Source organism: Streptomyces sp. NBC_01515, from assembly GCF_045040345.1.
GTDB lineage: Bacteria > Actinomycetota > Actinomycetes > Streptomycetales > Streptomycetaceae > Streptomyces.
In genome coordinates, this window is the sequence record NZ_CP109416.1 from 3,709,416 (window position 1) to 3,766,522 (window position 57,107).

General features: G+C 70.4%; 51 protein-coding genes and 1 pseudogene (2 of these 52 cut by a window edge). 30 read left to right on the forward strand and 22 right to left on the reverse strand.

Going from position 1 to position 57,107, the window contains the following annotated elements:
- Positions 1–838: the 5' portion of an HtaA domain-containing protein gene (locus OG407_RS16435; protein WP_405858764.1), read on the reverse strand. It extends 644 nt beyond the left edge of the window; the window shows 838 of its 1,482 coding nt (coding positions 1–838); it begins with the start codon at positions 836–838; its stop codon lies beyond the left edge, outside the window.
- Positions 839–898: 60 nt separating this feature from the next.
- Positions 899–2,347 (reverse strand): HtaA domain-containing protein, encoded by a 1,449-nt coding sequence (locus OG407_RS16440; RefSeq protein ID WP_405858765.1) that lies wholly within the window; start codon positions 2,345–2,347, stop codon positions 899–901.
- Between the two features lie 132 nt (positions 2,348–2,479).
- Between OG407_RS16440 and OG407_RS16445 the strand changes: the two genes are divergently transcribed.
- From OG407_RS16445 to OG407_RS16480, 8 genes are all read left to right on the forward strand, one after another.
- A complete protein-coding gene (locus tag OG407_RS16445; RefSeq protein ID WP_405858767.1) occupies positions 2,480–3,475 on the forward strand; it encodes a hemin ABC transporter substrate-binding protein in 996 nt (331 codons plus the stop codon).
- Positions 3,472–4,557 carry a FecCD family ABC transporter permease gene (locus OG407_RS16450; RefSeq protein ID WP_405858769.1) on the forward strand — a complete coding sequence of 362 codons (1,086 nt, stop codon included), beginning with the start codon at positions 3,472–3,474 and terminating at the stop codon, positions 4,555–4,557. The genes OG407_RS16445 and OG407_RS16450 overlap by 4 nt, the downstream gene beginning before the upstream one ends.
- Positions 4,558–4,648: 91 nt before the next feature.
- Complete coding sequence (locus tag OG407_RS16455; RefSeq protein ID WP_405858771.1) at positions 4,649–5,026, forward strand: hypothetical protein; 378 nt, start codon at positions 4,649–4,651, stop codon at positions 5,024–5,026.
- On the forward strand, positions 5,023–5,841 hold the full coding sequence (locus OG407_RS16460; RefSeq protein WP_405858773.1) for a heme ABC transporter ATP-binding protein: 819 nt from the start codon (positions 5,023–5,025) through the stop codon (positions 5,839–5,841). Before OG407_RS16455 ends, OG407_RS16460 begins: the two co-directional genes overlap by 4 nt.
- A gap of 187 nt (positions 5,842–6,028) precedes the next feature.
- Complete coding sequence (efeO, locus tag OG407_RS16465) at positions 6,029–7,165, forward strand: iron uptake system protein EfeO (protein ID WP_405858774.1); 1,137 nt, start codon at positions 6,029–6,031, stop codon at positions 7,163–7,165.
- Positions 7,166–7,172: 7 nt separating this feature from the next.
- Positions 7,173–8,459 carry an iron uptake transporter deferrochelatase/peroxidase subunit gene (gene efeB / locus OG407_RS16470; RefSeq protein ID WP_405858776.1) on the forward strand — a complete coding sequence of 429 codons (1,287 nt, stop codon included), beginning with the start codon at positions 7,173–7,175 and terminating at the stop codon, positions 8,457–8,459.
- A gap of 3 nt (positions 8,460–8,462) precedes the next feature.
- The gene (efeU, locus tag OG407_RS16475; protein ID WP_405858778.1) at positions 8,463–9,335 is read left to right on the forward strand and encodes an iron uptake transporter permease EfeU; all 873 of its coding nucleotides are present in this window, start codon (positions 8,463–8,465) and stop codon (positions 9,333–9,335) included.
- Positions 9,295–10,284, forward strand: coding sequence for a hypothetical protein (locus OG407_RS16480; RefSeq protein ID WP_405858780.1), 990 nt, complete (start codon positions 9,295–9,297; stop codon positions 10,282–10,284). The genes efeU and OG407_RS16480 overlap by 41 nt, the downstream gene beginning before the upstream one ends.
- Positions 10,285–10,294: 10 nt before the next feature.
- Here the strand turns inward: OG407_RS16480 and OG407_RS16485 are convergent, their stop codons facing one another.
- From OG407_RS16485 to OG407_RS16500, 4 genes are all read right to left on the reverse strand, one after another.
- Positions 10,295–11,032 carry a bifunctional DNA primase/polymerase gene (locus tag OG407_RS16485; RefSeq protein ID WP_366491215.1) on the reverse strand — a complete coding sequence of 246 codons (738 nt, stop codon included), beginning with the start codon at positions 11,030–11,032 and terminating at the stop codon, positions 10,295–10,297.
- A 177-nt stretch (positions 11,033–11,209) separates the two neighbouring features.
- On the reverse strand, positions 11,210–12,196 hold the full coding sequence (locus OG407_RS16490) for a small ribosomal subunit Rsm22 family protein (RefSeq protein WP_405858782.1): 987 nt from the start codon (positions 12,194–12,196) through the stop codon (positions 11,210–11,212).
- Between the two features lie 233 nt (positions 12,197–12,429).
- On the reverse strand, positions 12,430–13,602 hold the full coding sequence (locus OG407_RS16495; RefSeq protein WP_405858784.1) for a serine hydrolase domain-containing protein: 1,173 nt from the start codon (positions 13,600–13,602) through the stop codon (positions 12,430–12,432).
- Positions 13,554–14,849, reverse strand: a complete 1,296-nt coding sequence (locus tag OG407_RS16500) for a multidrug effflux MFS transporter (protein WP_405858786.1) — start codon at positions 14,847–14,849, stop codon at positions 13,554–13,556. The genes OG407_RS16495 and OG407_RS16500 overlap by 49 nt, the downstream gene beginning before the upstream one ends.
- An 87-nt stretch (positions 14,850–14,936) precedes the next feature.
- Here OG407_RS16500 and OG407_RS16505 point away from each other — a divergent pair, with 87 nt between their 5' ends.
- Together OG407_RS16505 and OG407_RS16510 are read left to right on the forward strand one after the other, a co-directional pair.
- A complete protein-coding gene (locus OG407_RS16505; RefSeq protein ID WP_405858788.1) occupies positions 14,937–15,935 on the forward strand; it encodes a Gfo/Idh/MocA family protein in 999 nt (332 codons plus the stop codon).
- Between the two features lie 16 nt (positions 15,936–15,951).
- Positions 15,952–16,713: an SDR family oxidoreductase gene (locus OG407_RS16510; protein WP_405858790.1), complete on the forward strand. Its 762-nt coding sequence runs from the start codon at positions 15,952–15,954 to the stop codon at positions 16,711–16,713.
- A gap of 242 nt (positions 16,714–16,955) precedes the next feature.
- On the opposite strand, the gene OG407_RS16515 is transcribed toward OG407_RS16510, so the two are convergent.
- Positions 16,956–18,134, reverse strand: coding sequence for a D-alanyl-D-alanine carboxypeptidase family protein (locus OG407_RS16515; RefSeq protein ID WP_405858792.1), 1,179 nt, complete (start codon positions 18,132–18,134; stop codon positions 16,956–16,958).
- Between the two features lie 274 nt (positions 18,135–18,408).
- Between OG407_RS16515 and OG407_RS16520 the strand changes: the two genes are divergently transcribed.
- Positions 18,409–19,896, forward strand: coding sequence for an ABC transporter permease (locus OG407_RS16520; RefSeq protein WP_403602088.1), 1,488 nt, complete (start codon positions 18,409–18,411; stop codon positions 19,894–19,896).
- 99 nt (positions 19,897–19,995) lie between these two features.
- Positions 19,996–20,721 (forward strand): ABC transporter ATP-binding protein, encoded by a 726-nt coding sequence (locus tag OG407_RS16525; protein ID WP_405858794.1) that lies wholly within the window; start codon positions 19,996–19,998, stop codon positions 20,719–20,721.
- A gap of 141 nt (positions 20,722–20,862) precedes the next feature.
- On the opposite strand, the gene OG407_RS16530 is transcribed toward OG407_RS16525, so the two are convergent.
- Positions 20,863–21,858 carry an aldo/keto reductase gene (locus OG407_RS16530; protein ID WP_405858796.1) on the reverse strand — a complete coding sequence of 332 codons (996 nt, stop codon included), beginning with the start codon at positions 21,856–21,858 and terminating at the stop codon, positions 20,863–20,865.
- Positions 21,859–21,934: 76 nt separating this feature from the next.
- Complete coding sequence (locus tag OG407_RS16535) at positions 21,935–22,261, reverse strand: nuclear transport factor 2 family protein (RefSeq protein ID WP_405858798.1); 327 nt, start codon at positions 22,259–22,261, stop codon at positions 21,935–21,937.
- A 122-nt stretch (positions 22,262–22,383) separates the two neighbouring features.
- Here OG407_RS16535 and OG407_RS16540 point away from each other — a divergent pair, with 122 nt between their 5' ends.
- The 5 genes from OG407_RS16540 to OG407_RS16560 all read left to right on the forward strand — a co-directional run bounded on the left by OG407_RS16540 (position 22,384) and on the right by OG407_RS16560 (position 26,507).
- On the forward strand, positions 22,384–22,929 hold the full coding sequence (locus OG407_RS16540) for a DoxX family membrane protein (RefSeq protein WP_405858800.1): 546 nt from the start codon (positions 22,384–22,386) through the stop codon (positions 22,927–22,929).
- Between the two features lie 36 nt (positions 22,930–22,965).
- Complete coding sequence (locus tag OG407_RS16545; protein ID WP_405858802.1) at positions 22,966–23,358, forward strand: MazG-like family protein; 393 nt, start codon at positions 22,966–22,968, stop codon at positions 23,356–23,358.
- A gap of 37 nt (positions 23,359–23,395) precedes the next feature.
- Positions 23,396–24,808 carry a DUF3616 domain-containing protein gene (locus OG407_RS16550; RefSeq protein ID WP_405858804.1) on the forward strand — a complete coding sequence of 471 codons (1,413 nt, stop codon included), beginning with the start codon at positions 23,396–23,398 and terminating at the stop codon, positions 24,806–24,808.
- A 111-nt stretch (positions 24,809–24,919) separates the two neighbouring features.
- On the forward strand, positions 24,920–25,798 hold the full coding sequence (locus OG407_RS16555; protein WP_405858806.1) for an NAD(P)-dependent oxidoreductase: 879 nt from the start codon (positions 24,920–24,922) through the stop codon (positions 25,796–25,798).
- Between the two features lie 115 nt (positions 25,799–25,913).
- Positions 25,914–26,507, forward strand: coding sequence for a DUF4232 domain-containing protein (locus tag OG407_RS16560; protein WP_405858808.1), 594 nt, complete (start codon positions 25,914–25,916; stop codon positions 26,505–26,507).
- Between the two features lie 28 nt (positions 26,508–26,535).
- Here the strand turns inward: OG407_RS16560 and OG407_RS16565 are convergent, their stop codons facing one another.
- The 5 genes from OG407_RS16565 to OG407_RS16585 all read right to left on the reverse strand — a co-directional run bounded on the left by OG407_RS16565 (position 26,536) and on the right by OG407_RS16585 (position 33,327).
- Positions 26,536–27,153: a GTP-binding protein gene (locus tag OG407_RS16565; RefSeq protein WP_405858810.1), complete on the reverse strand. Its 618-nt coding sequence runs from the start codon at positions 27,151–27,153 to the stop codon at positions 26,536–26,538.
- On the reverse strand, positions 27,134–27,508 hold the full coding sequence (locus tag OG407_RS16570) for a DUF742 domain-containing protein (RefSeq protein WP_405858812.1): 375 nt from the start codon (positions 27,506–27,508) through the stop codon (positions 27,134–27,136). The genes OG407_RS16565 and OG407_RS16570 overlap by 20 nt, the downstream gene beginning before the upstream one ends.
- A complete protein-coding gene (locus OG407_RS16575; RefSeq protein ID WP_365299825.1) occupies positions 27,505–27,942 on the reverse strand; it encodes a roadblock/LC7 domain-containing protein in 438 nt (145 codons plus the stop codon). The genes OG407_RS16570 and OG407_RS16575 overlap by 4 nt, the downstream gene beginning before the upstream one ends.
- Positions 27,939–30,749: a nitrate- and nitrite sensing domain-containing protein gene (locus OG407_RS16580; RefSeq protein WP_405858814.1), complete on the reverse strand. Its 2,811-nt coding sequence runs from the start codon at positions 30,747–30,749 to the stop codon at positions 27,939–27,941. Before OG407_RS16580 ends, OG407_RS16575 begins: the two co-directional genes overlap by 4 nt.
- Before the next feature lie 562 nt (positions 30,750–31,311).
- The gene (locus tag OG407_RS16585; protein WP_405858816.1) at positions 31,312–33,327 is read right to left on the reverse strand and encodes a helix-turn-helix domain-containing protein; all 2,016 of its coding nucleotides are present in this window, start codon (positions 33,325–33,327) and stop codon (positions 31,312–31,314) included.
- Between the two features lie 33 nt (positions 33,328–33,360).
- Between OG407_RS16585 and OG407_RS16590 the strand changes: the two genes are divergently transcribed.
- Complete coding sequence (locus tag OG407_RS16590) at positions 33,361–33,594, forward strand: hypothetical protein (protein WP_405858818.1); 234 nt, start codon at positions 33,361–33,363, stop codon at positions 33,592–33,594.
- Between the two features lie 139 nt (positions 33,595–33,733).
- Here OG407_RS16590 and OG407_RS16595 read toward each other — a convergent pair whose 3' ends face one another.
- Positions 33,734–34,999 carry a sensor histidine kinase gene (locus tag OG407_RS16595; RefSeq protein WP_405868438.1) on the reverse strand — a complete coding sequence of 422 codons (1,266 nt, stop codon included), beginning with the start codon at positions 34,997–34,999 and terminating at the stop codon, positions 33,734–33,736.
- 125 nt (positions 35,000–35,124) lie between these two features.
- A complete protein-coding gene (locus OG407_RS16600; RefSeq protein WP_405858820.1) occupies positions 35,125–35,811 on the reverse strand; it encodes a response regulator transcription factor in 687 nt (228 codons plus the stop codon).
- Between the two features lie 140 nt (positions 35,812–35,951).
- Between OG407_RS16600 and OG407_RS16605 the strand changes: the two genes are divergently transcribed.
- On the forward strand, positions 35,952–36,338 hold the full coding sequence (locus OG407_RS16605; protein WP_405858822.1) for a hypothetical protein: 387 nt from the start codon (positions 35,952–35,954) through the stop codon (positions 36,336–36,338).
- 79 nt (positions 36,339–36,417) lie between these two features.
- On the opposite strand, the gene OG407_RS16610 is transcribed toward OG407_RS16605, so the two are convergent.
- Both OG407_RS16610 and OG407_RS16615 read right to left on the reverse strand, forming a co-directional pair.
- Positions 36,418–36,876 carry a hypothetical protein gene (locus OG407_RS16610; RefSeq protein ID WP_328683682.1) on the reverse strand — a complete coding sequence of 153 codons (459 nt, stop codon included), beginning with the start codon at positions 36,874–36,876 and terminating at the stop codon, positions 36,418–36,420.
- 134 nt (positions 36,877–37,010) lie between these two features.
- Positions 37,011–37,898 carry a hypothetical protein gene (locus OG407_RS16615; protein ID WP_405858824.1) on the reverse strand — a complete coding sequence of 296 codons (888 nt, stop codon included), beginning with the start codon at positions 37,896–37,898 and terminating at the stop codon, positions 37,011–37,013.
- A gap of 427 nt (positions 37,899–38,325) precedes the next feature.
- Here OG407_RS16615 and OG407_RS16620 point away from each other — a divergent pair, with 427 nt between their 5' ends.
- From OG407_RS16620 to OG407_RS16665, 10 genes and pseudogenes are all read left to right on the forward strand, one after another.
- The gene (locus tag OG407_RS16620) at positions 38,326–41,427 is read left to right on the forward strand and encodes an AfsR/SARP family transcriptional regulator (protein WP_405858826.1); all 3,102 of its coding nucleotides are present in this window, start codon (positions 38,326–38,328) and stop codon (positions 41,425–41,427) included.
- A 118-nt stretch (positions 41,428–41,545) separates the two neighbouring features.
- Positions 41,546–42,238, forward strand: a complete 693-nt coding sequence (locus tag OG407_RS16625) for a M15 family metallopeptidase (RefSeq protein WP_405858828.1) — start codon at positions 41,546–41,548, stop codon at positions 42,236–42,238.
- 173 nt (positions 42,239–42,411) lie between these two features.
- Complete coding sequence (locus tag OG407_RS16630) at positions 42,412–42,948, forward strand: RNA polymerase sigma factor (RefSeq protein ID WP_405858830.1); 537 nt, start codon at positions 42,412–42,414, stop codon at positions 42,946–42,948.
- Positions 42,949–43,067: 119 nt separating this feature from the next.
- Positions 43,068–43,928: pseudogene (locus tag OG407_RS16635) on the forward strand (C40 family peptidase); the annotation flags it as partial.
- Positions 43,929–44,443: 515 nt separating this feature from the next.
- Positions 44,444–44,794 (forward strand): type II toxin-antitoxin system Phd/YefM family antitoxin, encoded by a 351-nt coding sequence (locus OG407_RS16640; RefSeq protein ID WP_405858832.1) that lies wholly within the window; start codon positions 44,444–44,446, stop codon positions 44,792–44,794.
- Positions 44,791–45,363: a Fic/DOC family protein gene (locus OG407_RS16645; RefSeq protein WP_405858834.1), complete on the forward strand. Its 573-nt coding sequence runs from the start codon at positions 44,791–44,793 to the stop codon at positions 45,361–45,363. Before OG407_RS16640 ends, OG407_RS16645 begins: the two co-directional genes overlap by 4 nt.
- An 806-nt stretch (positions 45,364–46,169) precedes the next feature.
- Entirely contained in the window at positions 46,170–47,690 is a 1,521-nt protein-coding gene (locus OG407_RS16650) for a transcriptional regulator (RefSeq protein WP_405858836.1), read from the forward strand.
- Complete coding sequence (locus tag OG407_RS16655; RefSeq protein ID WP_405858838.1) at positions 47,687–48,259, forward strand: helix-turn-helix domain-containing protein; 573 nt, start codon at positions 47,687–47,689, stop codon at positions 48,257–48,259. The genes OG407_RS16650 and OG407_RS16655 overlap by 4 nt, the downstream gene beginning before the upstream one ends.
- Before the next feature lie 185 nt (positions 48,260–48,444).
- Complete coding sequence (locus OG407_RS16660) at positions 48,445–49,158, forward strand: ParA family protein (protein WP_405858840.1); 714 nt, start codon at positions 48,445–48,447, stop codon at positions 49,156–49,158.
- A gap of 527 nt (positions 49,159–49,685) precedes the next feature.
- Entirely contained in the window at positions 49,686–49,982 is a 297-nt protein-coding gene (locus OG407_RS16665) for a hypothetical protein (protein WP_327404508.1), read from the forward strand.
- 97 nt (positions 49,983–50,079) lie between these two features.
- Here OG407_RS16665 and OG407_RS16670 read toward each other — a convergent pair whose 3' ends face one another.
- Together OG407_RS16670 and OG407_RS16675 are read right to left on the reverse strand one after the other, a co-directional pair.
- Complete coding sequence (locus OG407_RS16670) at positions 50,080–50,328, reverse strand: hypothetical protein (protein ID WP_327404507.1); 249 nt, start codon at positions 50,326–50,328, stop codon at positions 50,080–50,082.
- Between the two features lie 299 nt (positions 50,329–50,627).
- On the reverse strand, positions 50,628–55,172 hold the full coding sequence (locus OG407_RS16675; protein WP_405858842.1) for a sacsin N-terminal ATP-binding-like domain-containing protein: 4,545 nt from the start codon (positions 55,170–55,172) through the stop codon (positions 50,628–50,630).
- Between the two features lie 345 nt (positions 55,173–55,517).
- Between OG407_RS16675 and OG407_RS16680 the strand changes: the two genes are divergently transcribed.
- Positions 55,518–55,769 carry a hypothetical protein gene (locus tag OG407_RS16680; RefSeq protein WP_405858844.1) on the forward strand — a complete coding sequence of 84 codons (252 nt, stop codon included), beginning with the start codon at positions 55,518–55,520 and terminating at the stop codon, positions 55,767–55,769.
- A gap of 293 nt (positions 55,770–56,062) precedes the next feature.
- Here the strand turns inward: OG407_RS16680 and OG407_RS16685 are convergent, their stop codons facing one another.
- The gene (locus tag OG407_RS16685) at positions 56,063–56,584 is read right to left on the reverse strand and encodes a hypothetical protein (protein WP_387181743.1); all 522 of its coding nucleotides are present in this window, start codon (positions 56,582–56,584) and stop codon (positions 56,063–56,065) included.
- A gap of 26 nt (positions 56,585–56,610) precedes the next feature.
- Positions 56,611–57,107, reverse strand: partial view of a hypothetical protein gene (locus OG407_RS16690; RefSeq protein WP_266768076.1) — the 3' portion only. The gene runs 475 nt beyond the window's last position; 497 of the gene's 972 nt are visible here — the last part of the coding sequence; its start codon lies off the right edge, out of view; the stop codon is at positions 56,611–56,613.

Below are 57,107 nucleotides of genomic sequence, written 5' to 3' on the forward strand. Positions count from 1 at the left end.
CGTTGCCTGCCGCCTGGGACGCGCCGGCCGACGTCGTGATCTTGCCGTTGGCGACGCTGCCGACGACGTAGGAGCGGAAGGACTCCTTGAGGCCCCAGTTGAGCTTGCCGTCCGCTATCTCGCCCTTGGTGGCGGCCGGTTGGGAGGCGGTGTCCGAGGGGCTCGCGCTGTCGGGGGGCGTGACGGACGGGGTGGTCGTGGCGGGCGGGGACGTCGGCTGGGACGGCGTCGGCGATACGGGGGTGCTCGGGGTCGGGGACGTCGTCGACACCGGCTTGACCGCCGACAGCGGGTCGCCGGCCGCGTTCGCGTACGAGTCGCTGCCGAGGAACGTGCCCGCCGCCGCGGTGAGGGTGGTGGCCAGGTCCGTCAGGTTCTGGCTGGTCGGTGCGGCGACCGTCGCGAGCGTCACGTCCTGCTGCTTGGTGCCGCCGTCCGCGACGAGGTCGGCGGTGAGGGTGCCCGCCGCGCTGTCGTACTGGAAGTCGGACATCTCGCGCACGAAGCCGTGCGGCGTCGACTTGGCGGTGACGGTGCCCTTGAAGGTGAGGTGCACGGCGTGGCTGGTGGTGTCGTAGGTGCCCGTGCCGTCCGTGAAGGTGAAGGCGCCGTTGTTCGCGGCCTGCGAGGCGCCGTCGGCGGCGGTGAAGGAGCCCTGCGCGTAGGTGCTCACGTAGGTGCGGTACGACTGCTTGATGCCCCAGGTCAACTCGTAGCCGCTGAGCGGGACTTCGGCCGCCGACGCGGTGGTCGTGGCGAGCGCCGTGGCGCCGAACGCGGCGGCGGTCGCGACGGCCGCGGCGAGGGCGAAGGAAAGTCGAGGGCGTCTGACGGGCATGGCCGTGGTTCTCCTTGAGGTGAGTGGATGGTCCGCCAACGAGCGGACCGGGTAAGGGAGTTAGTCGACTTCCGGGCCGGCGGCGGTCCCGGTGGCCGGACTGGTACGGCGCCTGCGGACGAGGAACACGGACACCGCGGCCACCACCAAGAGGGCGCCGGCCGCCAGGCTGATCGGCACCGCTGCCGAAGTGCCGTCGCCACCGCCGGAGTTGTCGGCGACCGGCTCCGCGGACACCGAGGGACGGGCCGACTGTTCCTCCGGGGTCTCGCCCGCCGTGGGCGTGGTGCCGAGGTCGGGCAGTGCGGGCAGTTTCGTGTCGTCGGTGAGGGCGACGGCCAGGGACACCGGGTCCATGCCGGTGCCCGCCGGGTACATCCCGCCGAAGGCCTTCACGCCCTGCGCGGTGAGTTTCGCGGGCGCCTCGGTGACCTTCGCCAGGCCCTTGGTCGCCTTGAGACCCTTGGCCGCGAAGGTGACCAGCGGGACCTTCTTGCCGGTGAAGTCGGCGCCGGTGACGGCATTGCCGGTGACGTCGGCGTAGAGCGTGCCCTTGCCGTCCTCGACCGTCGCCCGGACGCCGCTGAGCTTCAGATCGAGGCCCTCGGCACCGGTGAAGCGCACCGCGCCCTTGAACGAGGCCGTCAACTCCCCGTTCCTGTACGTCCCTTCACCGCTCGGGAAGCGGAAGAGCGCGCCGCCGTCCTCGGCTCCCGCCGAAAGCGTCCACCTGCCCTTGGCGATGTCCCCGGTGACGTACTCCCGGAAGGTGCGGCGCACGCCCCAGTCGACGGCGCCGTCCGCGATCGCACCGTTCGAAGTCCCCTTCTTCGCGGCGGACTTGGTGGGTGTCGGGGAGGGGGTGGCCGTTTTGGTGGCCGCCGCCTTCACGTCCGCCGAGAGGCTCACCGGGTCCAGTGCCGTACCGGCCGTGTAGTACCCGGCGAAGGACTTCGCGCCCTGTGCGGTGAGCGTGGCGGGCAGGTTGTCGAGGACGACCGCGTTGCCGCCGCCCTTCATGTTGATGCCGCCCAACGAGAGGGAGGCGAAGGGTACTTGAGAGGACGTCGTGACCGTCCCGGTGCCCTTCGCCTTGCTGGTGATGTCCAGGTAGAGCGTGCCGGTCGAGCCGGAGACACGGACCGTGGGGCGGCTCAGGGTGAGGTCGAGTTCGTAGCTGCCGTCGGTCTTCCTGTGGCCGACGAAGTGCACCCCGCCCGCGAAGGACGAGCGGAACGCGCCCGTCGAGCCGTCGTACGAACCCGTCGCCGAGGGGAAGCGGAACTGGCTGCCGCCCACGGTCGCCGCGCCGCCCGTGAGGGAGTAACTCCCGTTCGCGATGGGGCCGGTGACATAGCTCTGGAACGAGGACTTGATGCCCCAGTCGAGCCGGCCGCCCTGGACTGTACGGCTCTCGGCGTGGGCGACAGCCGCGGGGAGCAGGGCGCCGAGGACGGTCAGGACGGCCGTGCACACCACGGTGACCAGGGCATTTGGGCGCGCGGGCATGGGTGGGTCCTCCGGATGACGACTGCCGGTAGCGAACAAAGGTAAGGCTAACCTAAGCTCTTCTCACCTGAAACGACAGTGCCCGAGAGATGTCGAGAGACGCCGAGAGAGACGGACGGGACCGTGCCACGCTTGCGCACACGACTGGCGGGAGCACTGTTGTCCGTGCTCGCGCTCACGCTCACCGGATGCGGGGGCGCGGCCACGTCGGCGACCAGCGCGTCCGCGAAGGCCACCGCCCCGGCCAACCGCGTGGAGCCGCTGACCGACATCCCGGACCCCCAACTCCCGGTCACCGTAGGCTCCGCCGACGGCAAGAAGGTCACCGTCAGGAACGCGCGGCGCATCGTCCCGCTCTCCGGCAGCCTCAGCGAGATCGTGTTCACACTCGGGCTCGGTGACCGCGTCGTGGCCCGGGACATCACCGCCACCTTCCAACAGGCCGCGAAGCTCCCCCTCGTGACCCGCAACCACGACGTCTCGGCGGAGAGCGTGCTGTCCCTCAGGCCCGACCTCGTCCTCGCCGAGACGACCACCGGGCCCTCCGAGGCCATGGGGCAGATCCGCGCCGCCGGCATCCCGGTCCTCGTCGTCGACCCGGCGAAGGGGCTCGCCGACGTCGGTCCGCGCATCCGGGCGGTGGCCGACGCGCTCGGCGTACCGGCCGCGGGCAAGGAGCTGACCAAGCGCTCCGAGAACCGAATTGCCGCTGTCCGCAAGGCGATTCCGCGGCACAAGGAGAAGCCGCGGGTCGCGTTCCTGTATCTGCGCGGGTCCGCGTCCGTGTATCTCATCGGGGGGAAGGGGTCGGGCGCGACCTCGCTGCTGGAGGCGGCCGGGGCGGTCGACGCGGGTGCAGAATCGGGCCTGAAGAAGGACTTCACCGCCATCACCACCGAGGCGCTCGCGCAGGCCGCGCCCGACGCGATTCTCGTCATGACCAAGGGACTTGAGTCGGTCGGCGGCATCGACGGGCTGGTCAAGATCCCCGGTGTCGCGCAGACCCCGGCCGGGATGAACCGGCGGGTCGTGTCGATCGAGGACGGCGTACTCCTCAACTACGGGCCGCGCACCGACCAGGTACTCAAGTCGCTGGTGGACCAGTTGTACGGAGGCGGGAGCGAATGACCGTACTGGACAAGGGGGTTGCGGCGACCGTCAGCTCAACTCCCGCGCGAAGACGGCGCGGTAAGGGCTGGATGCTCACCGTCGGGCTGGTGATCGCCCTTCTCGTTCTGGTGCCGGTGGCCGCGGGACTGGGCGCGTATCCGATCCCGACGGGCGATGTCGTGGCCTCGGTGCAGCACCGACTCGGGCTCGGTGGTGGGGCGTTGGGCCGCGTACCGGAGTCGGTGCTGTGGAACGTGCGGTTCCCGCGGATTGTGCTCGCGCTGCTTGTCGGGGCGTCGCTCGGGTGCGCGGGGGCGTTGATGCAGGGCGTGTTCGGGAATCCGCTCGCGGAGCCGGGGGTCATCGGGGTGTCCTCGGGGGCGGCGGTGGGCGCGGTCGCGGTGATCGCGTTCGGGCTCGACTTCCTCGGGACGTGGACGGTGTCGGCGGTGGCGTTCGTCTCCGGGCTCGCCACGGTTCTGCTGGTCTACGCGATGTCGCGCTCCGGCGGTCGTACGGAGGTCGTGACGCTGATCCTCACCGGGATCGCGCTGAACGCGTTCGCGGGGGCGCTGATCGGGCTGTTCCTGTTCTTCGCGGACACGGCCGCCGTCAACCAGATCACCTTCTGGCAGCTCGGTTCGCTCTCCCAGGCGACCTGGCCGAAGGTCCTCGCGATCCTGCCCTGCGCGGTGATCGGCCTGACCCTCGCGCCGGTGCACGCCGGCCGCCTGGATCTCCTCGCCCTCGGTGAACGCCCCGCCCGGCACTTGGGAGTTGACGTCGAACGGCTCCGGATCGTCCTGGTGCTGGTCATCGCCCTGCTCACGGCGGCGGCGGTCAGCGTCTCCGGGATCATCAGCTTCGTGGGGCTCGTCGTTCCTCATCTCCTCCGTATGGCGGCGGGGCCCGGTCACCGTTTCCTGATCCCGGCGAGCGCGCTGCTCGGTGCGCTGGTTCTTCTGGCCGCGGACCTCACCGCCCGCACGGTCGCGGCCCCGGCGGAACTTCCGCTCGGCGTCCTGACGGCGTTGCTCGGCAGCCCGTTCTTCTTCTGGCTGCTGCGTAGGACGCGGCGCAGGCAAGGGGGTTGGGCGTGAACCAGGTTCCCGGGAACACCTTGCCGGTCGCTGCTCCAGGTTGCCGGGGATCCTCCACCGTTTCCCGGCCGAGACTGCCACTGGATGTGCGTTGGGGGGGCGGGCCGTCGGTGGCTGGTCGCGCAGTTCCCCGCGCCCCTTCATCGCCGCCCTGTTCTTCTCCCCCGCCCTGTACCGCCTCCGCCCCTCCTCCACCGCCCGCCGACTCTCCTCCACCACCCCCTTCCACCTCCGCCCCTCCTCCACCGCCCGCCGACTCTCCTCCACCACCCCCTTCCACCTCCGCCCCTCCTCCACCGCCCGCCGACTCTCCTCCACCACCCCCTTCCACCTCCGACCCCTCGCCACCACCCGCCGCCTCTCTCCCGCCCGCCAACTCTTCTCCGCCGCAATGGCGTTCAGCCACCGCGAACCATCCCGGCGGTGCCGAACCGCCCTTGTTCCTCCCGTCCAAGGAGCCCGCGCGTGAGACTTCTCCGTCGCCGCCCCGTACCCCCCGCCCCCGCCGAGCCCGGCGATGTCCTCGCCGAGGCCGAAGATCTGCACGTCCAACTCGGCGGGCGCGCAGTCCTCCACGGCGTCACCGTGCCCGTCCGCGCCGGGGAGGTCCTTGCCCTTGTCGGCCCCAACGGGGCCGGAAAATCAACCCTGTTGGGCGCACTCGCCGCAGATCTGACACCCTCCGCCGGGGTTGTCCGGATCAACGGACGGCCCGCCACGGACTGGTCCGCTCCCGAACTCGCCCTGCGTCGCGCCGTGCTTCCCCAATCGGCCACGCTCTCCTTTCCGTTCACGGTCGAGGACGTCGTACGGATGGGGCGGGCGCCGCATGCCACCAGCCCCGCCGAGGACGAGACCGCCGTCGCGGAGGCGATGGCGCGGGCGGAGGTGACGGGCTTCGCGCTGCGGCCGTTCTCGGCGCTCAGCGGTGGGGAGCGGGCCCGGGTCGCGCTCGCGCGGGTGCTGGCCCAGCGGGCGCCGCTGCTGTTGCTTGACGAGCCGACCGCCGCGCTTGATCTGCGGCATCAGGAACTGGTCCTGCGGCTGTGCCGGGAAAGGGCGCACGCGGGGGACGCGGTGGTCGTGGTGCTGCACGATCTCGCGCTGGCCGCCGCCTACGCGCACCGGGTCGCGATTCTGCGCGCCGGTCGTGTCGCCGCCGACGGTCCGCCGGGGGTCGTATTCACCGAGGAGTTGTTGTCGGACGTCTACGACCAGGCAGTTGAGGTGTTTCCGCATCCGCGTACGGGGGCGGTCGTGGTGACGCCGAAACGCCCCGCTTGACCGTCTCTTGACCGTCCCTTGCCGTTTGTTTTCCGCCACCGAGATCAAGCCGTGTCTGTGATTTTTCTGTGGGCAGTGAATACCCGCCGGGGCGGGTATGACTGAGGTAAGCCTCAGGTAAGTTAGGGCAGCCTCACCACACTGCCTCACGACATCACCTCGTCACACACTTCCGCTTGGAGCCTGCATGCGTGCCGTCCGACTTCCCGTCGCCACCGCCGTCGCCGCCGCGGCCGCACTGACCGCCGTCACGGCGTGCACCGCGAAGAGTGACGCCAAGGACGGCGACGCGATCCAGGTGACCGCGGCCGACTCCAAGTGCACGACCTCCAGCAAGTCGATCCAGGCCGGTCAGGTCACGCTGAAGATCGAGAACACCGGCTCGAAGGCGACCGAGGTCGAGATCCTCTTCCCGGACGACCGGATCGTCTCCGAGAAGGAGAACATCGGGCCGGGGACGAAGTACACGCTCACCGCCGAGGTGAAGGCGGGGTCGTACGAGATCGCCTGCCGGCCGGGGATGAAGGGGCACGGTGTGCGGCAGAAGCTGACCGTCACCGGGGGCAGTGTCGCCAAGCGTGACCCGAAGCTGGACGCGGCCGTCGCCGCCTACCGCGAGTACGCGCAGGAGCAGGCCGACGCGACGATCCCGAAGGTGGAGACGTTCGCCAACGCCATCAAGGCGGGCGACCTCACCGCCGCCAAGAACGCCTTCGCCCCCTCCCGCGTCGGCTGGGAGGCCACCGAGCCGATCGCGGAGTCGTTCGGGGACATCGACCCCAAGACCGACACCCGCGCCGACGGCCTGGAGAAGGGCCAGAAGTGGACCGGCTGGCACGCGCTGGAGAAGTCGCTGTGGCAGGACAAGAAGATCGGTGCCGAACAGAAGGTCCTCGCCGCCGAGTTGGTCACCGATCTGAAGGACTGGCAGAAGCGCGTCGGCAAGGCCGAGATCACCCCGACCTCCATGGCCAACGGTGCCAAGGAACTCCTCGACGAGGTCGCCACCGGCAAGATCACCGGTGAGGAGGACCGCTACTCGCACACCGACCTGAGCGACTTCAAGGCCAACGTCGACGGCGCGCAGAAGGCGTACGAGCTGCTGAAGCCGGTTGCCCAGAAGAACGACGCCTCCCTGACCACCGAGTTGGACAAGCAGTTCGCCGCGATCGACACGCTGCTCGACAAGTACCGCTCGACCTCGACCTCCGACGGCTTCGTGTCGTACGACAAGGTCACCAAGGACCAGCGCAAGGAGCTGTCGGACGCGGTCAACGCGCTCGCGGAGCCGCTGTCGAAGCTCGCCGCCGCCGTCGTGAAGTAGGCCTGAGATGACCGACGTTCAGGAGAACGAAGTCCAGGAGAGCGGTTCGCCGTCCCGCCGTTCACTCATCGGCTGGGGCGGTGCCGGGCTCGCGCTCGGTGCCGTCGCGGCCGGTGGCGCGGTGGCGATGACCCGTGTCGGCGAGGACGTCGATCCGGCCGGTGCCGACACCGGTGCCGCGGTCGCCTTCCACGGCGCCAACCAGGCGGGCATCGCCACGCCCGTGCAGGACCGGCTGCACTTCGCCGCGTTCGACGTGAAGACCGACGACCGTGCCGAGTTCGTGCGGATGCTGAAGGACTGGACGGCCGCCGCCCGCCGGATGACCGGTGGGCACGCGGTCGGCGACGGGGCCTACGGCGGGCTCGCCGAGGCGCCGCCGGACGACACCGGTGAGGCGCTGGGGCTGAAACCCTCGCGGCTGACGCTGACGATCGGCTTCGGGCCGGGGTTCTTCGATCACTTCGGGCTGAGCGGCAGTCGCCCTGACGCCCTCGTCGATCTGCCGCAGTTCCCCGGCGACAACTTCGACAAGTCCCGTACGGGCGGCGACCTTTGTGTGCAGGCCTGTGCGGACGATCCGCAGGTCGCCGTGCACGCGATCCGCAACCTGGCCCGCATCGGATTCGGCAAGGTCGCGATCCGCTGGTCCCAACTGGGCTTCGGGAAGACGTCGTCCACGACCCCCGGCGCCCAAACCCCGCGCAATCTCATGGGGTTCAAGGACGGCACCCGCAACATCGCGGGGACGGAGACGGACCGGCTGAAGAAGTTCGTGTGGGTCGGCGACGGCGACAACAGCGCGAACTCGGCCTGGATGACCGGGGGTTCGTATCTCGTCGCCCGGCGGATCCGGATGAACATCGAGACCTGGGACCGGACTTCGCTGCAGGAGCAGGAGGACGTCTTCGGGCGGGACAAGGGCGAGGGCGCGGCGGTCGGCAAGGCGAAGGAGCACGACCCGCCGTTCCTGAAGGCGATGAAGCCCGACGCGCATGTGCGGCTCGCGCACCCCGACTCCAACAGCGGGGTCACCATCCTGCGCCGGGGCTACTCCTTCACCGACGGCACCGACGGCCTCGGCCGCCTCGAAGCGGGCCTGTTCTTCCTGGCCTACCAGCGCGACGTACGCAAGGGATTCATCCCGCTGCAACGGAAGCTGTCGGCGTCCGACGCGCTCAACGAGTACATCCAGCACGTGGGTTCGGCGGTCTTCGCCGTCCCGCCGGGCGTCCGCGACAAGGACGACTGGTGGGGCAGCACGCTGTTCTCCAAGGACGCGAAGGAGTCGTAGACCGTGTTCTCGAACTATCTGATCGGTCTGCGCGAGGGGCTCGAAGCCAGTCTCGTCGTCTGCATCCTGATCGCCTATCTCGTCAAGACGGACCGGCGGGACGCGCTGAAGCCGATCTGGATCGGCATCGTCGTCGCGGTGCTCATCGCGATGGGCTTCGGCTGCGCGCTCGAATTCGGCTCGCAGGAGATGACGTTCCAGGCGCAGGAGGCGCTCGGCGGGTCGCTGTCGGTCCTCGCGGTCGGGCTGGTGACGTGGATGGTGTTCTGGATGCGGCGCACCGCCCGGCATCTGAAGGCCGAACTGCACGGCAAGCTGGACGCGGCCCTCGCGATGGGCACGGGTGCGCTGGTCGCCACCGCGTTCCTCGCCGTCGGCCGCGAGGGCCTGGAGACCGCGCTGTTCGTGTGGGCGTCGGTGCACGCGGCGAGCGACGGCACCCCGCGCCCGCTGGTCGGCGTAGGACTGGGCCTGGCCACGGCGGTGTTCCTGGGCTGGCTGTTCTACCGGGGCGCGCTGAAGATCAACCTCGCGAAGTTCTTCACCTGGACCGGCGCCATGCTGGTCGTCGTCGCGGCGGGTGTACTGGCGTACGGCTTCCACGACTTGCAGGAGGCCGACTGGCTGCCGGGGCTGACGAAGCTGGCCTTCGACATCAGCGACACGATCCCGCCGGACAGCTGGTACGGCACCCTCCTGAAGGGCGTCTTCAACTTCCAGCCGGACCCGACCGTCCTGCAGATCACGGTGTGGCTGCTGTACCTGGTCCCCACGCTCGCCCTGTTCTTCGCCCCGGTAGGGTTCGCCTCCGGGAAGGGGAAGGTGAAGACACCTGATGAGCAGGGATCGCAGCCCTCGAAGGCTCCGCAGGCTTGACCGGCGCGTACTGATAGCGGCCTCGGTGACCGCTTTGTCGCTGACGGCGAGCGGTTGCGTGGTGGTCCACGGCGAGCGGGAGGTCCTCCCGGCCACCACCCGTGCCGAGGCCGCGACAGCGCTCCAGCAGTTCACGACCGCGTACAACGCGGCCGACAAGGCGTACGACAGTTCCCTGGACGCCGCTCATGTCACCGGCCCGCTCGGTGACATCGACGCGGCGCGGCTGAAGGCGGGGCACACCAACTCCCCGGCCGGGAACGCGAATTACTCGCCGCTGGAGCTGACGGACGCGAAGTTCACCATCCCGAAGAAGGCCGGCTGGCCGCGCTGGTTCGTGGCCGACACCGCCGCCAACAAGGGTGGCGGGGCCCGTTGGCTGCTGGTCTTCACGCGCAACGACCTCTCCGAGCCGTGGCAGGTGGCGTATCTGACGCTGCTCGCGCCCACCGCCGTACCGAAGTTCACGACCGACAAGGACGGCTGGGCCGAGGCCGTACCGGCGAACTCGGCCGAACTGACCGTCGCGCCCGGCGAGTTGAGCCAGAGCTACGCGACATATCTGAAGAGCGGTGGGTCGGACTTCGCGGACGGGACGCACACCAGCGCGTGGCGTGCGTCCCGGGAGAAGGCCACCAAGCCAGGCCTGGCCGTCCAGTTCCTCGACCAGCCGCTGACGAGCGGCGACTACGCGCCGCTGGCGCTGCGCACGGCGGACGGCGGGGCGTTGGTGTTCTTCAGCACGCGGTACTTCCAGAAGGAGACCGCGGCGGAGGGCACGTCGGTGCCGACGCAGAACAAGGATGTGCAGGCGCTGACGACGGGTGAGGTGGAGCAGTCCCTCACCCTCCAACTCGTGTCCAACCAGGTCGCGTTGGATCCGAAGCGGGGTGGGAAGGTGTCGGTGCTGGGGCGGATCGAGGGCCTTACGTCGGCGCAGGGCGGCTGACCTCGGAAGGTCAACGGCCCAGTGGCCAGGCCGAGTTCGCGTGGTCCGGTTCCGCGCCGGCGTGGCGGGCGCAGGCGTCCGTGAGGGTTTCGAGGAGGGTCAGCGGGTCGGGCAGGGGGTGCTCGGGGCCGCGTACCCAGTGAACGGACTGGTTCTCACCGGGGAGTTGGGCCGGGGGGACCAGGACGTAGGAGCCTCGGCAGTGCCAGCGCAGGCCGGGGTGTTCGTCCATCGTCTCGGGGTGGCAGTCCAGTTCGCAGGGCCACCACTCGTCCTCGTCCTCGGGGGTGCCACGGGTGAGGGTGAAGAAGAGCAGCCGTCCGTCGTCGCTCGCGGCGACCGGGCCGACCTCGACACCGGCGGCGAGCAGCCGCTCCAGCGCCTCGTGGCCCGCTTCGAGGGGGACGTCCAGGACGTCGTTGACCATGCCGGTCGCGGTGATGAAGTTGGCCTGCGGCTGGTGGCGGGCCCAGCGCTCGATCTGGGCGCGGTCGGTGGTGGACTGCGTCTGCCAGGCGAACGACACGGGGTGGCGGGCCGGGGTGGGGCAGCCGACGCGGTCGCACGAACATCGGTAGCCCGGGGCGGGGTGCGCGGCGGGCGCGATCGGCAGCCCGGCCTCGGCGGCGGCCAGCAGCAGCGCCTCGCGTCCGCTGCCGTCGTCGGGGGCCTCCTGCGGGCGGCGTCCGCGCAGCCACGAGGAGAGTTTGCCCTGCCGACCGGTCCGGCCACCGAACGTCGCGCTCATCTATCTCCTCGCCCTGCTGTTGTCGCCCTGCTGTTCTTGCCCTGCCGTGTGCGGAGAAGCCCTGCCGTTGTGCGGAGAACTTCCCCTATGGTCCCACCATCCTGCGCCCCACGAGGCGGGACCCCGTATCCGGGGTGGGTGGGACGAGACACACGTGTGACACTTTCGGCGCAAGTGTCACGCTTTATCCGGCCAGGGGTCTCCCCAGCTCACATCCCGTGCCGTCTTGTACAGGTCGCCATGGCGTTTGGTGACGGTCGTCCGGCGCAGGTGTTCGTCGGTCTCGCAGAGGTCGAGGAGTACCTGGCCCTTGCGGATCTGCGGGCGGCGTACGACGCGGGCGGGGGCGGGGTCCACGGGGAAGCGGGCGGCGGCCACGTAGCTGAACTTCTCGTCCTCGTACGGCAGGGAACCGCCCTTGACCTGGCGGTGCAGGGAGGAACGGCTGACCCGCGCCGAGAAGTGGCACCAGTCCTCGCCGGGGGCGATCGGGCAGGCGGCGCTGTGCGGGCAGGGGGCGGCGATGTGGAAACCGGCGGCGATCAGTCTGTTCCGGGCCTCGATGACGCGGGCGTAACCGGCCGGGGTGCCGGCTTCGACGATCACGACTGCCTGGGCCGCGGCGGCTGCGGCGTCCACGAGGGCGGTTCGGTCGGGGGCGGTGAGTTCGTTGAGGACGTAGGAGACGGTGACGAGGTCGGTGGGGTCGAGGGTGAGCGCGGAGCCGATGCGTGCGCGGCGCCAACTGGTGTCGCGCAGGGCCGGGTTGGCGGCGGCGATCTCCTTCCCCAGGGCGAGCGCGGGCTCGGCCCAGTCGAGGACGGTCACCGGGCGATCACCGGGCCAGGTGGCGGCGACGGCCCAGGTCGCGGAACCGGTCCCGCCACCGACATCCACGTGTCCCTGCGGGGCCCATTCGGGTACGGCGTCCGCGAAGGCGTCCAGTGCGGAACGTACGGCTTCGAAGGTCGCCGGCATCCGATAGGCCGCGTAAGCCGCCACGTCCGCACGGTCCCGCAGGATCGGGGCGTCGGTCGGGGTGTCCCCGCGATAGTTGCCGATCAGGCGCTCCACCGCCCCGGCAGCCTGCCTGGGCGGAAGCCCGTCGAGCAGGCGGGCTAGAGCGGTACGGAGGGTTTCGGCGGGAGCCACGGGGTCGTTCACCCGCTGATTCTAAGTGGCCCGGGGTTGCAGCCGAGGTCCCTGGGGGCTCCGCCCCCAGACCCCCGAGGCCTATGCCCACCCAGCGCCCATGGCGGGGCATGGAAGAGCTCGGCTCAAAAAACCCGCCCGGCCAAGCCACCCGAGCCCCGAACCACCCTCAGCCGCTCACAGCCCGAGCCACCCTCGGCCGCTCACCGCCCGAGCCACCCCCAGCCCGTCACCGCCCGCATCCCTCAGCCCCGCACCGCCCGAGCCACCCGCGTCCCCGCGGCCGCCCGCGGCCCGCTGTCCGCCCCCCGCCTTCGCGGATGCACCGTGTTGGCCAGCAGCACCAAGAACGTATCCGTAGCCGGATCCAACACCACCGAAGTCCCCGTGAACCCGGTGTGCCCCACGGCTCCCTGCCCCGCCAACTCCCCCATGAACCAAGCCTGATCGACCCCGAAGCCCAGACCCGGCGGGGTCAGCAGCAGCTCCACGAAGTCGGATCCCAGGATGCGGGCGGGGCCGTAGGAACCACCCGCCAGCAACGTGCGGCAGAAGATCGCCAGGTCGCGGCCCGTCGAGAAGAGGCCCGCGTGGCCGGCCACGCCACCGAGCGCCCACGCGTTCTCGTCGTGGACGACGCCTCGGAGCATGCCCCGGTCCGCCTTGGCCCAGGGGCGGCGTTGGTCCTCCGTTGCCGCCGCGCCGGGGCAGGGGCCGAAGTCCGTGGACGTCATGCCGAGCGGGCGGGTGATGCCCTCGTGGATGAGGACGTCCAGCGTGCGGCCGGTAATGCGTTCCAGGACGAACTGGAGGAGGAGCAGGTTCAGGTCCGAGTAGACGTACTCCCCTGGCTCCCCCACCGGCGCCTCTGTTCGGAGCGTCGACAGGCGTTCGGCGTCGTCGGCACAGTCGTAGAGCGGGAGTTCGGGGCGTAGGCCCGAGGTGTGGGTGAGGAGTTGGCGGACGGTGATGCCGTGGCGGGCCGCGGCCCGGAAATCCGGCAGGTACGCGCCCACCCTGGCGTCTATGCCCAGCGTGCCCCGCTCGATCTGCTGCATCGCCGCCACCGCCGTGAACAGTTTGGTGAGGGAGGCCAGGTCGAAGGGGGTGTCCACGGTCGTCGGGACGCGGGAGGCGGGGGGCAGTTCGATGCCCGTGTCCGTCTCCGGGTCGTAGGCGGAGTAGCGAACGGCATAGCCCGCCGCCTCCTCCACGGCGATCACCGGGCCGCGGCCGGCGACCACGACGGTGCCCGCCGCCCAGGGGCGGTCGCCGGTGGTGAGGTCGTGGACCTGCCGGACCAGGTGGCGGAGTTCCTCGGGGTCGAGGCCGGCCCGTTCCGGGGTGTCGTGGCGCAGTCTCGGGGCGCTCAGCTCCCCACTCCCTCCGCGGTCGTACGTGTGTTCCAAGGACGGCACATTCCCACGAAGCAGGCCACCGCCACCAGTGCGGCCACCAGTTGGACAACCGCCATCGGGACCGCCGTGTGCTCGCCCGCGATGCCGACCAACGGCGACGCCACCGCGCCTATCAAGAAGGACGACGTGCCCAGCAGCGCGGAGGCCGAACCCGCGGAGTGGCGGGTGCGCATCAACGCCAGGGTCTGGGCGTTCGGGAGGGTCACGCCCATCGCCGACATCAGGACGAAGAGCCCGGCCGCCACCGGGACCAGGCCCACCCCGCCGAACACACCCGTCGCCATCAGCAGCAGCGCCGTCGCCGCCAGCAGCACCACCGCCAGGCCCGCGCCCAGGACCTTGTCCATCGAGACCCTGCCCACCAGCAGCTTGCCGTTGATCTGGCCCACCGCCACCAGCCCGACCGAGTTGATGCCGAAGAGGAGGCTGAAGGTCTGCGGGGAGGCGCCGTAGATCTCCTGGACGACGAAGGGCGAGGCCGAGATGTACGCGAACAGCGCGGCGAAGGAGAAGCCGCCCGTGAGCATGTAGCCCGTGAAGGGGAGGTCGGCCAGCAGGGCGCGCATGCCGCGCAGGGCCTCCGCCGTGCCGCCCGCGTGGCGGTCCGCCGGGGCCAGGGTCTCGGGGAGGCGGGTCCAGACGAGGACGGCGAGGGCCGTGCCGACGAAGGTCAGGATCACGAAGACGCCCCGCCAGTCCGTGACCCGCAGGATCTGGCCGCCCACCAGCGGCGCGACGATCGGGGCCACCCCGGAGACCAGCATCAGGGTGGAGAAGAAGCGGGCCATGGCGACCCCGTCGTACAGGTCGCGTACGACCGCCCTCGCGATCACTATGCCGGCCGCGCCCGCCAGGCCCTGGAGCAGGCGGAAGGCGACCAGGGACTCGACGTTCGGCGCGATCGCGCACAGGGCGGTCGCGACGACGTAGACCGCGAGGCCGGTCAGCAGGGGGCGTCTGCGGCCCCACTTGTCGCTCATCGGGCCCACCACCAACTGGCCCAGCGCCATGCCCGCCAGGCAGGCGGTGAGCGTGAGCTGGACGGTCGCGGCGGGGGCGTGCAGGGAGCGGGTGACCGCCGGGAGCGCGGGGAGGTACATGTCCATCGACAGCGGCGGGGTCGCGGTGAGGCCGCCGAGGACGAGGATGACGAGGAGGCCCGCGCGGCGGGTCGCCTTGAGCGACGACGGTGACGACGGTACGGCGGACTGCGGCACGGCCGGCGCCTGCGCCCCCTGCTCGGGCATGTGCCCCTCCCTCTTCGAGTGATTCGCCACCTATGCTCTCAGCTCGTACAGGGTGCCGAGGGTCTGGTGAGCGAGGGTGGGGCCGCGATGACGGAACAGAGGGTGCGCTGGGGAGTCCTGGCCACGGGTGGGATCGCGGCCGCGTTCGCGGCGCAGCTCGTCGATCTGCCGGACGCCGAGCTGGTCGCGGTGGCCTCGCGCACGGAGGCATCGGCGAAGGCCTTCGCGGAACGGTTCGGGATCGAGCGGGCCTATGGCGACTGGGACGCGCTGGCGAACGACGCGGACATCGATGTCGTCTACGTCGCCACCCCGCACTCGGCGCATCGCGCGGCGGCCGGTCTCTGTCTGGAGGCCGGGCGGAACGTGCTCGTCGAGAAGGCCTTCACGCTCAACTCCCGCGAGGCTGGGGAACTCGTGACCCTGGCCCGCGAGCGCGGTGGCTTCCTGATGGAGGCCATGTGGATGTACTGCAATCCGCTCGTACGGCGGCTGAAGTCGCTTGTCGACGACGGGGCCATCGGTGAAGTCCGCACCGTTCAGGCCGACTTCGGGCTCGCCGGGCCCTTCCCGCCCGCGCACCGGCTGCGCGATCCGGCCCAGGGCGGGGGCGCGCTGCTGGATCTCGGGGTGTACCCGGTGTCGTTCGCGCATCTGCTGCTCGGTGAGCCCGCGGATGTGAAGGCTTCGGCCGTGCTCTCGCCCGAGGGTGCCGATCTGCAGACGGCGGCTCTCTTCTCCTGGGACAGCGGGGCGCTGGCCGCGCTGCACTGCTCGATCGTCGGCGGTACGGGGACCTCGGCGTCGGTGACCGGGTCGCTGGGGCGGATCGACATCCCGGACGGTTTCTTCCACCCGGAGCGGTTCGTGCTGCACCGGGACGGGCGGGACCCCGAGGAGTTCGTCCTCGACCCGGCGGACGGGCCGCGCAACACGCTGCGGCACGAGGCGTCCGAGGTGATGCGGGCGGTGCGGGCCGGTGAGACCGAGTCGCCGTTGGTGCCGCTGGCGGGCACGCTCGCGGTGATGCGGACGCTGGACGCGGTGCGGGAGCGGATCGGGGTGCGGTACCCGCAGGAGGGGTGACTCGTAGGCTGCGGCCATGAACGCTGAGGAATCGTCGAGGATCGCCGTGGTGACCGGCGCGGGCTCCGGGATCGGGCGCGCGGTCGCCGTGGAACTGCTGCGCGCGGGCTGGTCGGTGGCGCTGGCCGGCCGCCGCACCGCGCCGCTGGAGGAGACGGCCGCGCTGGTGCCCGAGGGCGCCTCCATCGCCGTAGCGACGGATGTGGCGCGGCCGGAGGACGTGGACGGGCTGTTCGACGCCACCGTGGAGCGGTTCGGGCGGGTGGATCTGCTGTTCAACAACGCGGGGACCTTCGGGCCCGGTGGGGTGGCGGTGGAGGACTTGCCGTACGACGCGTGGCGGCACGTGGTGGACACCAACCTCAACGGGGCGTTCCTGTGTGCGCAGGCGGCGTACCGGCGGATGAGGGAGCAGGTTCCGCAGGGCGGGCGGATCATCAACAACGGGTCCATTTCAGCCCATACGCCCCGTCCGCACTCCGTGGCCTACACCGCGACCAAGCACGCGTTGACGGGGCTCACCAAGTCGCTGTCGCTGGACGGGCGGCCGTACTCGATCGCGGTCGGGCAGATCGACATCGGGAACGCGGCGACCGACATGACGGCGCGGATGGAGACCGGGGCGTTGCAGGCCAACGGGGCGGTAACCCCGGAACCGGTGATGGATGTCGCGGATGTGGCGCGCACCGTGCGGCACATGGCGGAGCTGCCGTTGGGGGCGAACGTGCAGTTCGCGACGGTGTTGGCGACCGCGATGCCGTACGTGGGGCGCGGCTAAGTCGATTCGCACAAACGGAATTTGACCGTCCGCACCATTGCGCCCGGTTGCTGACTTATGCTCAACTCTCTCCACCAAAGCTTCACACTTGGAGCACGGGGCTTCCGCACTGTCGGAGCCCTTGGTTCCGTAGACCAATCCGAGGGGGGAGAGGCGACAGTCGTTCCACGGCCCGGGTGGGGGTGGAGCCCGCGTGGGACCGCGGGTTACGCACCGGACCGTGGAGCGGCTGTCGCGTCACATCAACTCCCGTCGAGTTCCCGGGACTTGGCCGCCGCTACGGCCGCCCGTCGCCTGCGCAGCGCGAACGCGCCGCCCGTGAGCACCGCGACCGCACCCGCCGCGCCGCCCAGCAGGGGCCAGGGCGAGGGACCGTCCGACGAGGACGCGGCGGCTCCGCTGGAGCCCGGCGCCCCCTTGGCGCCCTTCCCCGCCGGTGTCGGGCTCGCGGTCGCCCCGCCCTCGCTCAGCGGCTCGACCAGCGCGCCCACGGCGCGGGCCGAACTCCCTTTGCCGAAGCCCCAGTCGAGGAGCGCGGCGGTCTCCTTGTAGACCTCGTTGCCGCCGTTCGCGGGGTGCATGACGGTGACCAGGAGGGTGCGGCCGTCGCGGGTGGCGGCGCCGGTGAAGGTGTTGCCCGCGTGGCTGGTGTAGCCGTTCTTCACGCCGATGATGCCCGGGTACGGGCGCAGGCCGTAGGCGCCGCTGAGCAGGCGGTCGGTGTTCTGGATCTGGAAGGTCTTCTTGCCGCCGGCCGGGAAGTTCGCGACCCGGGTCGAGCAGTAGGAGCTGAAGTCGTCGTCGTGCAGCCCGTGCCGGGCGAAGAGCGTGAGGTCGTACGCCGACGAGACCTGCCCGGGGTGGTCGAAGCCGTCCGGGCTCACCACGTGGGTGTCCAGGGCCTGGAGGTCCTTCGCCTTGGCCTGCATCTCGGCGACCGTCGCCGCGATCCCGCCGTTCATGTGGGCCAGCACGTGCACGGCGTCGTTGCCGGAGCGCAGGAAGACGCCCTGCCACAACTGGTGGACGCTGTACAGGATTCCGGGCTTCACACCCACAAGGCTGGAGCCCGAGGGGACGTCGGCGAGGTCGGCGTCGGTGACCCGGTAGGTGCGGGTCCGCTCGAACTTCCCCAGCACGGTGTCGGCGAACAGCATCTTCAGCGTGGACGCGGGCGCGAGCCGCTGGTGCGCGCGGTACGAGGCGAGCACCTCGCCGGTCTTGTGGTCGGCGATCAGCCAGGAGCGGGCGGTGAGCTTCTTGGGCAGCGTGGAGGCGTCGCCGACCTGGATCCCGCCGCGGGCCAGCCGCTCACCGCCTATCGCGGTCGCCGCGGACGCGGGTGCGGCCGCCGCCAGGGGAAGAGCGGCGGCGGTCAGGCCGAGAGCGGCACGCCGGGTGAGCCGAGAGGAATCGCGCATCCCGGGACCGTACAAAATGCGGGCGCGGGCGTGCACGGCGGGGTCCGTCGCGAGGCGTCGAAAGGCTGATCGACAGTCCATGTCAGCAGGCCATTGAACAGGGGTTTCCTGGCAGGAAGCCCTCGGGGGCTTAGGAATGAGCTGTCTGACGCAATTCTGATTTCGGGTCCCTTTTTCTCAGGCCAGACACATCCTTTACTCAGGTCGACTCAAAGGTTCCTCCATAGCTTGTGGCCGCGCCCACAGCGGGCGCCAAGAACCTTTGGGGAACGGGATGTTTGGCATCTATCTCAAGCGCGAGCTGATCCGGCGCAAGAAAGCGGCCCTGGTCATCGCCATGGGTCTGGCGCTCGGTATCGCGCTGGTCATCACCGTCAACTCGGTGTCGGCCGGCATGAATCAGGCTCAGGACAAGGTCCTCAAGTCTCTTTACGGTCTCGGAACTGACATGACCGTGACCAAGGCGCAGTCGGCCCCCAAGGCCGGCAGCTCGCAGGGTCCCAGCTTCAAGTTCGGCGCCACCTCCTCCAGCGGCAGCTCGCAGAGCTCGGACCGGGTGAACACGCAGGGTGGTCAGGCCCTCGCGTCCTCGCTGGTCACCAAGGTCGGCTCGCAGAAGGGCGTGTCCAGCGCGGTCGGCGCGCTCACGCTGAACGTCACCAAGGTCGACGGCTCCTTCACCCAGGGCAAGGCCAAGTCCTCCACCACGTCCGGCTCTTCGGGTTCCTCGCAGCAGGGCGGCCCCGGCGGCGGTGGCGGAACCAGCAGCACCGGTGCACCCCAAGTGCAGGGCGGCGGCGCCAACTTCAACGTGAACTCGTACTCGGTCGCGGGGATCGACGTCACCAACCAGACGCTGGGCCCGCTGTCCACGTCGAAGATCACCACCGGCAAGACCTTCACGACCGCGCAGACCGACGCGAAGGTCGCGGTCGTCAGCAAGTCGTACGCCAAGACGAAGAAGTACAAGGTCGGTTCGACCTTCAAGATCTCCAGCACCAAGTTCACGGTCATCGGCATCGCGACGCCCAACAGCAGCGAGTCCACGATCGACGTGTACGTGCCGCTGAAGCAGGCGCAGACGCTGGGCGACTCGAAGAACAAGGTCACCACGATCTACGTCAAGGCGACCGACTCCAAGCAGATCTCGTCCGTCAAGACGACCATCCAGAAGAACATCTCGGGTACGACGGTCACCACCTCCGCCGACCTCGCGTCCACGGTCTCCGGTTCGCTGTCCACCGCCTCCAACCTCGCGACCAGCGTGGGCAAGTGGCTGTCGATCGCGGTCCTGATCGCCGCGTTCCTCGTCGCCGCGCTGCTCACCTCCTCGGCGGTCTCCCGCCGGGTGCGTGAGTTCGGCACGCTGAAGGCGCTCGGCTGGCCGAGCCGCAAGGTGACCCGGCAGGTCGTCGGCGAGTCCATGGTCAACGGTCTGATCGGCGGCGGCCTCGGTATCGCGCTCGGCCTCCTGGCGGCCTACACGGTCACCGCGATCAGCCCCAAGCTGACCGCGCAGCTCGGCTCCACCTCCACCGGCGGTGGCGGCATGGGCGGCGGCCCCGGCGGTGGCGGCCAGGGCGGCCCCGGCCAGCAGGCCACCTCCAACACCCTGGAGATCGCCCTGAACGCGCCGGTCTCGCTGACCACGATCGCCCTCGCGGTGGGCCTCGCCGTCACCGGCGGCCTGATCGCCGGCGCGATGGGCGGCTGGCGTGCGTCGCGGATGCGTCCGGCGGACGCGCTGCGCAGCGTGTCGTAGCACGGCCGCACCCCCTGAACCGGGGCGCCGCCACCGTTCCCCCCGGGCGGCGGCGTCCCGACCCTCTTCTTCTTCACAGACGTATCCGACGGAGATCCCATGTACAAGCTCACCGGCGTCACCAAGCGCTACTCGCGGGGCAAGGACACGGTCGAGGCGCTGCGCGGCGTCGACCTCACGATCGAGGACGGCGACCAGCTCGTCATCCAGGGCCCCACCGGCGGCGGCAAGTCGACGCTGCTGCAGATGATCGGCGGCCTGGACCGCCCCTCCGAGGGCAGTGTCGAGCTGGACGGCGTCAACCTCGCCACCATCAGCGAGGCCAAGCTGACCCGGCTGCGGGCCGAGAAGATCGGCATCATCTTCCAGTCCTTCAACCTCATCCCGACGCTCACCGCGCAGGAGAACGTCGAGACCGCGCTGGTGCCGCTCGGCGTCAAGCCGGCCGAACGCCGTGAGCGGGCGGCCGAGGCGCTCTCGTCGGTAGGTCTCGGCGACCGGCTGAAGCACGCCCCGTCCGAACTCTCCGGCGGTCAGCAGCAGCGCGTCGCGATCGCCCGCGCGCTGGTGAAGAAGCCGAAGGTGCTCCTCGCCGACGAGCCCACCGGCAACCTCGACGAGGGCACCCGCGACGACATCATGGGCCTGCTCGAAGGCCTCTGGCACGAGTACGGGCTGACCTTCGTCATGGTCACCCACGACTCGTCGATCGCCCGCCGCGCGCCGCGCCTGGCCACCATCAAGGCCGGCCAGATCGCCCTCACCGAACAGGGCCGCGGCGGCGGCCAGCAGCAGTACGCGGAGTACGGCAACCAGGGCTACTGAGCCGGGCTGTCCCGCCCGTCAGCCGGCCGGGACCCTACCTGAGGAAATGTGACACTCGCACCCGGAAGTGTCACATTTTTTCAGATGGGGTGCCCCGGCCGCGCCGGACTCGCCCACAGCGTCGCGGTCCCGTCGGGCCGCTCACCTCCCGAGCACCCGGTCGACCTCCGCCAACTGCCCGGCGGTGAGCGGCCCCTTCGCGATCGCCCCCGCGTTCTGCTCCGCCTGTGTGACCGAGCGGAAGCCCGGGATCGGTACGGTGCGCGGGCTGCGGGCCCACAGCCAGGCGAGGGCGCCCTGGGCCGGGGTACGGCCGTCGGAGGTGAGGATCTCGCGCAGGGCGTCCACGCGGGCGACGTAGTCCTCGTCGGCGCCCGCACCCTGCTTGAAGCCCTGCAACCAGGACGGGGGCGTGTTACGGATGTCCCCCGCCTCCAACTCCCGTCCCGGCGCCTGCTTCCCGGTGAGCAGGCCCATCGCGAGCGGGCTGCGGTTGATGCTGGCCAGGCCCAACTCCTCGCACAGGGCGAACATTTCGGGCGCGTCCTGCAACACGTTCGCCGCGTGCTGCACGGCCGCGCAGTACTCCCCCTCGGCGAACACGGCGGCGCGGGCGGGGTCGTCGGTGCTCCAGGCGTAGGCGCGGATCAGCCCCTCGCGCACGAACTCCTCACACTGGTCCCGGAGTTGGGCGGCGCGTCCCAAGTCCGCGTCGGACAGGTGCAGTTGGTACAGGTCGACATGGTCGGTGCCGAGCCGCTCCAGGGATGCGGTGAGCGCGCGGCGGGCGTACTCCGGGGAGTCGTCGGCGCCGGTGAGGGTGCGGGTCTCCTCGTCGAAGACGTTGCCCCACTTGGTGGCGACGACGACGTCATCGCGGCGCTTGCCGAGGGCGCGGCCGAGGACGCGTTCGCTGCGCCCCGCGCCGTAGGTGTCGGCGGTGTCGAAGAACGTCACGCCCAGATCGAGGGCGCGCCGGACCGCCCGTACGGACTCCTCGTCGTCGACCTTGCCCCAGCCGAGCGGCTGCCCGCTCGCGTCCTGCCACTCACCGCCGATCGCCCAGCAGCCGAAGCCGAGAGCGCTCACGTCGATACCGCTGCGTCCGAGGGTCCTGATGTTCGACTTCGTCTCCATGCCTGGGGACACTAGGAGTTGGAGCGCACTTCAGGGCAAGGACTTTTCGGCTTTCCACGGGGGCTTTCTACGGCGGTCAGGCCTGGCCCGTCTCGAAGCGGGCGATCCTGCCGTCCTCGCCGACCGTGAAACTCCACCGGGTGCGCATCTCGCCCCACGCGTCGTTGGAGTAGCGGGCGACGAGGGCACGGCCGCCGTCGGACTCGCGGTCGACCTCCATGTGGCCGTGGGAGGAGAAGATCTCCCGGTCGATCCACTCGGCGAGGTCACGGTCGGAACCGTCGTCCGCCATCGTCGCGTCCGGCGCGAGCAGCTCCAGGAAGGCGTCCCGGTCATGGGCGTTGACGGCGCTGACGAACGCCCGGACGGCCGGATCGCTGAGTTTGGCTGGCTGAATCGTCATGCCGGTCAGACTCACACCGTTCCCCGGGGGCCGCCACCCGAACGGCCGCGCGAACCCGCCCGCCGGACGCCCGGGGTGCGACGGTGGAGGGACCGTCCCCGTCGCCTGTTCAGGGAGTCACCGTGACCTGTTACGACCGACAAGATCTGGGCCTGCTGCTGCTCCGGCTGGGTACCGGCGGCGTGCTGGCCGCGCACGGCGCGCAGAAGCTGTTCGGCTGGTTCGGCGGGGGCGGGATCGAGGGCACCGGCGCGGCCATGGAGGCGATGGGGTATGCGCCGGGGAAGCAGAGCGCCGTGATGGCGGGGCTCGCGGAGGCGGGCGGCGGCGCGCTGCTCGCGCTGGGCCTGGCGACCCCGGCGGCGGGCTCGGCGGCGGCCGGCGCGATGGTGGGAGCGGCGGCCGTGCACGCGCCCAACGGCTTCTTCGCGGCGGCCGGCGGCTACGAGTACGCGGCCTCCCTCGCCCTGACCGCGGCCGGCCTCGCGGTCACCGGCCCGGGCCGGCTCTCCCTGGACCACGCGCTCGGGCACGCGGTGAACCGGGGCTGGATGGTTCCGGCGGCGCTCGCGGTCACGGGGGCGGCGACGGCCGCGGTGGTGGGGCTGCGGAACAGGCGGGTACGGGAGGCGGCGGAGTTCGGGCAGGAGACGTTGTTCGACGAGTAGGCCGGACCGGTCGGGCGGTGATGGCAGGCTGGGCGTATGAGTGATCAGAACGACCGGGCCGCCGACCTCTGGGCCGGTATCGACGACCTGTGGGCCTGGCTGGAGGCGAGTCAGCCCCTCGACGGTCGTGAGGGCCTGCTCCTGCGGATGCTGAAACTGTCCGAGGAGGTCGGCGAGGTCGCCGAGGCGGTGATCGGGGCGACCGGGCAGAACCCGCGCAAGGGCGTCACCCACACGTGGGACGACGTACAGGGCGAGTTGTGCGACGTCGTGATCACCGCGCTGGTGGCGCTGCGCACGCTCACCCCCGATACGCGGCAGGTCTTCACCCGCCACCTGGCCCGGGTCATGGAACGCTCCCTCGGCCCGTCGGCAGTTGTTCACCCTCAGGACCCGCCCACACCTCGCGGAGTTGGTGAGGTCCGCTGAACCTTCTCGTCGACACCGAGCCGACGAAGGGGTCCCCGTGCAGGACTACGTAATCTCCAACGGAGCGTTCTCCAGCGGGCGCAGGACGGTCGCCGTGGCGGGCACCTGCCTCGCCCTCGCCGCCCTGAGCCTCGGCAACAGCCAGGCGCACGCGGCGAGTTACGGCACCCCGACCATCTCCCTCTCGGCCACGTACCTTTCGGGCGCGGTGGGCGCGGTCGGCGATCCGACGGTCCAGGTGACGGTCGCCCAGAGCGGCGCGGACGTCAGCGCGTTGACGGTCGCGGCGAGCAAGAGCAGCAAGACGTCCGTGGCGCCGACGAGCGCGGTGACCGTGACGGGCACCGGCGCCACCCGCCAACTCGCTGTGGCAGCGGCCGCGCAGGGCTACACCGACCTGACGGTGAAGGTAACGGGCCTCGGCGGCAAAACAGCCACGAAGACCCTGCACTACGCGGCCTCCGCAGCCGTCCAACAGCCCGCCGACACCCGCTACTTCACCGGCTCCAGCGACGCCTCCGCCGCGGTCGACGTGGGCGGCGGCTACGTCGTCGTAGCGGACGACGAGTCCAACGTCCTTCGCCTGTACGACCGTTCGGCCTCCGGCGCACCCGTGAAGACCTGGGACTTCAGCGACGACATCGACGTCTCCAAGGAGATCGACATCGAGGGCGCGGCCCGCGTCGGCGACACGATCTACTGGACCGGCTCGCTCGGCAACAACAAGGACGGCGAGTACAAGTCGGCCCGCAACACGGTCTTCACCACGAAGCTGACCGGCAGCGGCGCCAACACGACGCTCTCCTACGGCAGTTCGTACGGCAAGCTGCGCGACAACCTGGTGGCGTGGGACAAGGCGAACGGCAACCGGTACGGCTTCGCGGCGGGCACCGCGGACGGTCAAGTACCCAAGGAGATCAACGGGTTCAACGTGGAGGGCCTGGAGTTCGCGCCGGGCTCCACGACCACGGCATACCTCGGTTTCCGCGCGCCGCTCGCCCCCGCGGTGGAGGGCGGCAAGGCGCTGCTCGTGCCGGTCACCAACATCGACAAGGTGGTCGCCAACGGCACCGCCGCGACCTTCGGCACCCCGATCGAGCTGAACCTCGGCGGCCTCTCGGTACGCGACCTCCGCAAGAACGCGGCGAACCAGTACCTGATCGTCGCCGGTTCCTGGGCCGCCGACGACAACTCCGACCCGTACGCCCTCTATTCCTGGACCGGCAACGCGTCCGACCAGCCGGTCAAGCTGCGCGACCTGCCCACGACCGACCCCGGCGCCTGGGAGGCGGTCGTAGACGTCCCCGACCTGACGACCTCGGGCGCCCGCGCCCAACTGATCACCGACGACGGCTCGGCCGACCTGTACGGCGACGGCACCGAGGCGAAGGACCTCTCCCACGAGGAGTGGCAGAAGTCGCGGTCCACCTGGTTCACGGTCACCGGCTGACGGGACCTCCGTCACGGGCTGACGGGCGGCGCGCGCCCCGCCGGGAGGCCAGGTACGCGCCGCCCTGGCACGCTGGTGGTCGACAACACCGTCGAGGACGAAAGCCGAGTCATGACCACCGAAAAGCTCACCGTAGGCGTCCTGGGCACCGGCATCATGGGCGCCGCGATGGCCCGTAACCTCGCCCGCGCCGGTCATACCGTGCATGCCTGGAACCGGACCCGCGCCAAGGCCGACCCGCTGTCCGCCGACGGCGCGCACGTTCGCGACACGGTGGCCGATGCCGTGCGGGACGCGGACGTCATCCTCACGATGCTCTACGACGGCGACGCCGTCCTCGATGTGATGCGCGAGGCCGCGCCCGTCCTGCGCCCCGGCGCCGCGTGGGTCCAGTCGACGACGTCGAGCCTCGAATCGGTGGGCGAACTGGCCGAGTTCGCGAACCGGCACGACCTCGTCTTCTACGACGCCCCCGTCCTCGGCACCCGCCAGCCCGCCGAGGCCGGTCAGCTGACGGTCCTGGCGGCGGGTCCGGAGAGCGGGCGCGCGACGGTCACCCCGGTGTTCGACGCGGTCGGCGTCCGCACGATGTGGGTCGGCGAGGACGGCGCGGCGGCCACGGCGACCCGGCTGAAGCTGGTCGCCAACAGCTGGGTCCTGGCGGTGACGAACGCGGCGGGTGAGGCCCTGGCCCTGTCCAAGGCCCTGGACGTGAACCCCCAGAGCTTCCTCGACCTCATCGCCGGCGGCCCCCTCGACATGGGCTACCTGCACGCCAAGTCGGCCGCCATCCTCAACGACCAGCTGACCCCGGCGAGTTTCGCGGTCACCACGGCGGAGAAGGACGCCCGGCTGATCGTGCAGGCGGGCGCGGCGAACGGCGTACGGCTGGACGTGGCGGCCGCGGGGGCGGAGCGGTTCGCCCGGGCGGCGGCGCAGGGGCATGGGGACGAGGACATGGCGGCGGCCTATTTCGCGAGCTTCGACTGAGCGTCACCATTGCGTCACAGCTAGTACGTGGGCGAAACCCTGGGTGCGACGGACCTGTCTCTCTCCGCGAGTGCCGGTGAGAGCCGGTCCGTACACAGCAAGTTCGGGGGACGTCATGCAGAAGAGCAGCATCCGCTGGGGCGCGATCGCGGTGGCCGCGGTGTCGGCGGCGTTGGCGATGACGGGGTGTCAGCCAGGTGACACCGACACTGGTTCTCGCGGTTCCTCCGGGTCCACGGGCTCGCCCGGGGCCACCGGAACCGCGGCCAAGCCCTGCGCGGCAACCGCCCTGAAGGCCACCGCCCACCAAGCCGCCGACCGCCCCGCCGGTACCGGGACCGGCGCCGCGATCGTCCAGTTCACCAACACCGGCACCAAGGCCTGCGTCCTCCAGGGGCACCCCACCGTCGCCGGTGCCGCGAACGGTTCCCCGGAGCTCAACGTCCCGCTCCAGGTCACCCCCGTCGGATCCGCCTCCCCCGTGAAGCTCGCCCCGGGCGCCCAGGCCTGGCTGAAACTGACCTTCGTGCAGGTGCAGGGTGAGGGCGACGGTTACTGCAAGTCCGGTTCCGCGCCCGTGATCTACCCGACGATGGTGATCGGGCTGCCGGGCGCCGGGGCCCACCAAGTCGCCCTGGCCGACGGGCAGTTCGCGGAGTGCGACGGCACGCTGACCGCGACGGCCGTATCGGCGACGAAGCCTTCATGACCGTACGACGGACTGACTGATCGGACGGCTACACGGGCTGGCGGTCGGCCGACGCCTCCGCCGCCAGTCCCCGCATGACGTGTTCGAGGAGTGCGAGCAGCACCGTCTTCACCGACTCCTTGTCGCGGGCGTCGCACAGGACGAGGGGGATGTCGGGGGCCAGGTCGAGGGCGGCGCGGATCTCCTCGGGGTCCTCCTCGCAGCGGCCGTTGAAGCAGTTGACGCCCACGGCGAAGGGGATGCCGCGGTGCTCGAAGAAGTCGACGGACGGGAAGCAGTTCTCCAGGCGGCGGGTGTCGGCGAGGACGACCGCGCCGAGCGCGCCGCGCGACAGGTCGTCCCACATGAACCAGAACCGGTCCTGCCCGGGCGCCCCGAAGAGGTAGACCACGAGGGCCGAACTGAGCGTGATCCGGCCGAAGTCCATGGCGACCGTCGTCGTGGTCTTCTGCTCCACCCCGGCGAGGTTGTCCACGCCGACGCTGGCCTCGGTGATGAGTTCCTCGGTGCGCAGCGGCGTGGTCTCGCTGATCGCGCCGACGAGCGTGGTCTTGCCGACGCCGAAGCCGCCCGCGACCAGGATCTTGGCGGTGGCGGCGTTGGGCGCGAGGGTGGTGGCGCGGCGGTCAGATTCTGCGTATGCCATCGATCACTGCCTGGAGGAAACGGGCGTCGGGGGTACCGGCCGCGGCGGGCGGGGAGACGGAGACGAGTTCGTTGTCCAGGAGGTCATCGAGCAACACCCGTATGACCGCGACGGGTTGATCGAGCCGGGCGGCGACCTCCACCAGCGCGGTGGGCGTACGGCACAGGGCGAGCAGCCGGTTCTGTTCGGGCTGGAGGCGCTGGTCGCGGGTCGGCGGCCGGACGGTGCTGATCAGGGTGATCAGTTCGATACCGGAGTGGAAGGTCGAGGTACGGCCGCCGGTGACCGTGTACGGGCGGACGAGCAGCGCGGGGTCTTCGTCCTCCCACGGGTCTTCCTCGGACCAATGTCTCATTCATGCTCACCCGCGAAGGGCGCGCCGCTGTACTCCGGGAACCGCGGGGGCGCGCTGAGGAACTGGCCCACCTGCCGTACGACCATGGTCATTTCGTAGCCGACGTTGCCGACGTCCACCTGCGAGGTGGCCAGTACGGCGAGGCGGGCGCCGCCGCCGGCGGTGGTGACGAAGAGGAAGAGGTCGTCCATCTCGATGACGGTCTGCTGCACGCGCCCGCCGCCGAAGTGCCGGCTGGTGCCGAGCGCGAGCGAGTGAACTCCCGAGGAAATGGCGGCTAGTTGCTCGGCGTCGTCCTGCGCGAGCCGTTCGGAGGAGCCCACGAGGAGGCCGTCCTCGGACAGGACGATGGCGTGCAGGGTCTCGGGGATCCGCTCGATCAGGTTGTCCAGCAGCCAGGCCAGTCCGCCGTGCGTGGTGTTGGGCGCAGTCATGGGGTGTTCCTTGTCGGACGGGGACGGGTGGGCAACTGACGCCGCTCGGGCGGGTCCGTGTTCCAGGTGGGCGCGGGGGCTTCCGCTCGCGGCGACGCCGGGCGGGGTGCGTCCGCTCGCGGTGACTTCGGCCAGGGGGTGTCTCCGCGCGGCGACGAGGGCCAGGCGGGCGTGGGTACCTCCGCCTGCTCGCGGGCCCTGCGGGTCCCGTCCCGCAACGCGGCCAGCATCGACCGGGCCTGCTCGGGCCGCCGTTCGGCCTCCCGCCCGGCCCCCTGCTCCCCGTCCGCCTCGTCGGGCCGCCCCCGCAACTGCGGCGCGAGATGCGCCTGCCGCACGCGCCGGGGAAGCCGGCTGGAGGTGGCGGAGGTACCGGAGGCACGGGAACGCGGGAAAGGTACGGCCCCGCGCGGCGATACGGCGGCGGAGCCGTCGGGCACCGGTGCCGCCGGAGCGGAAGGGGGCTGGGGGTGCGATGGGGCGTGGGGTTGGGCCTGGGGTTGCGGCTGGGGTTGGGCCGGGGGTTGGGGTTGGGCCGAGGGCTGGGCGTGGGGTGCGGTTCGGGTACGGGTGCGCATCGGCATTCCGCCGGCCGTCGTCCCGCCACGTCCGGAACCGGTGACCGGCCCGGTGGCCGTCCCGCCGGCCGAACCCATGCCCATGCCCATGCCGGTGCCGACGCCCATGCCCGAGCCACTGCCCGAACCCGCCCCTGAACCCGCCCCCGAACCCGTCGTCGAACCGGTCAACGAACCCGGCCCGGAGCCCGCCCCCGAACCGGTCCCCGACTCCGGCACCGCCCCCGCGACCGAAGCCAGATGCCGCTCCGCCCGCGCGTCCAGCGTCGGCGGCACCGCGTCCGCCGCCGACTCCGTGAGGGCGTGCGGGAGGACGACGACGGCGAGCGAGCCGCCGTACGACGAGGCCTGGAGGCTGGCTGTGACGCCGTGGCGTTGGGCGAGGTGGCCGACGGTGAAGAGGCCGAGGCGGGGGTCCTCGCCGAGGGTGGTGAAGCTGAAGTCCTTGGGGTGGTGCAGGAGTTCGTTGGCCGCCGCGTACTCGTCCGCCGTGAGGCCGAGTCCCCGGTCCTCCACCTCGACTGCGTATCCCTGGGCCACCGGCAGTGCCCGGACCCGTACTTCGGTGTGCGGGGGCGAGAACGTCACGCCGTTCTCGATGAGTTCGGCCATGAGGTGGATCGTGTCGCCGACCGCGGGGCCCAACACCGCGATGGGCGGGAGGGGTTCGACGACGACCCGGGTGTACCCCTCGATCTCGGACACCGCGCTGCGCAGTAGCTCCGCGAGCGGCACCGCCTGCTTCCAGCGGCGCCGGGGGGACGCGCCGGACAGCACGGTCAGGCTCTCCGCGTTGCGCCGCATCCGGGTGGCGAGGTGGTCGACGCGGTAGAGATCGGAGAGGAGTTGCGGGTCCTGCTCCTTGCGTTCCATGGAGTCGATCACCGTGAGCTGCCGGTGGACGAGGAGTTGGATACGGCGGGACATGTTGTGGAACACGAGCCGCGCCCCCTCGCGCAGTGCGGCCTGCTCCAACGCGACGCTCACGGCGGTGCGCTGGGCGCTGTTGAAGGCCTCCGCGACCTTGCCCAACTCGTCGGTTCCGTAGTCGAGTTCGGGCAGGTCGTCGAGTTCGGCGCGTTTGCCCTGGGTGCGCAGCCGGGTGATGAGTTCGGGCAGCCGTTCCTCGGCCAGTTCGAGCGTCGCCGCGCGCAGTCCGGACATCCGGCCGATGAGGGACCGGGTGATGCGCCAGGACAGGAGGCCCACGGCGAGTACGGCCACGAACGCGAGGGCGCTGCCCAGCATCGCCTTGACAAGCACCATGTGGGTCCGGTGCGCGGAGTCCTTGGTGACCTTGTCCAGGTACTGGCCCTCCACGGCCTGCACCGCGCCGGACACGCGCCCCGGGGCGGCGGCGCGGGCGGCGGGGACGGAGGGCACGCTGATCGTGCCGTCGTGCCCGGCGGAGACCGCGGCGACGGTCTTCTCGAAGGCCGTCATGGCGGCCCAGTCCCGACCGCCCATGGTCTTGCCCAGTTCGGCGCCCAACGCGGCGGGCAGATACGGCTCCACCTCGTTGGACAGCACGGAGACCCGCACGGCCTCGGCAGCCGCCAGCGCCGACCTCTCCTGGACGCTCAACTTCCCTGACGCGGCGACCCCGTTGAGGATCGCCTCCTCCTGCGACAGCGCCTCCGTCCCGCGCAGGAACGCCAGGGCGTGGCCGGCGTCGGCCGCGGTGGCCGCGTCACCGCTGTCGGTGCTCAGCGTCCCGAAGAGGTTCAGCGCCGACGACACGGCGTCGGAGTAGGCGACGTAGGCGTCCAGCCGGGTGGTCTTCCCGGCGTCGGCGGCGGTCCGTTCGGTGGTCAGCCCGGTCAGCCGCTTCCGTACCGTCGCCAACTGGGCCCGGTACTGCGCCGAACCGTCGCCGCCCGAGGCGGCGTCCGCCTTGCGGAAACCGGCGAGCACGGCGTCGGTCCGCTGCCGTTGCGCGTCCAGCGCGGCACGGCTGCCGTGCGACACCAACACCCCGACCGTCAGCAGCCGTTCCTTCTGGAACTCGCCGATCGCCGGCACCAGGGCGTACGTGGTCCTCGCCGGCCGGCCTTCCTTGTTGGCGTCGTTCCACTGGTTGAACAGCGCGACCGAACCACTGACCCACAGCAGCACCAGAGCCGTCGCCGGCACCACCGCGAGCGTGATGAGCGAGGCCCGGATGCTGCGCCCCCGCCCGCCCCCCGCTCCCGCTTCGACCGGTGCGGCCGTACCCCGATGCCGGCTCACCTCGACCCCCGGCACCCGACGGCACGGCAGAGAAGAAGAGGAGCTGCGGTGAAGAACTGCGACACCGGCTTTATTCCTTTCCGGGGTGGCGCGCGACGTATCGAGACGGGCCGGCAGACACGTCAACACGCCTGCACACACTGAGGAGTTGACGGCGCGGCACGCCAGGAACGCCAAGGACACCCTGCGGATTTCACGACGGGCGCCCGAGCCCCCCGCGCAGTTGGATAGGTATGAAACCGAGCCGTCCCACCCGGGTCAAGGGACCCCGCAAACACACCTGCCCTACGGGTTTGGACCACTCGGGACACTATGCGCGTAGATGATTCGACGCCCTTCGCCCCCAATTCCGCGGCCACGAAGATGTTTTGGCTGACTACCTACGGTGAGGTGCGGGGTAGAGGGTGGTTCGGGCGGCCCCGGGGGCGGCGCCGGGGCGACGAGGCGGGACGCCGGACACGGAAGGCAATGTGACCTAGTTCACAGCATGAACACCGTCCACGCACACCAAGTCCACCAGTTGCCGGGGCCGTTGCGCGGACGCCGTAGGGAACCCCCCGCCTCACCCCCGCCCCGGCGCCCCCAACAACCCCTCGCACTGCGCCCCCAGCCACGTCATCCCGTACGTCTCCGCCCCCCGAGACGCCTCCCGCAGCAGCCGTACCGCGTTCGGCTCGCTTCCCGGGCCGCCCACGCGGCGTACGGCGCGGGCCTGGGCCAGGCGGAGACGGGCGAGTTCGGGCTGGGAGGAGCGGGCCGGGACCGCGGCCCGGCGGAAGTGTTCGAGGGCGGTCTCCGGTTCGCCCGCGGCGAGGGCGAGGACGCCGCAGGCGCGGGCGGTCGGGCCGACGAGGACGGTGGGCCAGCCGCCCAGGGCGATCTGCTGGCCGTCGTGCGGGGCCAGGCGGGCGCGGAGCGTGGGCAGCACCGGCGCCAACTCGGCCTCGAATCCGCCCTCCAGGTCCAGCGCGGCGCAGACCTCCGCCAGCAGGACGAGCGCGGGGACGGCCCAGCCCGACGGCGGGAAACGGTCGACGTCGGCGACACAGCCGAGGAAGAAGTCCGCGCCCTCGGCGTACTGGCCGGTCTCGCACAGCGCGAGGGCCAGACCGGCCCGCCAGACCGGGAAGTAGGCGTGGCGCTCGACGTCGCCGGCCAGGTCGGAGGTGAACAGTTCGGCCAGTCTGCCCTGCTGTCTCAGCAGCCAGTAGGCCTGCCCGAGGCGGGTCTGGGTGAGGTTGTCCGCGGGGACCGCGTAGTCGGCGCGGAGCAGTTCGATGAACTTCAGCGACTCCACGAAGATCCACTCGGCGGCGGCGTCGAACCGGCCGTGCCACAGGTCGAGCAGGGCGTCGAGGGTGTGCCGCTGCCACAGGGCGAGGGCGCTCTGGGTCTCGGCGGCCTGCTTGCGGTACTGGTTCGCGGTGGCGAGGGCGCTGAAGATCCTGCCGTTGCGGAGCTGGTCGATGGCGACGGCCATGAGGGCCTCGCCGCGGAAGTACGTCGAGTCGTGCCGGGCCGCGGCCTCGCGCAGTCGTTCGGAGAGGGTCAGCGACTCGGGGGCCGGCATGAAGTCGTAGCGTGCCCAGCGGCATTCGGTGAGGACCTCGCAGCGCACCTCGTCGTCGCCGTCGTCGGGTAATCGGCGCAGTGTCTCCTCGGCGAGCCGCGCTCCCTCGGCGGGGCCCGCCAGCCCCGCCGCGGTGTCCTGGCTGACGGCGAGGGCCATCTTCTTCGCGAGGTGCGCTTCGAGCCGTAGCCGCAGCCCCGCGGCCTCCGCGCTGCCGTCGCCGTCCAGCGCGGCCAGACAGCCCCGGATCGACTGGAGCAGTTCGCGGTCGACCTGCCCGGGATCGGACCAGCGGCGCGCCATCCTGATCACGGCCTCGGCCTGCGCGCGCGGGTCCCCCTCGGCGCTGCGGTAGGCGGCGGTGTAGTGCCGTTCGGCCTCGCGCATCCCGCCCGCGGTATGGCTGAGGTCACCGCGCCGCAGCAGCCGCCGGAACTCGGCGCGGTCGGGGCCGACGGCCGAACGCCCGTCCTTCTCCGGCGACTTGACCGTCCCGGACGCCTTCTCCCCCGCCCCGCCCCGGACCGCCTTCGGTACGGCGTCGGTGCCGGGCAGCGGCGCCAGCCCGACCAGCGCGCCCTTCGCACCCAGCACCTCGTCGCACAGCTGGGCCAACTCCAGGGACGCCCTGCGGCGCCCGTTCTCCACGCGGCTCAGGAAGCTGCGGCTGCAGTACACCTTGCCGGCCAGCTCGCTCAGCGACATGCCTGCCGCGATGCGGCGCCTGCGTAACTCGGCGCCGAACCCGTCGTACTCGATGACCGTCCCCCCAACAACACACCGCCCGAACGGTGTTGCCAAATACCCGCTGGCAACACCCGACCCCTCCGGACCGGCCCGATGACCGGGGAAGCTGTCTGTGCCGGAGCCTACGGGCACGGGGGCGCGTCCTACGGGGGAACGGGCGCACTGATCATGCCTTCGGACGAACCCGAGGCGCGTGCTGCGGTCGATATGCCGGGGGCATCCGACCGCAGCACATCCGGCGCCAACCCCCCTGTGTTCCACGGGGGCGCCGAAAAGCTGAACGACGACGGGGGAATGGGGGGTCCACGGTCCGGGGCGCGCGGGGGGCGCTCCGGACCCCGGATCGGAACGGTCGCCGCGGTCACGGCGCAGCTCCCGGCCGGTGCGACGACCGTCGTACGGACCAACCGGTTCAGCGAGAGCAAGCTGAGCCAGATCCAGAAGACGGTCACGGCGCGCGACTGGAACAGCGACGCGGACAAGCCGTTCCCCGCCCGCCGTTCCCCGCCCGCCGCCCGCCGCCCGTGACAACGTTGCCGCCGTACAACCCGCCGCATCGGCCATGCTCCGGTACGACGGCCCGCCGGCCGCCCTCCCGCGACTCGTACACGAGCCGCTGCACCGGCCCCGCGTCCGGGGTTCCACGGGGATACGGCCGTGATGACCGTCACGGAACCGGCCCGACTTCGACGGCCTCCTCGTGCGTGGGGAGTCGCAGGGTGAAGTTGGCGCCGCGGTCGCTAGGGGTCAGCGTGAGGGTGCCGTGATGCGTGACGGCGATGCGCTCGGCGATGGCCAGACCGAGGCCGGTGCCGCCGGTGTCGCGGGTGCGTACGTCGTCGAGGCGGGTGAAGCGTTCGAAGATGCGCCGGCGGTCGTGGTGTGAAATGCCGGGGCCGTCGTCCCGGATGTCGAGGACGGCCTGGCGGCGGGCGGCGTCGTGGGTCAGGCGGACGGTTATGGTGCCGGCCGCGTGGCGTTCGGCGTTGTCGAGGAGGTTGCCCAGCACCCGGGCGAGCAGGGCGTGATGGCCTCGCACCGGCACCGGGCCGGGTGGCGGGGAGACGTCGAGGACGATGCCGGGTGGCGGGCGGCGACGCGCGGTCTCCTCGCGCACGAGGTCGGTGAGGTCGACGGTCCGACGCGGTTCCGGGCCGCCGTGCTGGGAGTCGAGGCGGGCCAGCAGCAGGAGGTTCTCGGTCAGGTCCTGCAGGCGGATGGTGTCCCGGTGGGCATCGTGGACGGTCCGCGGCCAGTCGGCGGCGGCGGGGTTGTTCAGGGCGAGTTCGAGCTCGGTGCGCAGACACGCCAGTGGTGTGCGCAGTTCGTGGGACGCGTCCGCGGTGAACTGGCGCTGCTGGTCGACGGCCTTGTGCAGGCGGTCGAGCGTGGAGTTCATGGTGAGGGCCAGGCGGGCGATCTCATTGCCCGTGCGCGGGACCGGGACCCGCCGGTCGAGGTGGTTCGCGCTCAGGTCGGCGAAGTCCGCGCGGATCGCCTCGACCGGGCGCAGCACCCGCCCCACGACGAACCATGTCGTGCCCGACACCAGCAGGGTGATCCCCGCGACGGCACCGAGGAGAATCCGGACGACGGTGTTCAGGCGGGCCTGTTCGGCGTCGAGGGACTGAGCGATGACGACATTGCTCGGGGACAGGCCTGGTTCCATGTACGACCGGTTGACGAGGGTGCGGATCGGTACGGGCCCGCCGGCCGGGTCGGCCCAGGGAAGCAGTGACAGTCTTCCCGCGCTTTGACCCACCTGCCGGGTAGGCAGGCACAGGCTGATGTTCTTGTCGCTGAGACGCTGCACCCGCTGGAAGGACCGGGTGCAGTCGGGCAGGTCCACGGCGGTGTGCAACAGCGTGGTGACGTCCGCGGCCGCAGCGGATGTCCGGCGGGCGGCGCCCTGCAGCAGGGAGGCGCGCTCCATGAGCGCGACGGGCACCGCGCCCGCGCTCAGCGGAACCAGGGTGACGACGGCGGCCAGGAGGGCCAGTCGCGTACGGATGGTGGCCGGTCGCAGGCGGCGCAGCAGGTGTCCGGCACGGCCCCAGGTCACGGCCCGCTCCTTTCCACGGCGTCGAGCCGGTAGCCGACCCCGCGGACCGTGCGGATGGTGTGCCGCTGGAAGGGCGCGTCGATCTTGCGGCGCAGCGCGCTGACATAGACCTCGACGAGGTTGACGTCACCGTCGAAGCGGTCGTCCCAGACGTGTTCGAGAACCTCGCACTTGGACACGGCCTCCCCGCCGCGGCGGGCCAGGTACTCCAGGACGGCGAACTCACGTGCCGTCAGCACGACGTCCGTGCCCGCGCGTCGGCAGCGGCGGGCGGCCGGGTCGATCTCCAGGTCGCCGACGCGCAGCACGGCCGGCCGTTCGGGACGGCCCCGGCGGATCAGCGCGCGCAGCCGGGCGGCCAGCGCGACGAAGGAGAACGGCTTGGTGACGTAGTCGTCGGCGCCGAGGTCGAGCCCTTCGGCCTGGTCGTACTCACCGTCCATGGCGGTGAGCATCAGCACGGGCATCCACCTGCCCGCCTCACGCAGCCGACCGCACAGCCCGAAGCCGTTCAGGCCCGGGAGCATGACATCGAGCACCAGCGCGTCGTAGGTGTTCTCCAGCGCCATCTCCAGGCCCCGTCGCCCGTCGTGGACGAGGTCGACGGCGTACCCCTCGTCCACGAGCCCACGGCGCAGTAATTCGGCAAGCCGGCGGTCGTCCTCGACCACGAGTATTCGCATGGCCCCAGCATGGCGGCCGGGCCCTGTGAGGAGGCTGAAGGCCTTTCAGGAACCTTCAGCCTCCTCACAGGGCCGTCTTGTCATCGTCGTCCGCGGAACACACCGCGAAGAATCCGGGAAGAAACCAGAAAGGGCTCTCGATGACATCGTTGACCTCCCGCCTCGCCACCGCGGCGACCGTGCTCGCCGTCGCCGCCGGGCTGCAGGGCGTCCTCCTGTCGGGCACCGCTCAGGCCGCCGACGCCTGGAAGCCGTGCGAGACCGCCGGCTCCTACTGGGCGCCCACCGACAAGGACTCCTCTCCGTGGGGCGCGTACTTCGTCAACAACGCGACCAAGCTCCGCCAGACCGCCTCCAGCTCCGCCACCGCATGCGCCGAGGGCCAGAAAACCCATGTCGTCGACCTCCACTGCTACCGCTACATCGGCGGAGTGGGGTGGAACTACGTCCGCGACAACTCCACCGGCGGATGGGCGGGTTGGGTCCCGGACAGCCAGCTCAGCAGGGTGAGCGGAGTGCCCTGCTGAGCACGGACCCGGCGCCGGCACGCGCGGCTCGCCCCGGTACGCCTGTGCGCAGGCGTACCGGGGCGAGCCCGTCGGGTCCTCAGCCCTGGCTGCAGTAGTCCACCCAGCGGTGCGACGAGATGTTGTTGTTGACGCTCTTGCCGAACTGCGACAGGCCCGCGCCGTAGGTGAAGGTGTACTGGCCGGTCGTGGTGTCGGGCCAGCTGTCGCCCTGGCTGATGCAGGCGTGCGCGCCGCCGGCGTTGGGGGCGGTGTACAGGTCCACGGCGTCCAGGCCGCCCGCGTAGCCGTTGTTCCAGATGTCGGAGGTCAGGTTGCGGCAGCTGCCCCAGTTGTCGGAGTTGCCGGACCACTTGCACTCGCGGCCACCGCCGTAGGGCTGGGTGTAGACGTGGAGGTAGCCGTCCCCGGAGGCGAGCCGCGCGGTCGCGGTCGACTGGGCACCCGCGTCCAGCGCGCTGGCGCTGGAGACCGGGGAGAAGAGCGCGGCGACGGCGGCGGCCGAGGCCGCGACGGTGAGGAGACGCTTGACGGACATGGTTTCCCTCGTTTCGTTGTGATGCGAGTGGGGTGACAGGCCCACAGTGGGGTCAGGTCCACGTGGGGTGATGCGCCCACGGCTCGACGGCCGTGGTGGTCTGTGTGGGGTGGAGGAGCGGGGGCGGACCGGGTTCAGGCGCCGTGCGCGACGATCGCGCGGGCCCGGGGCAGTGCCTCGCGCTTGAGGCGGGCCAGATCGGCCGTCTCCTGGGGGTGGCTCCGCCGGAGTCGGTCCCGGTACTCGGAGTCCAGGGACTTGGCCACGGACGACAGGCCGCTGGAGACGGCGCAGGCCGCCTCGGCGGAAGCCAGCCGTACCTCCTTGGCGTGCGGCCACGGGGTCTGCGGCAGGGTGGCCGCGGCCCGGGCGCGGGCGGGGTCCGCGTAGGTGTAGGTCCGCTCGCGCATGCAGCGCGCCCAGGTTTCGACGGCCGCCTTGTAGCGCTTGTCGTCCGTCACGAGGCCGACGCGCATGCCGGCCAGGCTGTCGGTGACCCGGGTGGCCCGGAACCAGGCCTGGAGATCGCCGTACAGCTGCCGTTGGGCGGTGGCCTGGCAGCCCTGGTCGCTGTGGGTGACCCGTATGCCGTTCGGGAGCCGGGCCGAAAGCCCTTGTGGCCGCGCCCCGTTGAGGTCGCTCACCAGGACGGCCCTGGTGTTGGCCGGTACGGAGTGGAAGTACCGCTGGTTGGGATCGCTCCGGACCTCGGCCTCGCGCTGCCGCCGCAGATCGGTGCCGTAGCCGTGGGTCCTGGCCCATGCCGGGTCGTCCACGACGTAGGGGAACCGGACGGAGACGTCGTCACCGCTGGGCGGCTCGACCCAGTACTTGTGTCCCTCCTTCTCCATGCACTTCTTGACGAGGAGCTGCTCCGCGAGCCGCAGCGTCTCCGCCGTGCTGCCCGCGGCCCGGGTCGTGCCGCTCCCGGCCGCCGCGGGGGTGGTCGTGGTGCCCGCGCATCCGGTGGCCGTCGTCGCCAGCAGGCCGGCGGTCAGCAGGGCCGAGGTCCAGCGGTGCATGGGGCGGCTCCCGGGGATCTGGTCGAACGGACGTGGTGCTTCGAACGGACGTGGTGCTTTCGAGCCGTTGACGCCCCAGGGGACCCGTCCGTATGCCCCTGGATCACCAGGGTTTTTTCTTTCTCCGACGCTCATACGACGGCGGTGCGCGGACCGTCCTCCCTGCACGCGACAGGCCTCGCCGACCGTCGAGAACCAGCCAACCGGCGAGGGAGAGGAGGGGAACGCCCAGCGCCGAGCGTCGACAGAGGCGCGCACGACAGATGTCACCTGTCCTGACCTCGCAGGTGAGGGCCACCGGTCCGCCGAATCGATCGAATCCGGTCACGGCGGTCCGGCCTTCGCTGTGCCTTCGCTATGTCGTGGGTGTGTTCGCCGATATCTTTGCCGTGCTCCATGGGGCGCATGGTGCGGCGATCGGGGAACGATGTTCGAAGTGCGGCTGCTCGGTCCGGTGGAGGTGTGGGCCGACGGCCGACGGGCCCCGCTCGGCGGTGTCAGACCCCTCGCGGTCCTGTCGGCACTGGTCGTCCACCTCGGCGAGGTGCTCTCCACCGAGCGGCTCGTGGACTGCGTCTGGGACGAGCGGGCGCCGGCCACCGCGGGCGCCCTGGTGGCCACCCATGTCTCCGCCGTACGCCGGGCACTGGCCCAGGTCACGCGGGACACCGTGGTCCGGACCCGACCGCCGGGCTATGTCGCCGACCTCGGACCGTCCCAGATCGACGCCCGCCGGTTCGAGGACCTGCTCGCCTCGGGCCGGGCCGCCGCCGCGGCGGGCCGTCTGGAGGAGGCCGCCGACCTGCTGCCCGAGGCGCTGGCGCTGTGGCGCGGCCAGGAGGCGCTGGAGGGACTGGGCCAGAACTTCGCCCGGATCGAGGCGTCGCGGCTGGCCGAACTACGGCTCATCGCCCAGGAGGAGTCCTTCGGACTGCATCTCGATCTGGACCGCGCGGACCGGACGATCGCCCCGCTGCTCGCGCACGTCGCCGCCCATCCGCTGCGGGAACGGCCGCGCGGCCAGCTGATGACAGCGCTGGTCCGCACCGGCCGCGTCTCCGACGCCCTGCGCACCTACCGGGAGGGCCGCGCGGTCCTGCGCGAGGAGCTGGGCATCGATCCCGGCCCGGAGCTGCAGGCGCTGCACCAGGCGGCACTGACCAACGACACACAGGTGGCGGGCACCGCCCGCCCGGACAGGATCAGGCGGGAACCCGCGCGGCCCCCGAAGTCGCCGCCGGGCGGCAGCCGCGGCACGCCCGACCCCCGGGCCTGGCCCACCCCGTCCCATCTCCCGCCGGACATCGCCGACTTCGTGGGCCGCTCCGAGCAGATCGCCTGGGCCGCCGCGCTGGTGGGCGGGGTCGACGAGGCGGGCCGTACCGCTCCGCCGATCGGGGTGATCTCCGGCCGGTCCGGCACGGGCAAGACCGCGCTCGCCGTGCACGTCGGCCACCGTACGGCCGAACTCTTCCCGGACGGCCGCCTGTTCGTGGACCTGCGGGCGGCCGACACCGCCCCGCTGCAACCCGCCGACGCCCTCGCCCGGCTGCTGCGCGCCATGGGCGCCGACCCCGAGACCCTGCCGACCTCGGTCGAGGAGCTGACGGGGCTGTACCGCACCCGCATCGGCCACCGGCGCGTCCTGCTGATCCTGGACAACGCGGCGGGCGAGGCGCATGTACGGCCCCTGCTGCCTCCCGGCCCGGGCTGTGCCGTCCTCGTCACGAGCCGGCGCCGACTGGTCGCGCTGGAGGGCTCCGCCCACCTGGACCTGGCCGTGCCCGGTCAGGCGGAGGCGCTCGAACTGCTGCGCCGCGTCGCCGGACCGGACCGTACGAGCGCCGAGCCGGAGCGGGCCGCGGAGATCGTCTCACTGTGCGGACGGCTGCCGCTGGCGGTGCGGATCGCGGGTGCCCGGCTGGCGGCCCGCCCGCACTGGGCGCCCGGCCGGCTCGCCGACCGGCTGCGTGACGAACGCCGTCGGCTGAGCGAACTGCGCGCCGGGGACCTGGAGTTGCGCACCAGCCTCGAACTCGGTTACGCCGACCTGGAGTTGCCGGAGCGCCGGGCGCTGCGCCGGCTGGCGCTGCTCGACCTGCCGGACTTCGCGGCCTGGATCGCCGCCCCGCTGCTGGACATCGGCACGGAGGAGGCCGAGGAGGCGGTGGAGCGGCTGGTGGACTGCCACTTCATCGACGTGATCGGCGTCGACGAGACGGGCCGCAGCCGGTACCGCATCCACGACCTGGCCCGCGAACACGCCCGCGAGCGCTGCCTGTCCGAGGAGAGCGCCGAGGAGCGTACGGCGGCCGTGCTGCGGCTGGTGGCCTCCTGGCTGGATCTCGCCGAGAAGGCCGCCGCCCTCGGCCCGGGCGGAGCCGCCCGGCGCTTCCCCGAACCGGCCGCCGTACGGCCCCTCGACGCGGAGACCGAGGAGGAGCTGCTGGAGCGGCCCACGTCCTGGTTCGCCGCCGAACAGGCCTGTCTGCTCGCGGCAGTTGAGTACTGCGCCGACCACGGCATGGTCCGCGCCGCCCGCGATCTGGCCGGTGCGCTGATCGCGAGTTCGGCCGCCCTGTACAACCAGTTCGACGCCTGGTCCCGTTCGCACGCCGCGGCCATGGCCGCCGTACACCGGGGCGGGGACGACGAGGGCGAGGCGTGGCTGCTCGCGGGTCTTGGCCAACTGCGTTATGAGCAGGACGAGTTCGAGGATTCGTACACCTACTTCGGCAAGGCCCTGCGCCTGTTCGAGGCGCGCGGTGACGTGCCCGAGGGTGCGGCGCTCGCGCTCGCCGGGATGGGGACAGCCCGCCGTGAACAGGCCGGGTACGCCGAGGCGTCGGAGCTGTTGGACGCGGCGCTGGAGCGGTACGGGGAGTCCGCCGGGCGGGGCGCCCGGGCCCGGGTGCTGTACGGCATCGGATACGTCCACCGGGAACAGGGGCGCGGCGGGCGGGCCCGGGAGGCTCTCGCGCGGGCCCTGGACCTGTACCGCGCGGCGGGCGACCGGCACGGCGAGGCGCTGACCCTGCGGTCGCTGGCCCTGTGCGACCGGGCCGAGGGCGCGCTCGCGGACGCCGAGCGGCAACTGCACCAGGCATTGCGGATCTTCGCGGCTCTGCGGGACACCTTCGGGGTGATGTACACCGAACAGTCGCTGGCCAAGACGGAGTTGAGGCTCGGCCGCCTCGACGAGGCACGGGCGCGGCTCGGCCGGTGCCTGGCCGTGGCCCGCGAACGCCAGGACCGCTTCGGCGAGGCGCTCGTCCTGCGCACCCTGGGCGAGTGGCATCTGGCCGCCGGTGATCCGGACGGCGCGCGCGAGCCGCTGGAGCGGGCGCTGTCGACCTGGGAGGCGCTGCGGCTCCCCCTGTGGCGGGCCCGCACGCTCCGGGACCTGGCCGAGGTACGGGAGGCGGACGGCGACGCGTCGGCGACGCGGGCGGCCAGGGCCGAAGCACTCGGCGTCTTCCGGGAGTTGGGCTGCCGCGAGGCACAGGAGCCGGCGGCGGGCGCCGGGTAGTCCCCACCGGTTCCCGAAGGACGCCGCCGTAGCCCTCCGTACGCCTGCAGAAGTACTGGTGGGCCGCCTACAGGCAACTTGCAGAGCAGTTGCAGCGGGGTCCGCGATGCTGATGCACGTGACAGAGATCATCACGCTCTCGGACGCCCGGGTCGCCGCCGTCGCGGAGGACGACTGCGGCGAACCGCTGGTCGACCTGCGCGGCACGGACGACCTGCGGATCGACCCCCGGCAGGCCGACGACGACGGCAACTACGCCCACCTCAGGGCCGGTGCGCTACGGCGGCTGTTGCGCGCCCAGCGGCTGCTGCCGGCCGGGGTCCGCTTCCTGGTGGTGGAGGGATACCGGCCGCACGCTCTGCAGCGCCGGTACTTCGAGGAGTACGCCCGGACCATGCGCCGGACCCATCCGGACGCGTCGCCGGAACGGATCCGCGAACTGGCGAGCGCGTACATCTCCCCGCCGGAGGTCGCACCGCACGTCAGCGGCGGGGCCGTCGATCTGACGCTGTGCGACCTGGACGGCCGGGAACTGCCGCTGGGCACGGAGGTCAACGCGACCCCCGAGGAGAGCGAGGGCGCCTGCCGCACCGGGGCGCCCGGCATCAGCGCCGAGGCACGCGCCAACCGGGCCCTCATGAGCTGGGCCCTCGACGCGACGGGCTTCGTCAACTACCCGACCGAATGGTGGCACTGGTCGTACGGCGACCGGTACTGGGCGCTGCTGCGCCGGGCACCGGCCGCCCGCTACGGACCCGCCGCGCCACCCGACCCGACGGCCCGGGTTGCTGGAAGCCGGGGGCAAATCTAACCGCCGTAGCGGACTTTGACCGGTTAGAAAAGACCCCAGCCTCCAGCACCCCAAGCCGCCACCCCCGGCCCGACGGCCTGACCAGCCACCGACCGGGACACCCAACGACCGCACCGTACGGCTGAGTTCACCGCCGAGTTCACGACCGAGTTCACGACCGAGGGGGAACCAGCATGGAGACCGGAACCTGCGCCGTCCCGCCACCGCGACGCGAGGACGGCGACCGGATGAGCCCGAAGGACTTCGACGCGTCCTTCGCCGCCGACATGCCACGCCTGCGCCGAAGGCTGCTGGCCCTGACCGGCAACCCGCACGACGCCGACGACCTGCTGCAGGAGACCTACCTACGGCTCTCCCGGCGCGCCCGCGCCCAGAACCTGACGCGGCAGCAGCACCCGTACGCCTACACCTGCACCGTCGCCCTGAACCTGCTGCGCGACGCGTGGCAGCACCCCTCCCGGCGCGAGCAGTCCACCGACCGGCTGCCCGAGTCGGGCTGGGACGGCGGGCTGGCCTCCTACGAGGCGTCCCAGACCACGCTGGCGCTGCTGGGCGTGCTCTCCGAGAAGGAGGCCGCGGCGGTGATCCTCGTGGACCTGGAGGGCCTCAGCCACGACACCGCGGGCGAACACCTCGGCGCCCACCGCGGCACCGTCCAGCGCAACCGGATGCGCGGCCTGGCCAAGATGCGCGACGCGCTCGGCCACTAACCCCCACCCACGTGCCGCTCCCCCACGGGGGTGGGGAGCGGCACGCACGTCCGCACCGCTGTCCCCAACCGCCGTCCCCGGCCCGTCCGGTGACGGCATCCCGACGAAGGAAGACTTCCTTGAACACCAGCAGCACGCGCCGCCGGACCAGCGGCGCGCTCCTGGGGGCCTCGGTCCTCGCCCTGTCCGCGTTCGTCTCCGCCCCGGCCCACGCCGCCGCGCAGGACGCCACCTGCGGTGTCCTGGCACCGGGCGCCTCGGCCATCGCGCAGGCCGCGGTGAACGCCGCCTGTTCGCAGATCGGCGTCTGGTACAGCTGGGGCGGCGGACACGCGGCCACACCGGGCGCCAGCTACGGCTACTACGACGGCTCGGACCCCGACAGCCTCCACGACAACGAGCGCAAGGGCTTCGACTGCTCCGGCCTGACGCGCTTCGCCTACTACCAGGCCACCGGCCGGGACCTGCTCAACGGCACGGCGGACGACCAGTTCCACAGCTCGCAGGCCTCCGCCCGCTTCTCCGCCTCGCAGGGCTCCGCCCCGCTGCTGCCGGGCGACCTGATGTTCTGGGGCAGCGGGCACGTCCACCACGTCGCCATGTACCTGGGCAACGGGCAGATGGTCGAGGCGTACGAGTCGGGCACCCACATCCGGGTCGCCCCCGTGCGCACCGGCGGCGACTACGCGGGCGCGATCCGGATCAACGGCTCGGGCACCCCAACTCCCCCGCCCGCAAACGGCGGCACGGTCTTCGAGACCTGGGGCACGGGGGTGCGCACCCGCTCCACGCCGAGCGTGCGCGGTGCCGTGGTGGACACCTTCGCCGGTCCGACCCAGGTGTCCGTCCAGTGCCAGGAGCACGCCGAGACCGTCACCGCCGAGGGCTACACCAACGACATCTGGTCCAAGCTGGCCGACGGTTCGTGGCTGACCAACATCTACATCAAGGGCGCGGCCTGGCTGGACGTCCCGACCTGCTGACCGACCTGCTGACCCGAAGCCGAGACCGCCGGCCGCCGTACGCCTTGAGGGGTGTGCGGCGGCCGACGGCCGGAAAGGAGAAGCGGCAGACGAGCCGGGCCGTACGCCGGGGAGTGTCACCGCAGCGCTATGAGCTGCACAAACGTGCAGCGAGGGCGTTTCCGTGGCTACCTTGATGGCTACGTAAGGAGGCGCCCCACGCCGGAGCGGTCCGGACGGGGGCTTCGTCGTTCTCGGAGAGGCCAGTTCTGGTGGCCACCGAAGCGGACGACATCACCGCCGACATGGTGATCACCGAACTCACCGGCGTGATGTACCGGTGGTCCCGTTCAACCCCGCCGACATCGGCGAACCTCGCGGTCTCGGCTCGGTTCGTTCCGGCCCCTGTGGCGCCACCGGCCCGTTGTCCAGCTCCGCTTCCAGGACGGCGAACCCGCCCGGGACGGGACAGTCACCGGAATCCGTACTAGAATCTGTACAGAATCAAGCCTCTATATGGGTACGGTGACAGCATGGAGATCCCTGAGGTCGTGACCGTCAGCGATGCGCGCGCGAGGCTGTCGCGGATCCTGACTGACCTGTCGGAGTCCGGCGCGGATGCCGACCCGGTCCTGATCGGCGCCCACCGCAAGCCCCAGGGCGTCCTCCTGTCCGTCGAGGCCTTCGAAGCGCTGAGCGGCCGAGCGGCACGACGTGCAGCCGTCGCCTCGGCCACCGGCTCCATCGAGGCCGAGGGGCTCCAGGCTTCCAAGGCCTCCGATCGCGACACCGAGGGGTACGTGAAGGGCGACCTCGACGCGGACACCCTTGTCGCCCGCGCGATCGCCCGCCACCGACAGACTTCGGAGCGGCGGGCAGGGTGAACGATCCGTACGCCATGCCCAACGGCGTGCTGCGCAACAAGCTCGGCATCACCGACCATCAACTGCTCGCGGCAGCGGAGGCGGACATCACCCGGGCGCGCCTCGTCATGCTCGCCGAACGCCCCCTACCCGGCGCGTACGACCTCGGCCATTTCCAAGCGTTCCATGCCGCGATCTTCGGTGACATCTATCCGTGGGCAGGCGAGTTACGCACCGTGAACATCGCCAAGCGCACACCGTTCTGCCCGGCAAGAAACTTGGCGTCCTACGCCGGAGAGATCTTCGGCCGTCTCGCCTCGTCCGGTCACCTACGGGATCTCCCCCGGCGGGAATTCGTCATCCGACTAGCCGCGCTGTACGGCGACTTGAACGTCCTCCACCCGTTCCGCGAGGGCAACGGCCGCGCCCAGCGGGCGTTCCTGACCCAGCTCAGCACCGACGCGAGCTACGACCTGAACTGGTCGACCCTGGACCCTCAGCGCAACGAGGACGCCTCCGTAAAGAGCTTCCTCGGCGACAACAGCCTGTCAGAGCAGATGCTGGACGAACTCGTCACAACCACGGGGTGACACAGCCATCTCCCGGTCGGCAGGCGCGATGCTCGGCGCCCGACAGGCTGGCATGGAGCGTTTCTGCGCCAACTTCGTCGGGTCGAGGTTCTCAGGCGGCAGAGCCGGACTGCTGAGGATGAGTGCCACCCAGTCGAGGCACGAGCCAGAAGCGGCTGCGTGCGCCACATCCTCCGGCATCGTGGCGGAACCACTCGGACGCCCCAGGGCAGAAGCCGTTTGTGCCAGGTCCGGCCGCGCCGCCGCCCGGCTCTGGCCCCAGTTTTCATGGCTACCTACGTGGCTACCTACGTAGCCGTGCGGTCCCGTTTGAACCGGTACGGACCGGGGTCCGACCAAACCCCTGAATCTATGAAAAAGGGCCCCTGACCAGTACTTTCCCTGGTCAGAGGCCCTTGGCGGCAGACGAGCCGGGCTGTACGCCGGGTATTTCTGACGCACCTTCCTGACCTGCGCTTTTGTGAGCCGTATCGGTTGTGACCTGCTAGGTCGGGTTGCAGAGGCGTTCGAAGGCAGTCAGAGGAAACCGCTCGGATTCGACCCCGGTTCGACCCGGGCCGCTCAGAGGCAGTCAGAGGCAGCGACCTCTGCAACTAGCCCTCCAGAGGCCCGAGTTGACGGGTGCGGATCATGGGTGGCGACTCTGGCGAGACCTATGATTCGTCTTCGGTCGAGCCGTGATGGGAACGCCTGCCTTCCATCGGAGCCAGGTGTACGAAAGCCTCCAGGACCGGAAATCCTGGAGGCTTCGCTGGCACCGATTGGAGGTCGGTTCCGGACTCCACCCGTGGTTTTAGCGGGCCTGGGTGGCGTCTCTGTCCTTGCGGGACGGCTTCACAGTGGCACACAGCACCCACCAGACCGACTCACACCCACGGCTTCCTCACCCGCACGAGCGACTGGGCCTTCACCGGCTGCCCCGGTCTGCGGCTGACCTGATCCTGCTCGGCGACCTCACCGGCCGCTACGCGGCAGGCAGTTACAGCAGGCTCAGCTCCGATCGCCGGACCCTTGTCCTGCGCGAGGACCACCAGGGCGCGGCCGAGCACGGACACCGGATCACCGCGGCCATTGCCTGCCACGTGGCTCGCGCCGGCGGAAGCGTCGACGAGCTGGCGCAGTTGCTGCAGCACCCCGAGCACGAGGGCGGCAGGCACGCACGGCACATCGCGGTCCGCTCGGGTCAGTCGCGGGCTCTGGACTACATACGCCGGGTGTGGGCCAGTGCCTCGGATGCCGTCAGCGGCACGAGAGTGCTGGAGTCGCGCCACCATGCGCACGAGGTGCTCGCCGCGCTGCGCGACAGGATCGAGACGACGCCCTGGCGCGGGGAACGGGGCCGGACCGCGCTGCGGGTACTCCGGGCCCATCTGGACTTCGCCGAGATCGCGGGCGGCCCTCTGCACCAGGCCAGCGAGCGCCAGACCGCGGAGGGGGCAGGGATCTCGCGGACGACCCTCCGGGTCGTCTATGAGACCGTCCTCAAACCGCGAGGCTGGCTGCGACGCCTGCGAGTAGGACATGGCCGCGAGGGTTCGACCTGGTACCTCGGCGACGGCATTCCCGCTCTGCGATCTCGTTTCCGGACCACTCAGTACCCCCCCGACCCGGCACTTGAGGACTGGCCCACCCCTGAGACAGGTGTGTCGGCCGACATCGACTCCAGCGTCATCGGCCGTCTGATGGGCCACGACGCCTTCGCCCACCACGGCCTGGGCAGCGCCGCACTCTTGATCATCGGTGCGCTGCATGCCCGCCCGGCGCAGACAGCCAGCGAACTTGTCGGCTCGTCCTCGGTCTCCCGCGCCACGGCCTACCGCACTTTGCGACGCCTGGCCAACCTCGGCCTCGTCCACCACATCGGTGAGACCTGGACCCTCGCACCCGGCGCCTTGGAGGGCTTCGGGAGCAGTACTCCGGCGTCCATGGACGCCGAGTGTGCCGAGCCGGCGCAGGGGTGGGATTCGCTTGCACAGCGGCATGGAACCACGGGCGTCGCGGCCCGGCGCAAGGCGCTTCACGCTGCCGAGCGCGCGGCGTATCGCAAGGTGCTGGAGCGGCTGTCGGAGCACCGCAGCAAGGCTGTGGTGATCGTCCGCGAAGGGCGCCAGGTCCTTGTCCCGGCACCCCGGCCCGATGAGGTCACATCCACCTTGCAGGCCAGGGACGGATGCGTCCTGGATCCGGTCACCGGACGGCCCACTCCTGACTGGCGGATCGCGACCGACGGTCGGCTGATCCTCATCACCCCTGCCGACCAGCGCAGTTACGAAGAGTTGGCCGCCGCCCATGCCGAAGCCCTCAGCGAATGGGAGTCCGCAGCATGAACCCACACGCCCCGAAACCGCCCCCTGCCGGTGACCCGCCGACCCCGCAGTCCCTGCGTCAACGGTACGAGTCCGGTGCCACGGTCGAGGAACTCATGGCTGCCTGCGGCCTGTCGTACGGCACTCTGCTCAACCGGCTGCGCGAGGCCGGGACCGTGATGCGCACCTCGTGGCAGACCCGCCGGATGCGAGCGGACCCAGAAGCGCGCCGACGTCTCGCGGCCCGTCTGCGGAACCTCTACGAGGAGCACGGAGCGACCCTCACCGAACTCGCCGCAGCGGCGGGTGAGTCGAGGATCGTTGCCCGGCGCCTGCTCATCGAGGCCGGCGGCACCGTGCGCACCACGAAGCAGACGGTGCGGATCCGTTCTGCGGCGCGTGCCGCCAGGCAGCAGAAGCTCGCTCTGTCTCTGCGGGCGCGCTACGAAGCTGGCGCCACCGTGCCCGCACTCGCCAAGGAGTGCAGCTACTCCGTCGCCACCGTCTACCGGCTTCTGCTCCAAGCAGACACCCGTATGCGTCCCCAGCACGACCACGGTCCGGCTCGCGCTCCACGGAAGCCGTCATGAGCACCCCCGGCATCACCGGTGCCGGTCGACATATCGGACAGGTCAAGAACCCGACCCGCCATCCCAAACACAGCACTTGTGCTCGGGCGCCCCCGCCGTCGGACGACAGCCATAGCCCGACGTCAGCTCCGGCCGCCGAAATGTGCGGAACAACACCCCTTCCAGATACAGGAGATCAAAGACACGTGAACGAGAACACCCGTCACAAGACCGTGGCCGCGGCCACCGGACGCGTCTGGGACGCGTTCGTCATCGTGGTCGGCATGCTCAAGGGCGGGACTGCCAAGACCACCTCCGCATGGTTCATCGCCCTCTACTACGCCGTCGTCCTCGGCCTGCCCACCCTGCTTCTCGACGCCGACGCGTCCAGCCAGTCCGCCTACGACTGGTTCAAAGTCGCCCAGGCCGCAGGCTTCGAGATCCCCGGCAACCTGATGGTCGAGCGGTACCCGTTCGACGACATCGCCGAGTACATCCGTACCAAGCGCGCCGAGTTCGGCGCGATCGTGGTCGACGCCGGCGGCGGCAGCGCGAAGCTGTTCCACGAGGCCGTCACCGAGGCAAACCTCCTGCTCGTCCCCGTGGCCCCCACCAAGATCGAGCGCCGCAAGCTCGTAGCCACCTTCGACGAGGCCGAACGCGCCGCCGCCCGCAACCAGCGGGACGTCACCGCCCACGTGGTCATGGTCAAGGCCGACGACCGCACCAGCCTCCCCAGAAACGCCCGGGACAAGCTCCAGGACCCCGCCAGGGGCGAGGGCATAGGCCCCGACCGCGACGAACCGTTCCCGCTCGCCGACACCGTCATCCACTCCTGGGTGCACTACATGGAGGCCTTCGGCGAGATCCCCACCGAACTGAGCGAATACACCAAGCTGATGAAGGAGCTGACGGCATGACGGACCGAATGAGGCCCCCGGCCCGCCGCACGAGCGGTCGTACTCTGGGCGGAGCCAACAGGGCGACCCCGCCACCCCCTCCCCCGGCCGCCGAACTCACACCCGAGCAATTCGCCGCCGAACAGGCCGCCGCCCAGCCCGAAGGCGGCCCCGCCGCCAACCTGCCGCAGCATCTCTCTCCATCCCACGCGCCCGTCGACTCAGCAGCGGAGGGCTCGGCCGAAACGACAATCGGATTGACACAGAGCGCCGCCCAGGCCGAGCCTCGCCGCCCCGAGCAGGAGCCTGCCGCCAGCCGACCCGCCCACCCAGCCGTTGTCACCCCCCAACCAGCTGATGTGCCAGCGGAGTTGAGGACGTCGCAGAGGGTCTCGGCCGACGAACCAGCAGCCTCCACTCAGCCGGCCGAGCCTGTTGCGCAGCACGGTCCACCCCACGTTGCATGGGCGCCTTCTGCCGCGCCCTCGTCCCGCGAAGTGGCGGTACGTACGACCGTTCCTCCGATGGCAGGCGGTACAGCGTTCCCTGTGAAAAGCGATGGTCCGGGGTCTCACCAGGAGCAGGACGCAGGACCGTATGAGGAGCCCGGCGAGGGAAGGCCGTATACCCACGGTCCCGGCCGCCCCAAGGACATCCCCGAGGCCGCTGTGGTTCTCAACCAGCGCATCATCGCTCGCGAGAGCCTCGACTCGTCGGTCCCCGCCGCGCTGAAGCTGAAGAAGCGGATCAAACGCTTCGCGTTGGACAACGAACTCGACCACCTGCCCATCGGCGACATCGTCTCGGTCGCCCTGGACGAGTGGCTCACCGCCCGCGGGTTCTGAACCCAACCACAGTGAACGGGTTGGCCTCCCCACGCCCAGGGGGTGGCCGCCCCTCGCGCCGACATTCCAATAGCCCAATAGGCGGATAGCTATCCGCCTAGCCGGACCGAACGGAGCCGCTCTCGTGCCTGATCACTTCCCCTACGCCCGCAGACTGCGAGAAATCGCAGATGCGCTCGACGCCGAGCGCCAGCCAACCGATGACGTTCTTACGCCGCACCCGGACACTATGGCCGTCATCAGTAACCGGCACACCAAACGCGGTCAACTCAACTATGCCGTCCCCGAAGTTCTCCAGCTCCAGCACCGGATCCGCCGCTACAACGCCGATACCGATGTACCGCACGGAGACATCGTGACTCTGGCCCTCGACACTTGGCTCCGCGCAAAGGGCTACTCGCCCGACCTCGAACCGCCAAGAACAGGGGTTGTTTGACCAGCGTTCTCACTCCGGAAAGCATCGAGAGACCCATACTTCGCGGAGGCCTGGTGCGATCGAACGCGCGTCGCCCGTCGCGCGATGTTTGGACAGCACGGGGCCGAGGACGATCTGGATCAGGCCTTCTCTCCCTGCCCTTGCCGATCAGGCTTGAGCCCCGGACACCGAGCATGGCCAGGGCGGCACCTCCGAGTGCTTCGTGAATCTCACTCCCGTGGCGTGAAGTCGTGGACAAGGCTCTGTGTCTTTCTGATGCCACTCAGGGTTACGTTGCCGCTTGATCGAACGACGAGTTGGTGCAGCGGGTATGGAATGAGGCGTACGCACGGTGCGCCTGCCGCGCCTTGCTCCAATCCGGAGACGACAACAAGGAAGAAGTTCTCCTCGGAGGCGGCACGCTCGAATTCTGAAGGCGTAAAGGTCACCGTGTCCTGCTCTGGCCCATACATGGTCTTGAGTTCGTAGAAACGGGACAGGCGGTCCACGGCATCCGCACCCAGACCGTGCTGTGCACGGAGATCTCGAAGCCACTGAGGTTCCGCTTCGGCCCCCAATACCTGGGCCAGGAACTGGATGGCCACAGCCTCTTGCTCGACCGTTGTGTAAGAACGCGGTACCGACTGTGAACTTGGTACCGCCGGTTCCGTCCGGGGGCGTGGCAGGGTGACCCCGGACTGGGCCCGCTCTTCCCCCGATGGGTGGATGACGCCAGGGGTTCCTGTCGTGATGCGGCCGTCGTCCACGAGGCGAAATCTCTCTGGATCGACGAGCTGTCGCCGCACCGTGGCAGGGCTGCTGACCGCTGGAACGGTGCCCGAAGTTCCCTGGCTTCTTCCCGTGGCAGGACGCACACTGGATCTGCCCTTGTCACCGGCTTGCGCGCGTCGTTCAGTGTGCTCCTCCTGGAGCGATACCAGCCTTTGCGCGATCTCAGCATCGGCCGCGGCTCTGTCCCTCTCCGCTTGTTCCTCGGCCAGGCTCAGCCGGACCGCCTCGCGCCCTTTCTCCGCCTCGTCGTACGCGGCCGCCCAGGCGTGGGCCACCTCCCTTCGTCCCTGTGCGAAGAGGGCGGCTACGGTTCGGCCCATCTCGGAGGCCCGACCCAAGGCGCGATTATCCACCGCGTACAGGCTCCTGGTCGGCAGGTCGAGCGCCGTGCCCATGTGCACCAGAACCGGTTCCGCGTCGAGCAGGTGAACGTGGCATTCCACTCGCGGCGCGACTCTCACTTCTACGGCGATGAGTTCGTCCCAAGACCCGTTGAGGGATCGCGCGATCGCGGACGCGTTGCGCTGTAGATCCTCGCGCAGCAGAGCAAGGGCTGCTCGTATCAACGAAGTGGCCTCCGGATCCACGGGCGCCTTGTCCGGAGAACAGGGCGTGATGTCCTGCGGCTTCACCTCATGCACGCGGAGTGGCCCGAGCAACGCCCGGAACTGTTCGAGTTCGGCTCCGGGCAGCCAGACCGGGACCTGCTCTCCTAGAGCATCGGCCAGCGCTGCGTCGACCGCGTAGACGGGCCGCTTGCTAAACCAACCGTGGCTGGTCCGCAAAGGCAGCCGTCCGAGGCGGGTGGCGTTCGCTTCCTCAGGTCGTGCCGTGGCCAGCCGGGCAAGTAGCTGTAGCGTCTGAAGCACGACGGCCTCGACCGTGCTGGCATCTGCCTCGGAGAGTTCTTGCCGTTTGGTCTCCTTGGCGATTTCTCTGATGACAGCGACGGCATCGTCCACACCGGGCTCTGGAACGCCAAGCGCCTTCCAGAACGCCTCGTCGTCGTCCAGGGCTGGGGCGAAGGTGCCCCAGCAGCCGAAGACCGCGAGTCCGCGGAAACAGTCCCGTGGCTTGCGCCACCCAGAGGTGGTGAGGACCAGCCCTGTTCCGCTGTTAAAGGCGCGGGTGATTTTTGCGAGCATGCCAGCCATTCGCCCGCGGTTCTCGGCGAGGCGTTCCGCCAGGGCCTGGTAGAGAATCCGGGCAGCCGGGTGATCATGCAAGCCGCTCCGGCTGCTCTGTTGTCGCAGTTCGCGCAGGCACTTGAGCAGGTCATCAACGCCAGCCTCACCGGTGACGCCGAGAGCGGTCAGCACCTCTCCCCGCTTACCCACCACTTCTTGCAGATCCTGGTGGAGGAACCCGGCCCCGTTGTCCCCGTAGACGGCGACAGTGCCGGTCGTCCGCTCCCGCAAGTCGGCTGGGGCGGTGGGCACCCCGTCCCGGTTGTCCAGCCAAGGCGTGTACTTGAGCTGCCACAGCCAGAAGGCGTCCGTCTCACCGAGGTCCACCCAGCCGTACGAGTCCTTCACTGCGCGGACCGTGGCGTGCTCGGAGAGAGTGCTCCAGGTACGTCTGAGTACCCGCAGGAGAGCGGCAGCCCTGCGTCGCCTCGCCAGCGCGTCCTGTTCCCGGGCGATGTCCCGCGCAACGGCCGCCAAGACGGGGCTGTCATATTCATGGAGGGTGAACGTAGCGCCCTTGGCCCGTAGATGGTCGCTGCGCTCCTTGGGGTGAGGAGTTTGGCTCACCCGCACGCCCTCGTTAGGGTACGAGCCGCTGTACCGGTGTTCGGCCTTCGGGTGCGCGCGAAGCCGGGGTGTCGTCGAGGCACCGAGCAACCGCAGGAACGCCTGTGCTCCCAGACCGGTGCCAGCGCCTCGCAGAACCTGGACATAGCGGGAACGCAGCCAGGAAAGTCCGCGTACCCGACCAGCGGCTAGCTCGAAAGTACCCTCGCGGTCCGCACCGTCCAGACCAGCCGGCAGATACGAGTCGGCAGGGGCGACCTCGACATCCTCGCGCTGCCCGTCAGATCCGTACCGCCGAGCCTTGAGGAGGATCGCCTTACCCACATCGCGGCCCAGCGCCACGCGTTCCTTCGCCGGCACACGCAGGAATCCGTCACGCAAGGCAAGCAATTGCCCGTCATCCAGGCTCAATGGGCCGTTGTCACGGCGGGCACCACGGGCCGCGAGCCGCCGAACGGCCGGCACCGGATCCTCGCCGGTGACAAAAACACCCCGCTCGCCTAGCCAATCACGGACCCTGCTCGACTCGGCCGTAGGCACCAGATAGGCCTGGTGCAGGACCCGGCTGAATCCCAGAGCTGCGGAGAGACCACGAGCCTGGTCCGTGAAGACGATCGGGGCGTCGGCGCCCGGGACGGAGTATCGCTCCCCGTCGACGTCAACCAGCCACCGCAGCCACAAGAGCGGGATCGCCTCATCGACCCCGATAGCCGTCGCGGCGAGGGCGACTGTGGCCTCCGGTGTACGGGACGTGTCATTGAGCAGTTTCAACGCGTCCTGGACACCGACGTTCGCTGGCGCCGCGCCGCCGTTCTCCGCCCAGTCCTCCAGAACATCGCGCCACCGGCCACCGGCATCCCGTGCCAGCTCCGGCAGGATTGCTTCGCGTTCCACCACACCGGCGATCTCAGCCTCGGTGAGCACGCCGATAAGTGCCGCGTCCGCCACAGCGAGGTGCGAGAGACCAAGGCTGCGGCCTTCCCCAGGCATCAGCAGACGTAGTTCGTGTGACACCTTCGCTCGGGCCCGGTCCAGCAGGAGTTTCTCCAGGGCGGATACAGGGCTTTTGGTCTGCTGAACGTCACCAGGTAGCGGCACGCTCTGCCATGCCTCCGCCGGATCCTGCCGGAACTGCCGAATCACCGCCGCCGCCCAGAGATCTGCAACCAAGGGGCACAGGGCAACGTTCCAGTCGGTGTCATTCAGCTGCTGACGGCTGGGGTTGGGGTCGAACTGCGCGCTCACACAGACGGGTACGCCCAATTCCATGACAGGAAGCCCTACATGCAGGCGCCCAGGCGCCGCATGAAGGGCGGCCTCCACGCCGTGCTGTGGCAGGGCGACAGCGAGCGTTGTTTCGTCGCCAACGGCCTTGCGCGTTCGGCTTACTCCTTCGGGGCTCTGGATGACTGCATGGCTCACACTCCAGGACTCGCCATCCGTAGCACATGCCGTCCTCGTCGTGACCGTGGTCGCGACACCGCCCACCGCTGCCTCGTGGTGCTGTGCCTCACCCCATTGCAACGCCAGCTCGCGCCGGGCGCTGCAGTCCTCATCCGTGTGGATTACCGTACGGACGCGGTCGAGGAACAGCAGCGCCCCGTCTCCCCAGTCGTCGAGCCACTCGTCCACATCCTCGCTGGCGATGAGTCCAGGCTCTGCGAAAGGCATCCGCAGAACGGTCCAACCGTCGTCGGCCACAGCCTTGGGGATCGGGTAGGGCTCCGGGACAGCCACGTGCGGATCACCGATCCGCACCCGGTAGTCGCAGCAGTACACCTCCAGTACGGGCGAGAGCCGTCGCAGAGTCATCAGCCCGATCCCGAAGCGGCCCGTCGAGTCGGGATCCTCGGCTTTGCTGGTCAACCAGGGCATGGCCAGCGCCATGACGTCCGGCAGCTGCACCGGACTCCCGTCATGAGCGACGAGCAGCTCTGTGTCACGTACGAGAATCCGAACCTGAGAGGCCCCGAGGTCATCGGCGTTCTGCACGATTTCCGACAACCCCTGCAGACGGTCGGTGGACAGATCCCCACCGTTCTCACGCTGACGCTCCAGGCCGTACCGCATCTGCCCGGGCAACCTGGCAAAGAGTTCACCCAACTTAGCGACCGCGGCATGCGTCGCATCCGCTCCGTCAGGCTCAGGTATATCCGCCGCGCCAGCCAACCCCTCCATGTCAAAGAGCTTCTCCGCAGCGCGAACCGCCCGCTCAATCGCCCCCGTCATCCCGCCCCCAGATCGGCAGCTCTCAGCCTACGAGCGTAGATGGTCCGCCCCGATCTAAACGGACAATGTCGCGTTCCGTCTCCGCGCGCTCGACCTACTCACGCAGTGCAGCGATCCAGGCAGCCTCCGGCCGTTCGGCCTTCTCTGCGGCCTACACCCAGCGCCTCAGCGTCTGGCAGCGATGCGCGCATACATGGTGTGGCCAGGGGGACATATCGTTCCGAGCAATGCTCATGACTTGTGGAGTGGCCTCGGATTGGAACGCGACGGACATACCTTTCCGAGTGATCGACTTCTGGTCATCGAGTAGGACCGCATAGCAGCACGGGTCGGGAAGGCACGCCCGTGCTCAACGTATTGAATGCCGACGGCTCCACCGAAACCGGCTCTCTGATGGACGACATCGTCCACGAGGGCGCGAGGCGGCTGCTGGTCACTGCTCGGGAGGCCGAAGTCAACGCCTACATAACCGAGTTGGGCGATCAGCGTGACGCGGCAGGTCAGCGGCTGATGGTCCGCAACGCGACCCCCGGGAACGCGCGTGGCCGCCGGATCAGTGGAGGGGAAGGCGCCGCGGGTCGACGAGACGACCGGTGAGTGCAAGCAATTCCCCTCGAAGATCCTGCCTCGCTGGTGCCGTCGATAAGTGATCTCCACCAGTACGCCGAGGCGCAAGCCTGCCCGGCCCATCTCGCCGCGGCACGCTCCCAGCACGCCTCTTCGCCTACCAGCTCAGCACGGTGTAGTAACCCGTTCCGACTGGCCCGCCGCCGAAGATCCTGTCGTGCCTCGTACTCGACTCCACGGCTGCACCAACCACCTGTGAACGACGCCCCACACCAGGTGCGGGACGTGCAGGATCTACTTCTCAGCGCGGGTGCCGGCATGCTCTACGTCCCATCCGGACCTGCCGACGGCTGAGCATCCGCCAAGTCCGCATCTCCTGCCACGATGACCTTGCCGAACAACCACACCAGACGTGTTGCCCGCACTGTGCCGAGCGCCATGGCCAACTCCGCGAGCCAGTGCACCCCGCCCGTGTCCCTCTCCGTAATGTCCAGAACCGTGGCCAACAGGCAGAGCCCCGAGACCACCAGAGTCGCCCCCAGGATGCTCACCCAGTTCCGTCTGAACTGCGGGCCCTGCATCGGATGTGTGCGCAGCGTCCGCATCCGCTGCCCGGTGGACGCGGCGTATTGAGCGATCGCCGCAGTGATGAAGCTGCCGATAATGGCTGCGACTGTCGCCGTCGCCGTGTAAACGTTGACGCGCTGCTCCCGCGCCGGCCAGCCCAGTACATCGCCTCTGCCGGTGATCAGCACAATGCCCAGATGCGCGCCGGTGATCACGAACGCGACAATCCAGTCCAGGCGCGGCCGCCCCACCCATCGGACCCACAACCAGTCCAGCACCGCTTACTCACCCCCTGAGCTGCCGCTCAGGCTAGCGGTCGGTACTGGCAGGCTTCTTGCAACTCCTGCGCGTGCGTGCGGGCAGCTCCGAAGACAGCGTTGACCGCGAACTGCAGGTCCACCGACCGTCCATCGGTGAATGCGACCGGCACATCGCACTGGGCGGTGATGCGGTGCTCCAGAAAGTCGAGCGGCTCATACTCCAGGGACTGCCGGTGCGGGTCGCGGATCGCGACCTGCCCGTTGACGGAGCGCACCACGCCCGACTCGTCCATCCATTCGTCGAGGTCGGGGATGAACTGCAGGACATCACTGCGTAGTTGGGTCGCGGCCCGGTTTCTGCGAACCAGACTCAGGCGCCCTCCGCGCCTGGGGACCCGCAGGCTGAGAGTGATGGCAGTGTCTGGGTGCCGCTGCCCGAAGCTGCGGAGCGAATGCCCCAGCTCGGATTGTGCGTTCAGAGCTCCGACACTGTCCGCCGGGGCACCCTCCAACTGCACGGTCAGCTCTGACACTGCTTCTA

Excerpts from the sequence above, each read along its gene's own strand:
- OG407_RS16440 (WP_405858765.1), bottom strand. The coding sequence starts at position 2,347 with ATGCCCGCGCGCCCAAATGCCCTGGTCACCGTGGTGTGCACGGCCGTC.
- OG407_RS16450 (WP_405858769.1), top strand. The coding sequence starts at position 3,472 with ATGACCGTACTGGACAAGGGGGTTGCGGCGACCGTCAGCTCAACTCCC.
- efeO (WP_405858774.1), top strand. The coding sequence starts at position 6,029 with ATGCGTGCCGTCCGACTTCCCGTCGCCACCGCCGTCGCCGCCGCGGCC.
- efeB (WP_405858776.1), top strand. The coding sequence starts at position 7,173 with ATGACCGACGTTCAGGAGAACGAAGTCCAGGAGAGCGGTTCGCCGTCC.
- OG407_RS16480 (WP_405858780.1), top strand. The coding sequence starts at position 9,295 with ATGAGCAGGGATCGCAGCCCTCGAAGGCTCCGCAGGCTTGACCGGCGC.
- OG407_RS16485 (WP_366491215.1), bottom strand. The coding sequence starts at position 11,032 with ATGAGCGCGACGTTCGGTGGCCGGACCGGTCGGCAGGGCAAACTCTCC.
- OG407_RS16500 (WP_405858786.1), bottom strand. The coding sequence starts at position 14,849 with ATGCCCGAGCAGGGGGCGCAGGCGCCGGCCGTGCCGCAGTCCGCCGTA.
- OG407_RS16505 (WP_405858788.1), top strand. The coding sequence starts at position 14,937 with ATGACGGAACAGAGGGTGCGCTGGGGAGTCCTGGCCACGGGTGGGATC.
- OG407_RS16510 (WP_405858790.1), top strand. The coding sequence starts at position 15,952 with ATGAACGCTGAGGAATCGTCGAGGATCGCCGTGGTGACCGGCGCGGGC.
- OG407_RS16515 (WP_405858792.1), bottom strand. The coding sequence starts at position 18,134 with ATGCGCGATTCCTCTCGGCTCACCCGGCGTGCCGCTCTCGGCCTGACC.
- OG407_RS16520 (WP_403602088.1), top strand. The coding sequence starts at position 18,409 with ATGTTTGGCATCTATCTCAAGCGCGAGCTGATCCGGCGCAAGAAAGCG.
- OG407_RS16525 (WP_405858794.1), top strand. The coding sequence starts at position 19,996 with ATGTACAAGCTCACCGGCGTCACCAAGCGCTACTCGCGGGGCAAGGAC.
- OG407_RS16530 (WP_405858796.1), bottom strand. The coding sequence starts at position 21,858 with ATGGAGACGAAGTCGAACATCAGGACCCTCGGACGCAGCGGTATCGAC.
- OG407_RS16535 (WP_405858798.1), bottom strand. The coding sequence starts at position 22,261 with ATGACGATTCAGCCAGCCAAACTCAGCGATCCGGCCGTCCGGGCGTTC.
- OG407_RS16545 (WP_405858802.1), top strand. The coding sequence starts at position 22,966 with ATGAGTGATCAGAACGACCGGGCCGCCGACCTCTGGGCCGGTATCGAC.
- OG407_RS16555 (WP_405858806.1), top strand. The coding sequence starts at position 24,920 with ATGACCACCGAAAAGCTCACCGTAGGCGTCCTGGGCACCGGCATCATG.
- OG407_RS16560 (WP_405858808.1), top strand. The coding sequence starts at position 25,914 with ATGCAGAAGAGCAGCATCCGCTGGGGCGCGATCGCGGTGGCCGCGGTG.
- OG407_RS16565 (WP_405858810.1), bottom strand. The coding sequence starts at position 27,153 with ATGGCATACGCAGAATCTGACCGCCGCGCCACCACCCTCGCGCCCAAC.
- OG407_RS16570 (WP_405858812.1), bottom strand. The coding sequence starts at position 27,508 with ATGAGACATTGGTCCGAGGAAGACCCGTGGGAGGACGAAGACCCCGCG.
- OG407_RS16575 (WP_365299825.1), bottom strand. The coding sequence starts at position 27,942 with ATGACTGCGCCCAACACCACGCACGGCGGACTGGCCTGGCTGCTGGAC.
- OG407_RS16590 (WP_405858818.1), top strand. The coding sequence starts at position 33,361 with ATGGGGGGTCCACGGTCCGGGGCGCGCGGGGGGCGCTCCGGACCCCGG.
- OG407_RS16595 (WP_405868438.1), bottom strand. The coding sequence starts at position 34,999 with ATGGAGCGCGCCTCCCTGCTGCAGGGCGCCGCCCGCCGGACATCCGCT.
- OG407_RS16600 (WP_405858820.1), bottom strand. The coding sequence starts at position 35,811 with ATGCGAATACTCGTGGTCGAGGACGACCGCCGGCTTGCCGAATTACTG.
- OG407_RS16605 (WP_405858822.1), top strand. The coding sequence starts at position 35,952 with ATGACATCGTTGACCTCCCGCCTCGCCACCGCGGCGACCGTGCTCGCC.
- OG407_RS16610 (WP_328683682.1), bottom strand. The coding sequence starts at position 36,876 with ATGTCCGTCAAGCGTCTCCTCACCGTCGCGGCCTCGGCCGCCGCCGTC.
- OG407_RS16615 (WP_405858824.1), bottom strand. The coding sequence starts at position 37,898 with ATGCACCGCTGGACCTCGGCCCTGCTGACCGCCGGCCTGCTGGCGACG.
- OG407_RS16620 (WP_405858826.1), top strand. The coding sequence starts at position 38,326 with ATGTTCGAAGTGCGGCTGCTCGGTCCGGTGGAGGTGTGGGCCGACGGC.
- OG407_RS16630 (WP_405858830.1), top strand. The coding sequence starts at position 42,412 with ATGGAGACCGGAACCTGCGCCGTCCCGCCACCGCGACGCGAGGACGGC.
- OG407_RS16640 (WP_405858832.1), top strand. The coding sequence starts at position 44,444 with ATGGAGATCCCTGAGGTCGTGACCGTCAGCGATGCGCGCGCGAGGCTG.
- OG407_RS16655 (WP_405858838.1), top strand. The coding sequence starts at position 47,687 with ATGAACCCACACGCCCCGAAACCGCCCCCTGCCGGTGACCCGCCGACC.
- OG407_RS16675 (WP_405858842.1), bottom strand. The coding sequence starts at position 55,172 with ATGACGGGGGCGATTGAGCGGGCGGTTCGCGCTGCGGAGAAGCTCTTT.